The following is a 56,140-nucleotide window of genomic DNA, read 5'->3' as shown; positions in this document are numbered from 1 at the left end:
GGGTCCAGCTTGAGCACGGTGCGCACGTCCACGCCGCCCTTGGCGTTCGGGGCCTCGTCCTCGGCGTAGGCGTCCACGAGGAACGCCATCATGGCGCGGGTCAGGCCGAAGGACGGCTCGATCACGTACGGGGTGTAGTGCTCGTTGTTGGCCTGGTCGAAGTACTGCATCTTGGTGCCCGAGTGCTCGGTGTGCCGGCCGAGGTCGTAGTCGGTGCGGTTCGCGATGCCCATCAGCTCGCCCCAGCCGTCGCCGCCGGTGAACCCGAAGTCGTACTCGAGGTCGATCGTGGCGTCGGAGTAGTGCGCCCGCTCGTCCGCGGGGACGTCGAACTTCCGCAGGTGCGCGGGGTCGATGCCGAGGTCGATGAACCAGTCCCAGCAGTCCTCGACCCAGCGGTCGAAGTGCTGGCCCGCCTCGGCCGGCGGCACGAAGTACTCGATTTCCATCTGCTCGAACTCGCGGGTGCGGAAGATGAAGTTGCCCGGGGTGATCTCGTTGCGGAACGCCTTGCCGATCTGGCCGATGCCGAACGGCGGCTTCTTCCGGGCCGCGCCGAGCACGTTGAGGAAGTTCACGAAGATGCCCTGCGCCGTCTCCGGGCGCATGTAGTGCAGGCCCTCCTCGTTGTCCACGGGGCCGAGGTAGGTCTTGACCAGGCCCGAGAACAGCTGCGGCTCGGTCCAGGCGCCCTGGGTTCCGCAGTCCGGGCACACGATCTCGGCCATGCCCTCGGCCGGCCGGCCCTTCTTGGCCTCGAACGCCTCGAGCAGGTGGTCCTGGCGGTGGCGCCTGTGGCACTGGGTGCACTCCACGAGCGGGTCGGTGAAGGTCTCGACGTGGCCGGAGGCCTCCCACACCGCGCGCGGCAGGATGATGGAGGAGTCCAGGCCCACCATGTCCTCGCGGGAGCGCACGAAGGTCTTCCACCATTCCGCCTTGATGTTCTCCTTCAGCTCCACACCCAGGGGCCCGTAGTCCCACGCGGAGCGCGAACCGCCGTAGATCTCACCGGCCTGGAACACGAAGCCTCGGCGCTTGGCGAGGTTGATGACGTTGTCCAGCGGGGACTTGGCAGCCATGGGGGCATCACTTCCGTACTCATCGGCGGGGCGGGAGGGGATCACGACGACGACGGCGCCCGGCCGCCTTCGAGGCGGCGGGCCCGTTCCGGCGCGGCGCGCCGGTCGATCCCGTCCAGCCTACCGGCCATGATGGACACCATGACCGAGACGAACGCACCCGACGCCCAGCCCCTGCCCATCCGTGACGAGTCCATCCGCCTCGGCCAGGCGCTCAAGCTCGCCTCCCTCGTGGAGGACGGGGCCATGGCCCGCGACGTCGTCACCGACGGGCTCGTCACCGTCAACGGCGCGGTGGAGACGCGCCGCGGCGCCCAGCTGCACGACGGGGACGTCGTCGAGTTCGCCGGCGAGGCGTTCGTCGTCCAGGCCGGGCAGGCCTGAGCCGACGCCCCGTCGGGCGGCCGCGGCGCCGTCGTCGAGCGTGTCCGGTGCGTCAGCCGCGGGGCGGCACCATGTGGGCGAGGTACTCCTTCACGTGGCCCAGCTCCTGCTCGTTGATCGCGTGGCCGAGCCCGGCGTAGACGATCTTCATGAGGTCCACGTGGGCGTTCAGCCAGGCATGGGTCTCCTCGACCCGGGGCTCGGAGATGATCGGGTCCTCCTGGCCGCGGCCCCAGAAGACCTTCGGTCGGACGCGGGCGACGTCGTCGTCGCGGGTGAACAGCTCGCGCAGCCGCGGCTCGGTGAGCTCCGGGTCCACCACGAAGCCGGACAGCGCCACGGTGCACGCGTAGGCCTCCGGGTCCAGGCGCAGCAGCGACGTGGCCATCGCCATGCCCTGCGAGAAGCCGAGCAGGGAGACGGTGCGGAAGTCCCCGCGCACCGCCTGCACCCAGGCGTGCAGGGCCTCGACGGCCTCGCGGACCGGCTCGGCGGTGGAGCCCAGCTCGCCCGTGACGGGGTCCTGGGAGAGCGGGAACCAGGCGTGGGAGCCCGGCTGCAGGGGCAGGGGCGCGCGGACGGCGGCCACCGTGACGTGCTCGGGCAGGTGCGGGACGAGGCCGAACAGGTCGTCCTCGTTCGCGCCGTAGCCGTGCAGGACGATCAGCAGGTCCTCGGTGCGCTCGCCCTCGGGGCGGGACCAGCGGACGACGGGCTCGACGGCGGGGGTGGGGTTCGCGTTCACGTCCGCCAGCCTAGCGAGCGGCACGGTCGGCCCCTCCCGGAGGTTGACCCCTCCCGCGCGACGTGGGCAGAATCCTACCCGTGGGTAACCCATCCTCCTCCCAGCCTCCGCACGCCTCCGACGCGACCCCGGTCGACGACCCCGCCGCCCATCCGTGGCGCCGCTACGTCGCCATCGGGGACTCGTTCTCCGAGGGCATCGGCGACCCGGACCCGGACCGTCCCGGCTACCACCGCGGCTGGGCCGACCGCCTGGCCGAGGAGCTCTCCCGCCTGACGCCGCCCGGCGAGGACCTGGCCTACGCCAACCTGGCGGTCCGCGGGAAGCTGCTGGACCAGATCGCCGAGGACCAGGTGGAGCCGGCGCTCGCCCTGCGGCCGGACCTCATCAGCGTCTGCGCGGGCGGCAACGACATCCTGCGCGGCGCGGACCCGGACGAGATCGCGGTCCGGTTGGACGCCGTCGTCGAGCGTCTGGCCTCCGACGGCGCCACCGTGCTGCTGTTCAACGCGACCGACGTGAAGGGCACGCCCGTCATCGGCCGCATCCGCGGCACCGTGGCGATCTACAACGAGAACGTGCGCACCATCGCGCTGCGGCACGACGCGCTGGTGCCGGACATGTGGTCGCTCAAGGACCTCGCCCGGCGGGAGATGTGGGCCGAGGACCGCCTGCACTTCTCTGCGCTCGGCCACCACACGATCGCCGCGATGGTGCTGGACACCCTCGGCGTGGAGCACGGCCTCGAGCACCTGCGCCTCTCCCCGCCGGCGCCGCGCACGTGGCGCGCGGCCCGCGCGTCGGACGCGGCGTGGGTGCGCACGCACCTGGCGCCGTGGGTGGTCCGCCGCCTCCGCGGCGTCTCCTCCGGCGACGGCGTCACGGCCAAGCGCCCCGTCCCCGAGCCGCTCTTCGGCGCGCCGATGCCGCGGGGCTCGGACCACACCGAGCCGCTGGACGTCGTCGAGCCCTGAGCCCGGCCGGCGGGAACCGGTGGCCGTTTCCCGAACGACAGTGCCGCGACACGCCGCCGTTTCCCGAACGAAAGCTCAGAGGGCGAGGGTGCGCTTCAGCGTGTCGGCCACCTGGCCGTATTCGGTGAGGAACCCGTCGTGGCCGATGGGCGAGGCGATCGTGTGCACCGGCGGCCGCGCGGGCAGCGCCGCCGCGAGCGCCTCGGACTCGGCCGGCAGGTAGAGCCGGTCCGAGTCGACGGCGGCCACGAACGCCCGGCCCCGGTAGTCCGCGAGCGCCGCCGCCACGCCGCCGCGCCCGCGCCCGACGTCGTGGCCCATGAGGGCCTCGGTGACCACGAGGTAGGAGTTCGCGTCGAACCGGTCGGTGAGCTTGGCCGCCTGGTGGTCCAGGTAGGACTCCACGGCGTAGCGCCCGCGCCCGCCCGGCACCCCGACGACGGCGCCGAAGGGATCTTCGACGCCCTGCGGTTCGCGGCCGAACCGCTGGCCGAGCTCGCCCGCCGTGCGGTAGGTGGTGTGGGCGATGCGCCGGGCGATGCCCAGGCCGGCCACGGGGCCGGGGCCGGGGTAGTAGTCGCCGCCCTGGAAGTCCGGGTCGAGGCGGATGGCCGCGGTCTGCGCCTGGCCCCACGCGATCTGGTCGGCGGAGGAGGCCGCGGTGGCGGCCAGCACGCCCACCCCGGCGACGCGCGCGGGGTGGGTCGCGGCCCACTCGAGGGCGCGGGCCCCGCCCATCGATCCGCCGATCACGGCACGCCAGGCGCCGATCCCGAGGTGGTCGGCCAGGCGCCGCTCGGCCTCGACCGCGTCCCGCAGCGTGAGGAACGGGAACCGGGAGCCCCAGGGCCGCCCGTCGGGCGCGGGCGTCGAGGGCCCGGTGGAGCCGTGGCAGCCGCCGATCATGGCGGGGGCGACCACGAACCACCGGTCCGTGTCCACGGCGCGGCCCGGGCCGACGAGGGCGTCCCACCAGCCCGGCGTCGGGTCCTCCTCGTGCGCGGCCACGTGCGCGTCGCCGGTGAGGGCGTGCAGCACGAGCACGGCGTTGGAGCCGTCGGCGGCGAGGGTGCCCCAGGTCTCGTAGGTCAGCTCGACGTCGGGCAGCAGCCCGCCGGTCTCGGTGCGCAGCTCGCCGACCCGCAGACGGTGGCGGCCGCCGCGGGGCAGCGCGGTGCGCGACGGACGCGTGGCAACGGCGGTCATGCCCGCTCCCCCGCGTCGTCGTCGCCGCGGCGAGCGGCGGCCGCGAAGCCGCGCTCGAGGTCGGCGAGGATGTCCTCGATGTCCTCCACGCCGAGCGAGAGCCGCACCAGGCCGGGGGTGACGCCGGCGGCGCGCTGCTCGTCGTCGGTGAGCTGGGAGTGGGTGGTCGAGGCCGGGTGCACCACGAGCGAGCGGACGTCGCCGATGTTGGCCACGTGGTGGTGCAGGGTGAGCCCGTCCACGAACGCGGCCCCGGCCTCGCGGCCGCCCGCGATCTCGAAGGAGACGAACGCGCCCGCGCCCTTCGGCAGGTAGCGCTGGGCGCGCTCGTGCCACGGGCTGGACTCCAGGCCGGCGTAGACCACGTGCTCGACGTCGTCGCGGCCCTCGAGCCAGCGCGCGACGGCGGCCGCGTTGGCCACCTGCCGCTCCATGCGCAGGGACAGGGTCTCCAGGCCGAGGTTCACCAGGAACGCGTTGAACGGGGAGATGGCCGAGCCGTAGTCGCGCAGCAGTTGCACGCGCGCCTTGAGGATGAAGGCCAGGTTGGCGCCGAGCGGCGAGCCCACCCCGAGGTCCCGCGCGTAGACGAGGCCGTGGTACGACTCGTCCGGCTCGTTGAAGCCGGGGTACCGCTCGGCGTGCTGCGCGTAGTCGAACGTGCCGGCGTCGACGATCACGCCCGCGATGGCCGCGGCGTGCCCGCCGAGGTACTTCGTGGCGGAGTGGGTGACGACGTCGGCGCCGTGTTCGATCGGCCGCAGCAGGTACGGGGTGGCCAGCGTGTTGTCCACGATCAGCGGCACGCCGGCCTCGTGGGCGGCGTCGGCGACGGCGCGCACGTCCAGGACGTCGCCGCGCGGGTTGCCGAGGGTCTCGCCGAAGAACGCCTTGGTGTTCGGCCGGACGGCGGCGCGCCAGGACTCGAGGTCGTCCGGGTCGGTCACGAACGTCGTCTCGACGCCGACCTTGGCGAGGGTGTGCTTGAACAGGTTCTGCGTGCCGCCGTAGAGGCTGGCCGAGGCGACCACGTGGTCGCCGGCGCCGGCGAGGTTGAGGATCGCGAACGTCGTCGCCGCCTGACCGGAGGCCAGCAGCAGCGCGCCCACACCGCCCTCGAGCGCGGCGATCTTCTCCTCCACCGGGCCCTGCGTCGGGTTGCCGATGCGGGTGTAGAGCGGGTCGAGGTCCTTGAGCGCGAACCGGTCCGCGGCCACCTGGGCGGACGGGAAGTCGTACGAGGTGGTCTGGAAGATCGGCAGGGCGGTCGCACCGAAGGCGTGCTGGCCGACGGCGACGCCCGCGTGGACCTGCGCGGTGGAGAAGCCCCAAGCGTCGGGGGTCGGGGTGGGCTGGTCGGTCATGGCGGACCCTCCTGAAGGGTTCAGGGGCCGGACCCGGCCGCCCCGCCCGCCGGCCGACGTGCCGATCCGGGGACCGGCGTCGTCGAGGTGCCGGAGATGACCCGGCGCCGTCGAGAGGGGCCGTGGGATCGGCCCGCGCTTGCCGGCATCCGTTGTGGGGCCGGCCTGGTCGTCACCCGGGGCACCCCACCGCGGAAGGAGGGTTGCCGGTCAGCATGCCGGGGCCTGTTGCTGACTCTCGTGACCGTATCCCCGAGTGTAGCCCGCCGCCCCGCCACGATTTCGTCACGCGTGTCACACGCGGATACGCTCTCCGCACGGGGCACCCGACCCGTCAAGGGCTCGACGCCCCGCGACTCGCACCAGGTCAACCCCCGGGGCAGCCCGGGAACGGAGAGGAACAGCGCAGTGCACACCTGTCGCATGGACCACGTGTCCTACGCCGCCGGCCCCGAGGGCCTGGACGCCACGGTCGCCCGCATCGCTGAGACGCTGGGCATCGAGCGGATCAAGGGCGGTGTCCACCCCCGCTTCGGTACGCAGAACGCCCTGTTCCCCATGGCGGGCAGGCAGTATCTGGAGGTCGTCGAGGCCCTGGACCACCCGGCCTCCCTCAGCGCGCCGTTCGGCCAGCTCGTGCGCGCCCGCACCGAGCAGGGCGGCGGCTGGATGAGCTGGGCGGTGGCCACCACGGACATCGGCCGGTTCGAGCGCCGCCTCGGCCGTGAGGCCGTCCCCGGCAACCGTCGCTTCCCGGACGGCCGGGAGCTGTCCTGGCGGCAGATCGGCGTCAAGGGAACCCTCGCGGACCCGCAGCTGCCGTTCATCCTGCGCTGGGCCGACGGTCAGGAGGACATGCACCCCTCGCAGGCGGCCGAGCCGCAGGCCACCATCGAGCGCCTGAACATCGCCGGCTCCCCCGAGCGCCTCGCCGAGTGGCTCGGCGACGACGAGGACGGCCAGGTCCAGGACGTGAACATCGAGTACGTCGCGCCCTCCGGCACCCCGGGCATCGTCTCGGTCACCTTCCGCACCCCGAAGGGCGAGGTCACGCTCTGAGCGCGGGGGCGGGGCCGCTCAGCCGAGCAGCCCCGCCCGCGCCAGCAGCGGGTAGCCGACGAACCCGACGGCGTCCAGCAGCGTGTGCGCGATGACCAGCGGCATCACCCGGCGCACCCGCAGGAACACGAGCGCGAACACCACGCCCATCAGGGCGTTGCCCACGCCCGGCCCGATCCCCTGGTACAGGTGGTACGCCCCGCGCAGCAGCGCGAGGGCGAGCACGACGACGGCCGCGCGGGTCGGCAGGTACAGCCCCTCGGCGCTCACCCACGACGACGGCACGGCCGGCGCCGGATCGTGCGCCAGGCCCGCGGCGCGCAGCCGCTGCAGATACCCGAGCCGGTCGACGAGCCAGGCGCCCACGATGACCTCCTCCAGCAGTCCGTGCCGCAGCGCGGAGAGCAGCAGGACCGGCACCTGGTACCAGCTCTCCCCGAGCGCCGAGCCGACGATCGCCGTCGTGATCCCCAGGGCCCGGCCGGCGGCGTAGACGCCGAGCGTGCCCAGCCCGATGGCCGCGAACAGGCCCAGGCCCCAGGCCAAGTCGCGGCCGGGGCGGCGCAGGTCGAGGCCGAGCACCCGGAACGGGTTCCGGCCGCGCAGGTGCATCAGGTGCAGCACGAGGGCCACCGGCACGAGCGCGAACCCGATGCCGAGCAGCTGATAGGTCAGGTCGAAGGCCCAGCGGTCGGCCAGGGCCGGGTTGAGGACGGTGGTCTGCTCGCCGAGCGGGGCCTGGGTGGCCTTGTCGATGAGCTGGACGATCGCGTAGACCGCCGACTTCCCCAGGGAGAGGCCGAGGACGATCGCGATCTCCCACCGCACCGTGCGCGCCGAGGGGGCGGGCAGCGCGGGGGCGGGTCGGACGGCCGGGCCGGCCGGGGTGCGGGACGTGCGCGGGGTGGCGGGCATGCCCTCCAGTATCCGCCCGCCCCCTCTCCCCCGGCCGCTTTCGAACGTGTGGTAGGGCCTCTCTCCCGTTCGAAAGTCCCCATTCCCCCGATGTCACGTTCGAAAGTCCGGGAGGGCAGAGGGAGGGTTAGCGTGGTCGTGTGGTCTCCCCGCCTGCCCCCAGCGAGCTCGAGCTGGTCCACCGCGCCCTGAGGCACCTCCGCCCCGGCCTCGACCCCGCCCTCGCCCGGCGGCTCCGCACAGCCGACTGGGCCGCGGCGTCCGTGGAGGAGGGCGGGCAGTTCCACCGGGTGCTCGTGCTCGAGGACGTCGGCGTCCTCCGGATGACGCGGGCCCACGAGGTCGGCGCCGCCCCCGCCGCGCGGTGGGCGCCCGAGCGGGACCCCGCGGCGCACCTGCCCCGGCGCCTGGCCCTCCTCGACGGGCTCGCCGCGGCCCTGGCCGAGCGCCGCGTGCCGTGGACCGTGCCGGTCGCCCTCTCGGACCCCGTCCCCGCGGGCCCGGGCGCCGCGGTGCTGCAGCGCTTCCTCCCGGGCGGACCGCACCCGCCGCACGAGGGCGATCCGGCCGTGCTGCGCGGCGTCCTCGACGACCTCGCCGCCGTGGACGTCACCGACCCGCGGATCGCCCCCCACCTCGGCCGCCCGTTCGCCTTCCGCGGCCCGTGGACGCCGGAGCGCGCCCGGCACGTCGCGGCGCTGCCGGGGGCGGTCGCCGCGCGCCTGGGCGCGTGGGAGGGGCACGACGTCGACGCGCGGCTGGGCGCCGAGGCGTGGCCGGACGCGGTGGCCGCCCTCGCGGACGCGGTGACGGCGTGGACCGCCGCGCCGCCCGTGCCGCCGTCGCTCGTGCACGGCGACCTGGCCGGGCACAACATGCGCTGGCGCGCCGTGCCCGAGGACGAGGACCCGCGCGCCCCGCTGCGCTGGGCGCTGGCCGGGGTGCTGGACTGGGACCTCGCGTGCGCGTGGGACCCCGCCCTCAACGTCGCCTACCTGGCGCTGTGGCATGGCGAGGAGAAGGTCCCCGACCTGGCCCGGGACGCGGCCGAGGCGCGCCGGGCCCGCGTGTGGCTCGGGGCGATGGCCCTGGAGACGCTCGACGACGCGGCGGCCCGGGACGCGATCGTCGGCGGGCTGGCCGCGGGGTCCTGGCGGCGCCTGCTGCGCAAGACCCTGCCCCGCGTGGCGCGGGCCCTCACCGCCCTGGGCGGCTGAGGGCCCGCGCGGTCGTCAGGACACGCCCAGGCGCTCCAGCACGATCTCCCGCACCCGGCCGGCGTCGGCCTGCCCGCGGGTGGCCTTCATGACCGGGCCGATCAGGGCACCGACGGCGGCCATCTTGCCGCCCTTGATCTTCTCGGCCACGTCCGGGTTGGCGGCGATCGCGGCGTCGACGGCCTCGGTGAGCGCGCCGTCATCGGACACCACGGCCAGGCCCTTCGCCGAGACGACCTCCTTGGGGGCGCCCTCGCCGTCGGCCACCAGGCCGAGCACCTGCTTGGCGATCTTGTCGTTGATCGTCTTCGCGGCGATCAGCTCCTCGACCTCCACCACGTGCGCCGGGGTGATCCCCAGCTCGGCGACGGCGACCTCACGGGCGTTCGCCAGGCGGGCGATCTCGCCCATCCACCACTTGCGGGCGGCCGCCGCGGAGGCGCCGGCCTCCACGGTCGCGACGATCTCGTCCAGGACGCCGGCGTTGACGACGTCGCGGAACTCCTCGTCCGAGAAGCCCCACTCGGCCTTGAGCCGCTTGTTCCGCACGGCCGGCAGCTCGGGCATGGCCGCGCGCACGCGCTCGACCCACGCGGCGTCCACGTGCACGGGCACGAGGTCCGGCTCGGGGAAGTACCGGTAGTCGTCCGCGTCCGACTTCGGGCGGCCCGAGGTGGTGCTGCGGGTGTCCTCGTGCCAGTGGCGGGTCTCCTGCGTCACGGTGCCGCCCGCGGCCAGCACCGCGGCCTGGCGCTGGATCTCGTGGGTGACCGCGTGCTGCACGGCGCGCGTGGAGTTCACGTTCTTCGTCTCGGTGCGGGTGCCGAACTCGGTGGCGCCCTTGGGCATCAGCGAGACGTTCGCGTCGCAGCGGACGTTGCCGCGCTCCATCCGCGCGTCGGAGATGTCGATGGCCTGCACGATGTCCCGGATCGCGGTGACGTAGGCGCGGGCCAGCTCGGGGGCCCGCGCACCGGCGCCGACGATCGGCTTGGTGACGATCTCGATGAGCGGCACGCCCGCACGGTTGTAGTCGACGAGGGACGCGGAGGCGCCCTGGATCCGCCCGGAGCCGCCCACGTGGGTGAGCTTGCCGGCGTCGTCCTCGAGGTGCGCGCGCTCGATCTCCACGCGGAAGACCTCGCCGTCCTCCAACTCGACGTCCAGGTGGCCGTCGAAGACGATCGGCTCGTCGTACTGGGAGGTCTGGAAGTTCTTCGGCGTGTCCGGGTAGAAGTAGTTCTTCCGCGCGAACCGGCAGGTCTCGGCGACCTGCGCGTCCAGGGCCACGCCCAGGCGGATCGCGTACTCCACGACCTTGCGGTTGAGCACCGGCAGGGTGCCCGGCAGGCCGAGGTCGAGCGGGGTCACGTTCGTGTTCGGCTCGTCGCCGAACGCGTTGGGCGCCGAGGAGAAGATCTTCGTGGCGGTGTTCAGCTCCACGTGCACCTCGAAGCCCAGCACGGGGTCGAAGCGCTCCATCGCCTCCGCGAAGTCCATGGTCTGCTCTGCGTGGCTCATGCCCGGCCTCCTGCCGTGGTCGCGGTGGTGGCGCGCTGCGCGCCCTTCTCCAGCTCGGGGGCCTCGGCCCACACCGGCCCGCCCCGGCGCTGGGCCACGAGGCGTTCGAGCGCGGCGCCGGCCTCGTACAGGCGCGCGTCCTCGCGCGCCGGTGCCATCAGCTGCAGGCCGTAGGGCAGCCCGTCGACGACGCCACCCGGCACGGACATGCCCGGGATGCCGGCGAGGTTGGCCGGGATGGTTGCGAGGTCGTTGACGTACATGGTCATCGGGTCGTCCGTCTTCGCGCCCAGCTCGAACGCCGGGGTCGGCGCGGTGGGCGTGAGGATGACGTCCACCTGCTCGAAGGCGCGGGCGAAGTCCTCCTGCACGAGCGTGCGGACCTTCTGCGCGGAGCCGTAGTAGGCGTCGTAGTAGCCGGCGGACAGCGCATAGGTGCCCAGGATGATGCGCCGCTTGACCTCGGCGCCGAACCCGGCGGCGCGGGTGGCGCCCATGACCTGCTCGATCGTGCCGCCGCCGTCGGGCACCACGCGGTGGCCGTAGCGGACGCCGTCGAAGCGGGCCAGGTTGGAGGAGGCCTCCGAGGGCATGATCAGGTAGTACGCCCCGAGGGCGGCGTCGAAGCTGGGGCAGGAGACCTCCACGATCTCCGCGCCGGCCTCACGCAGGGCCGCGACGTGCTCGTCGAAGCCGGCCCGGATGCCCGGGTGGAACGCGTCCGCCGGCAGGTCCGTCACGACGCCGACGCGCAGCCCCGCCAGGTCGCGGCCGCGGGCCGCGCCGGTCAGGTCCGCCGGCTCGTCGGCCAGGGACGTGGAGTCCTGCGGGTCGTGGCCGGCGATGACCTGCTGCAGCGCCGCGGCGTCGGCCACGGTGCGGGCGGCGGGGCCGATCTGGTCCAGCGAGGAGGCCATGGCGATGAGGCCGTAGCGGGAGACCGCGCCGTAGGTGGGCTTCACGCCGACCGTGCCGGTGAACGCGGCGGGCTCACGGACGGATCCGCCCGTGTCCGAGCCGAGGGCGAAGGGGGCCAGGAAGGCGGCGACGGCGGCCGCCGACCCGCCGCCCGAGCCGCCGGGCACGCGGTCCCCGTCCCACGGGTTGCGGGTGATGCCGAACGCGGAGTGCTCGGTGGAGCCGCCCATCGCGAACTCGTCGAGGTTGGTCTTGCCGAGGATCGGCAGGCGGGCCTCGCGGAGGCGGGCCACCACCGTGGCGTCGTACGGGCTGAGCCAGCCCTCGAGCATGCGGGAGGCGGCCGTGGTCGGCTGGCCTCGCGTGACGATGTTGTCCTTCACGGCCACGGGCACGCCGGCCAGCGGGTGCAGGGCGTCGGCCTCGGGGCCGCCGGCGGCGCGGATCGCGTCCACCTCGGCGGCGACGGCGAGGGCCTCGTCCGTGTTCACGTGGAGGTAGGCGCGCACGCCGCGGTCGCCGTCGGCGTCGGCGCGCACGTCGCCGTCGTGGGCCGCGATGCGGTCCAGGTGGGCCTGGACGAGCTCCACGGAGGTGGTGGTGCCGGCGCGCAGGCGCTCGGCCATCTGCAGCGCGGTGAGCCGGACGAGCTCGTCGGCGCCGAGGGTCGCGTTCACGTCGAACGTCTCGGTCATGGGGGTGCTCACTCTCCGTCCAGGATGGCGGGGACCTTGAACTGGCCGTCCTCGGAGTCCGGCGCCTGGTCGAGGGCCTCCTCCTGCGTGAGCATGCCGGCCGGCACGTCCTCGCGGAACACGTTCTGCAACGCGATGGGGTGGGACGTCGGCGTCACGTCGTCGCCCGCGGCGGCCTGGACCGCGGAGACGTGCTCCAGGATCTTCTCCAGGTCGCCGGACATCGTGTCCAGCTCCTCGTCGGTCATCCGGATGTGGGCCAGGCGAGCCAGATGCTCCACCTGATCCCGGGTGATCTCAGGCATGGATCTCCTCGTGTGACGGGTCGGGGCGGGGTGGACGACGCCGGCGCGGCGGCGGCCACATCGGAATCGAGTCTAGTGCCGGGGCCTGCCCGGCCGCCGCCACCGCTTCGAGGCGGGAGATCCACCCCACCGCGGCGCTCCGGGCCCGCATGACAGGGATTTCCCGCCCCGAATGGGGTCCCGGTGCCGATGTCCCGCCCGGGGTCAGTCCAGCGCGAGCCGGTAGACGAGGAACGGGCCGGTCTCGTCGGCCGGGTCGAGGTCCGGCACCACGTCCGCGAGGAGCCAGTCCCGCTGCGGGACGCGCACGAAGCCGGCGCGCTCGTACATCCGGTGGGCGTCGGTCATGGAGGGCATGGTGGTCAGCACGACGGCGTCCACGCCCTCCTCGGCGCGGGCCCGCGCCACGATCTCGGCCAGCAGGGCGCCGCCCACCCCGCGGCGGTGGAACCGCGGGTGCACGGCGAGCATGCGGAACTCGTACTCCCCGTCGCCGGAGGTCTCGGCCAGGGGCGAGCCGGGCGGGGTGAGCACCACGGACCCGGCCACCTCGCCGTCGACCTCGGCCACGAGGATCTCCGCGCGGCCGGCCCGGTCGGCCACGTCCCTGAGGGTCTTCACGTAGGCGTCGTCGGGGGCGATGTGGCCGCCGTCGACATAGGACGCCAGGGTGAGCTCGGCGACCGCCTCGTGGTCCTCGGGGCGCAGCGGGCGGACGAGGGCGCTCATGCGTCACCTCCGGCGCGCTGGCGCAGCGTGTCCTTCAGGCGGGCGCGGGTCGCGTCCGTGGCCACGACGTAGTCGCGCCGACGCAGCCAGGCGGTGGGCACGGCCTGGTGGGGGTGGCCGTCGCGCGCCTCGTGCAGCCCCTCGAGGAACGTCGCGGCCGCCGGCTCCTGCCAAATGTTCACCCAGTAGGCGCGCTCCCGCTCCTGCGCCGTCAGCTCCTTGACCAGCCGCCTCGTGAACGAACAGCCCGGCCGCCAGAACACGACGACGCCGCCGCCCTCGACGTGCGCCTGCGCGCCGGCGAACGGCCGCGAGCGGACCCGCACCGCCCACCGGTACGTCACCGCGTAGCCGGCCAGGACGAGCCCGGCCACGATCATCCCGACCTGCTGCAGGCGCGTCCCCGCGATCATGAACGTCAGTCCGCCGGCCACGAACAGGACCGGGTAGAACCACGGGTCTCCGACGATCCGTCTCATGCCCTCTCCCCCGTCACGGCGGCCAGGGCGGCCGCGTCCACGTCGCCGGCCACCATCCAGTGGGGATGTGCCGTGCCGTCCGCCGAGGCGGGCCGCGTCACCGCGACGCCGGCCTCCTCCGCCACCAGCGCGCCGGCGGCCCAGTCGTACTCCTGCGTGCCGAACTCGGCATAGGCGTCCAGGGTGCCGTCGGCGACCATGCACAGGTCCAGCGCCGCCGAGCCGATCCGTCGCACGTCCCCGAACGCGGGCAGCAGGGCCGCGAGCGCCCGCACCTGCAGGGCCCGGCGAGCGGGGTCGTAGCCGAAGCCGGTGGCGAGCAGCCGCCCGGAGCGCCCCGCCACGGGACCGGTGAGCCGCACGGGGGCGGCGTCCCGGTCGGGCACGTCCACGCCCGCCGTCGTCGCGTCCGCGGTGCTGAAGGCGCCCCGGCCCGCGCTCGCGAACCAGGTGCGTCCCAGCGCGGGCGCCGCCACGACGCCGGCCAGCCAGCGTTCGGTGCCCTCGGCCACCCCCAGCAGGTCGGCGGTCTCGGCGTCCGCCGGGCCGGTGACGGCCACCGAGGTGCAGAACTGCGGCAGGCCGCGCACGAAGTTGGTGGTGCCGTCCAGCGGGTCGATGGACCAGCGGTACCCGGACGGCTCGGCTGGACGGGTGGCGCCGTACTCCTCGCCGGTGATCTCGTCCGAGGGGCGGTAGCCGGCGATGACCTCCCGGACGGCCTGCTCGGCGCGGCGGTCGTAGTCGGTGACCCAGTCGGAGCCGGAGGACTTCGTCTCCGCGCCGATCTCCTCGATGCCCAGCGGGACGGCCGGGTGGTGACCGGTCCAGCGCCGGGCCAGGACATCCGCGCCGGCGCGCGCGGCGGCCTTGGCGACCACGAGCAGGCCCGGGACCGTGGTGCGCGCGCTCATGCCGGGGCCTGCCCGTCCGCGGCGCCGTCGGTGGCGTCGTCCGTGTCCGCCGGGCGCACGGCGTCCGGGCCTCCGGCCAGCAGCGCCGTGAACCCGGCCTCGTCCAGCACGGGCACGCCGAGGGACTGCGCCTTGTCCAGTTTGGAGCCGGCGGCCTCGCCGGCCACGAGGAAGTCGGTCTTCTTGGACACGGACCCGGAGGCCTTGCCGCCGCGCACGAGGATCGCCTCCTTCGCGGAGTCGCGGGAGAAGCCCTCGAGCGAGCCGGTGACCACCACGGTCAGGCCCTCGAGCGTGCGCGGGGTGGACTCGTCCTGCTCGTCCTCCATGACCACGCCCGCCGCGGCCCACCGGTCCACGATCTCCCGGTGCCAGTCCTCGGCGAACCACTCGATGAGCGCGTCCGCGATGATCGGGCCGACGCCGTCGATCTCGGCCAGCCGGTCCCGGTCGCCGGCCTCGGCCGCCGCGCGCAGCGCCGCCATCGAGCCGAACGCCGTGGCCAGCGAGCGGGCCGCCGTCGGGCCCACGTGCCGGATGGACAGCGCCACGAGGGTGCGCCACAGCGGCTGGGACTTGGCCTTCTCGAGCTCGTCGAACAGGCGCAGCGTATTGGCCGTGGGCGCGGACGGCTTCTTGGCGGTGCCGGCGGTGAAGAAGTACGGCTTGAGCGTGAACACGCCCGAGGGCACCATGCGGCCGTCCACCTTCGTGCGGCCCTCGCGCCACACGCGCACCGCGCCGAGGGAGCGCTGCAGGTCGGTCAGCCCGTCCTCGCCGCGCGGGCCCGTGATCTCCTCCGGCGTGCCGGAGGCGAGGTCGAAGATCTCCGCCTCCGCCGTGATGGGGCCCGGGCCCTCGGGCCGCACGTGACCCTCGTGCTCGGCCGGGTCCTCGCCGGGGCCCTGGACGAGCCAGCGGGCGGCCTCCTCGCCGAGCGCCTCCACGTCGAACGCGCCGCGGCTGGCCAGGTGCTCGACGCGGCCGGCCAGCTGGGCCGGGCAGGAGCGGGCGTTGGGACAGCGCAGGTCCACGTCCCCCTCCTTGGCCGGGGCCAGCGGCGTGCCGCACGAGGGGCAGTGCGCGGGCATGACGAACTCGCGCAGCTCCCGGCCCGCCTCGATCGCCTTCTCGCGCAGCGGCAGCACGGGGCCCACGACCTCGGGGATCACGTCCCCGGCCTTGCGCACCACCACGGTGTCCCCGATCAGCACGCCCTTGGCCTTGACCACGTCCTGGTTGTGCAGGGTGGCCAGGGAGACGGTGGACCCAGCCACGGTGACCGGCTCCATCACCGCGAACGGGGTCACCCGCCCGGTGCGGCCCACCGAGACCGCGATGTCCCGCAGCAGCGTGTGCACCTCCTCCGGCGGGTACTTGTACGCCGCGGCCCAGCGGGGCACGCGGGAGGTGTGGCCGAGGTAGCGCTGGTCCGCGAACGCGTCCGCCTTCAGCACGATGCCGTCGATCTCGTGGATCAGCTCGTGCCGGCGCCGGCCGTACTCCTCGATCACCGCGACGACGGCGGCCAACGCCTCCTCGTCCGCGCCCTCCACCAGCCGGGTGTAGGGGCTCACGGGCAGGCCCCAGCCCGCGAGCGCGTCGTACACCTCGTGCTGGGACTCCAGCCCGAACGCCTCGACCGAGCCGATGCCGTGCACGAACATGGCCAGCGGGCGCTGCGCGGTGACGGCCGGGTCCTTCTGACGCAGGGCGCCGGCGGCGGCGTTGCGCGGGTTCGCGAACGGCGTCTGACCCTCCTCCGCGCGGCGCGCGTTGAGCTCGGCGAAGGCGGCGGAGGACATGAACACCTCGCCGCGCACCTCGAACTCGGCGGGCCAGCCCTCGCCGGAGAGCTCGTGCGGGATGTCCCCGATGGTGCGCACGTTGGCGGTGACGTCCTCGCCCGTGACGCCGTCGCCGCGGGTGGCGGCCTGCACGAGCCGCCCGTCCCGGTAGCGCAGGGCGACGGCGAGCCCGTCGATCTTCACCTCCACGAGCCAGCGGGGCGCCACGCCCGGTCGCACCTGCGTCAGGGCCTGCGCCGCGCGGCGGAACCAGACCTCGAGCTCCTCGATGGAGAACAGGTCCTCGAGCGAGTACATGCGGGCCCCGTGCCGGACGGGGGCGAACGCCTCCGAGACCTCGCCGCCGACCTCCTGGGTGGGCGAGTCGTTGGCCACGAGCTCGGGGTGCAGGGCCTCGAGGTCCTCGAGGCGGCGGTACAGCGCGTCGTACTCGGCGTCCGAGATCTCCGGGGCGTCCCGCTGGTAGTAGGCGGTCCGGGCGGCGCGGACCCGCTCCACGAGGTCCTCGTACTCCTCCCGCAGGTCCGCGGCGGGGATGTCCTGCGGATCGGGCTGGGCGGCGGATTCCTTGGGGGTGCTCACCCGGCCCAGCGTAGTCGGCGTCCCGGACGGCGCACCCGGGTCAGGGGATGCGCACGAGCACCGCCGTGATGTTGTCCCGGCCGCCGCGCCACAGGGCGGCGCCGATGAGCTTCTCGAGGGCGTCCTCGAGGGTGTCGGCGTCGTCGATCAGCGCGCGGATCTCCTCGTCCAGCAGCTCGCCGGTCAGGCCGTCGCTGCACAGCAGGACGAGGTCCCCGGAGGCGAGGGGGACCTCGGCCACGTCCACCGTGAGCGCCTCGCGCGAGCCGAGCGCGCGGGTGATGACGTTGCGGCGCGGGTGGACGCGGGCCTCGGCGGGGGTGAGCTCCCCCGCGTCGACGAGCATCTGCACCGCCGAGTGGTCCACCGTGAGCTGCTGGAGCACCGGCGAGCCGACGGGCCGCAGGTACACCCGGGAGTCGCCGACGTTCGCCACGGCCCAGCGGCCGCGCTCCGTGTCCAGGCAGGCCAGGACGGTCAGGGTGGTGCCGGAGCGCCCCAGCCCGGCCTCGACGACGGCGGCGTCCGCCTCGTGGATCAGGTGGCCGAGCTCCTGGGGCGTGTGGGCCGTGCCCGGGGCGAGCACCTCGGGGGCGCGGCGGCGCAGGGTCTCGATCGCGGCGGCCGAGGCCACCTCGCCGGCCTCGTGCCCGCCCATGCCGTCGGCCACGGCGGCGAGCACCAGCGGCTCCCCGACGAGGGTCCACGCGTCCTCGTTCAGGTCGCGGACGGCGCCCACGTGGGTGGCGCCCGCGGCCTGGGGCCGCGGCGCGGACGGGGTCTCGGGGCGGGGGTCCACGGGGTCCTCGATCAGTCGGCGAGCAGGGTCTGGGCCGACCCGTCCAAGAGCAGGGAGGGGCGGACCTCTCCGAACCCGCGGACGATCCTGGGCGGCTGCGGGACGAGCACGAAGCGCTCGTCCCGGGACAGGGCCGCAGCGGTCATGGCGTCCACGAGCACGGTACCCGGATCGGCCAGGGACGTCAGCCGCGCGGCGAGGTTCACGGTGGGCCCGTAGATGTCCCCCATGCGGGAGAGCACCCGTCCCCATGTCAGGGCGACGCGCGCCGAGGGCAGCTCCTCGTCCGCGGCGATGGTCTCGGCCAGGGAGAGCGCGATCGCGGCGCCGGCCTCGGGGGTCTCGGCGTTGAACATGACCTCGTCGCCGATGGTCTTCACGAGCCAGCCGCCGCCGGCCGAGATGGTCTCCGCGGCGAGGGACTCGAAGCGCAGCACCATGCGGGCCAGCGTCCGGTCGTCCATGGTCCGGGAGAGCGTGGTGTAGGAGACCATGTCCGCAAAGCCGACGGCGCGGGCCAGCGGCAGCGGCGCGTCCGACTCGGAGCCGTCGCGGCCCCGGGCGCTGGCCGCCAGCCCGGCCTCCACGCGCACGGTCAGGCGCTGCACGGCGCGGTTGAGCTGGCGCCGGTAGACGATCCGCATGGCCTTCTCGAGCGGTCCGACCATGTCCGGGAGCATGTCGACGACGGCCCGCCGCGCCTCCGGGTCCGTCAGGTCCTCGGAGGCGATCTTGTCCTCCACGAGCGCCTCGATCTGCCACACCACCATGCGGTCCGTCATCTGCCCGATCGAGCGCGCCAGCGAGATGGCCGTGTCCTCGTTCAGCGTCCCCGAGCGCACGAGCGTGAGCACGGACTCGAACGCCTCGATGTCCGCCTCGGTGAAGGCCTTGTGCCCCTCCGGCGACGTCGGATAGCCCAGCGCACGCCAGATCTTCCGGGCGGAGGCCATCGAGACGCCGAGGCGCTGCGCCACCTCCCGTGAGGTGTAGGCGCGCGGGCCCACCACCAGGCCGGCGTCGAGCGTGCGCATCGCGCTCGTCCAGCCGGCGGGCTGGGCGGAGCGCTCCTCGACGTCGCGGGCGGTCTCGTCCTCAGCCGGCGGGACGATCGGCAGCGGTGCGGTGTCCGGTGTCTCCGGACGGCTCATCGGAGGTCTCCTGTCGGGACGGGGGCGGGCCAGGTTGCGGTGCGGGCCTGGCGGGTGAGGTGGGCCAGGGCCTCCTCGAAGCGCGCGGCCTCGGGGACGTCGCGCAGCCGCCAGTGGACCTGGCGGGCGGGCTCCTGGAAGAGGATGTGCAGGTCTCCGGCACCCGAGCCGCGGCGGCGCCGCTGCACGTCGGCGATGGACACGAGCGGCATGGCGGCACCGGAGCCGCCGACGCCGGCGCCCTGGAGGATGCGGCGGTCGGTGAGCACGGTGCGCCGGAAGACCCAGCGCCACAGCGGGCGGATGGTGCCGGGGAGCAGGACGAGCGCCGCGACCACCCACGCGGCCGCCTCGAGCACGGCGCGGTTCGCGGCGACGATCCCGGGCAGGTCGGGGCGTGCGAGCACGCCGACGGCCAGGCCGAGCAGGAACGCGACGGCCACGAGGACCGCGGCCGGGCGCAGCAGCGCGCGCGGGTGGGTGCGGGTGCGCACCATCACCTGCTCACCGGGCTCGAGTCGCACGGCGGTCACCTCCTGACCGGGACGGGTGTGTCATGCGCCGCGATGGACGTCTCCGCGCAGGTGGGCCACGTCCCCCGCACTGACCTCGGTCTCGATTGTGCCACGGTCCGGTGTGACGTGCTTCACGCGCAGGGTGCCGCCGGGGCCGAGGCCCACGGCCGTGCCCTCCAGCACGCCGCCGCCGGGCAGCTCGGCGCGCACCGCGCGGCCCAGGGTGGAGAGGCGGTCCGCCACGGCCGCCACGGCGGGGTGGCGTCCGTCCACGGCCGCCGCCTGTCCCGCCACGCCCGCCGCGAAGCGGTCCACGGCCGCCACGACGGCGTCGCGCAGCTCGACCGCGAGGTCCCGGGGCGCGGGCACGGCGTCCGCGCCGATCCACTCCGCCAGGTCCGTGGCGGTGTCCACCGGGGCGGCCCCGCGGTGGTCCAGGTTCACGCCCATCCCGACGACGACGCCGGGCCCCTTGCCGTCCGAGGACAGCGCCACCGTGGCCAGCACGCCGCACAGCTTGCGCCCGTCCGTGGCGAGCACGTCGTTCGGCCACTTCACGTGCGTCGGGACGCCCCGGGCCGCGAGGCGCTCGGCGACCGTGGCGGAGGCGACGAGCGAGAGCCAGCTCAGGTGGGCCGGAGAGACCGGCACCCCGCCGGACTCGGGACGCAGGTACACGGACAGGGCGAGCGCCGCCCCCGGCGCGGCGCTCCACACCCGGGAGTGCCGACCCCGGCCGGCCCGCTGGTCCGCGGTGGCCACGGCCGCACCGTGCCGGTGCCCCTCGCGGTCCAGCCGCGCGAGGAGCTCATCCTGCGTGGAGCCGGCGGAGTCCAGCCAGGTCAGGTCCGGTGTGGGGGCGTCGTCGGGGTGCATGCCCCTAGATATACAGGGCGTTCCCGAGGGCGGGCTGGGCGGGCCGATCCGCCGCCGGGGCGCGCGGAGGGGCGGCCCGGGCCGACGTCCTCGTCGTTTGTGGGCTTCCTCCAACCGAGGGCGTCCGCGGCGGCCCGTAGACTGGCCGACTGAGCCTCCGCATCTGGCGGACCACCACAAGGAGGACGTGTGACCGATCCCGATCTGACCACCACGGCCGGCCGGCTGGCCGACCTGCATCGGCGGCTCGAGGCGACGGCCGCGCCCGGCGGCCCGGACGCCGTCGAGCGCCAGCACGCGCGCGGCAAGCACACCGCGCGCGAGCGGATCGACCTCCTCCTGGACGAGGGCTCCTTCGTGGAGCTGGACGCGCTGGCCGTGCACCGCACCACCGCGTTCGGCATGGACGCCAAGCACCCGGCAGGCGACGGCCTGGTGTCCGGCTTCGGCACCGTGGACGGGCGCCAGGTGGCCGTCTACTCCCAGGACTTCACCGTGTTCGGCGGCTCGCTGTCCGAGCGCAACGGGCAGAAGATCGTGAAGGTCCAGGAGTTCGCCGCGCGCAACGGCTGCCCCGTGATCGGCATCCTCGACGGCGGCGGCGCGCGCATCCAGGAGGGCGTGGCCTCCCTCGCCCAGTTCGCGGACATCTTCCGGAACAACGTCCTGGCCTCGGGCATGATCCCGCAGATCTCGCTGATCATGGGCCCCTCCGCCGGCGGCGCGGCCTATTCGCCGGCCCTGACGGACGTCGTGGTGATGGTGGACCAGACCTCGCACATGTTCATCACCGGCCCGGACGTGATCAAGACCGTCACGGGCGAGGACGTGGACATGGAGACCCTCGGCGGCGCCCGCTCGCACAACGCCACCTCCGGCACCGCCCACTACATGGCCTCCTCGGAGGAGGACGCGATCGCCTACGTGCAGGAGCTGCTCGAGCTGCTGCCCTCCAACAACCTCGCAGAGGCCCCGACCTTCGAGGCCGCGGACCCGGAGCCCACGGACGAGGACCTCGCCCTGGACGAGATCATCCCGGACTCCGCCAACCAGCCCTACGACATGCTCGAGGTCATCGCCTCGATCGTGGACGAGGGCCACCTGCTGCAGCTGCAGGAGCTGTACGCGCCCAACGTGATCACCGGACTGGCCCGCCTGGACGGCATGAGCGTGGGCGTCGTCGCGAACCAGCCGCTGCAGTTCGCCGGCACCCTGGACATCGCCGCCTCGGAGAAGGCCGCGCGGTTCGTGCGCTTCTGCGACGCGTTCAACATCCCGATCATCACCCTCGTGGACGTGCCCGGGTTCCTGCCCGGCACGGACCAGGAGTTCAACGGCATCATCCGCCGCGGCGCCAAGCTGATCTACGCCTACGCCGAGGCCACCGTGCCGAAGCTGACCGTGATCACGCGCAAGGCCTTCGGCGGCGCATACATCGTGATGGGCTCCAAGAAGCTCGGCGCGGACCTGAACCTGGCCTGGCCGAGCGCGCAGATCGGCGTGATGGGCGCCCAGGGCGCCGTGAACATCCTGTACCGGCGCGACCTGAAGGCGACGGCGGAGGCGGGCGGCGACGTCGATGCGCGCCGGGCCGAGATCGTGGCCGACTACGAGGCCGAGCTGCTCAACCCGTACCAGGCCGCCGAGCTGGGCTACGTGGACGCCGTGGTGCCCCCGCACGCCACCCGCGGCCAGCTCATCCGCGCCCTGCGCGCCACCCTGCACAAGCGCGAGGCCCGCCCCGCCAAGAAGCACGGGAACATGCCGCTGTGAGCGCCCTGCTGGGTCCGGGCGCCCCGGACGAGAACGACGAGTCGACGCAGGCCACGCCGGCGTCGGCCGACCCGCTGCAGCTCAGCGGCCCGGAGTTGGAGCCGGAGGAGATGGCGGCGCTGGCCGCCGTCCTCGAGGCGGCCGCCGCGGCCCGGGCCGAAGCCGCCCGGCTCGCCGCCGCGGCCGCCGACCCCCGTCCCCTGGACCGCACGCTCCGCCGTCGCGGCGACCTGGGCCTGTGGGCCCGGCCCGGCCGCGGTCAGTGGCGTCAGGGCGCGGGCCCGCAGTGAGCCGGGACGCGGGCGCCAGCGCCTAGAGTGCCGGTATGACCCAGCACACCTCCGAGGCCGCCGCCGACGGCGCCCGCACCCCGTCCGCCATCGACGCGCTCGCCGAGCGCTACGTGACCGACCTCCTCGCCCTGCATCCGGACACCGCCACCGAGCTCGGCTTCCCCGGCCGGGAGACCGAGTACACGGACTTCTCCCCCGCCGGCGCCCGCGCCGACGACGAGCTCAACGCCCGCCTGCTCGAGGACTTGGCCGCGCTCGAGCCGCAGGACGAGACGGACCGCGTCACGAAGGCGGCCATGCAGGAGCGCATCGGCCTCGAGCGCGAGATCCACGCGACCGGCCGCACCGAGCTGAACAACATCGCCTCCCCCGCCCAGGGCATCCGCGCGGTCTTCGATCTCATGCCCACGGACACCGCGGAGCAGTGGGGCCACATCGCCGGCCGCCTCGAGAACCTGCCGGCCGCCCTGCGCGGCTACACGGAGTCCCTGCTCGCCTCCCGCGACGCCGGCCACGTGGCCGCGGTGCGCCAGGTGGACATCGTGGTGGAGCAGGCCCGCGCCCACGGCGCCGCGGGCGGGTTCTTCCCGGGCCTGGTCGAGCGGGCCGAGGCAGCCGACGTCGTGGACGACGCCCTGGCCGCCCGCATCCGCTCCGGCGCGGACGCCGCCGCGCAGGCCTACCGCGACTTCGCGGACACGCTCGAGGCCGAGCTGCGCCCGCACGCCCCGGAGGCGGACGGCGTCGGGATCGACTACTACCGGCTGGCCTCCCGCGTCTTCCTCGGCGCCGAGATCGACCTCGAGGAGACCTACCGCTGGGGCCAGGAGGAGCTGGCCCGCATCATCGCCGCGCAGCAGGCGGACGCCGAGCGCATCCGGCCGGGCGCCACGATCGAGGAGGCGCGTGCGATCCTGGACGCGGACCCGGAGCGCACCCTGAAGGGCACCGAGGCCCTGCGCACGTGGATGCAGCGGCTCTCCGACGACGCGGTCGAGGCCATGAAGGAGCACTTCGAGATCCCGGCCCCGATGGACCGGCTCGAATGCATGATCGCCCCCACCCAGGAGGGCGGCATCTACTACACCGGCCCCTCGGACGACTTCTCCCGGCCCGGCCGCATGTGGTGGTCCGTGCCCCCGGGCGAGGACGAGTTCACCACGTGGGCGGAGACCACCACGGTCTACCACGAGGGCGTGCCGGGCCATCACCTGCAGATCGCCACCGCCATGATGAACCGGGAGAACCTCAACCTGTGGCGCCGCAGCTTCTGCTGGACGTCCGGCCACGGCGAGGGCTGGGCGCTGTACGCGGAGAAGCTCATGGAGGAGCTCGGCTTCCTCGACGACCCGGGCGACCACCTCGGCATGCTGGACATGCAGCGCATGCGCGCGGCCCGCGTGGTGTTCGACATCGGCTACCACTGCGGCTTCGACGCCCCCGAGTCCGAGGGCGGCGGCGCGTGGACCCCGGAGAAGGGCTACGCGTTCCTGACCAAGCACCTGAGGATCTCCGAGGGCCAGCGCCGCTTCGAGTTCACGCGGTACCTCGGCTGGCCGGGGCAGGCGCCGGCGTACAAGGTGGGCCAGCGCATCTGGGAGCAGATCCGCGCCGAGCACGAGCAGGCCGAGGGCGCCGACTTCGACCTCAAGGCCTTCCACACGCGGGCCCTGCGCCTGGGCGGCATGGGCCTGGACACCCTGCGGGAGGCGCTCGCGTGATCCCGCACGACGACGGCGCGGCCGGCCCCGGCACGGGCCTGCGGCTGGTGCTCGGCTCGGCCTCCCCCGGCCGGGCGGAGGTCCTGACCCGGGCGCGGGTGCCGTTCCGCGTCGTCGTCTCGGGGGTGGACGAGGCGGCCGTGGGCGCGGCGGCGGGCGACCCGTCGCCGGCGGAGCTGGCGGGCCTGCTGGCGGAGACCAAGGGCCGCGACGTGGCCGCCCGTGTGGCGGCCGCCGGCGTCGAGGCCCCCACGCTCGTGCTCGGCTGCGACTCCGTGTTCGAGTTCGAGGGCCGCGCCCACGGCAAGCCCTACGAGCCCGAGGTCGCCGTCGAGCGCTGGCGCGCCCAGGCCGGCCGGGAGGGCGTGCTGCATTCGGGCCACTGGCTGGGCCTGGTGCTGCCGGAGCCCGGGGCCGGGTCCGGGATGGCCGCGGAGGCGGGCGTGGTGTCCGCCGTCGTGCGCTTCGGCGCCGTCACCGAGGCCGAGATCCAGGCCTACGTGGCCACGGGCGAGCCGCTGCACTGCGCGGGCGCGTTCACGGTGGACGGCGCGGGCGCGGCCCTCGTGGACGGCGTGGACGGGGATCCCAACGCGGTGATCGGGCTGTCCGTGGCGTGGCTGCGGCGGGCCACGGCGGCCCTGGGCCAGGACTTCACCCGCTTGTGGGAACCCTCCAACGCGCAGCGCTGATCCGGCGCGACAGGGCCGCGTGCCTCGGAGGGTTCCGCCACAACGAGTAGGGTGCTGGTCAGAGTCGGCGCCGTCCCGCGCCTTTCGCCCCACCGGGTGAGGGGCACGACCCCGGACGTGGCGCCCGCACCCCCAGCCGTGATCGTCCGAGGAGTCCATCGCCCATGAGCATCGCCGACGCACCGCAGGCCTCGGTCGTCCCGCCCGTCGACCCCGCGGCGGAGCGCCGGTTCTCCCGGGTGCTGATCGCCAACCGCGGCGAGATCGCCGTGCGCATCATCCGGGCCTGCCAGGACGAGGGGCTGACCTCCGTGGCCGTCTACGCCGAGCCGGACCGGGACGCCCTGCACGTGAAGCTCGCGGACGAGGCCGTGGCCCTCGGCGGGGAGACCGCCGCCGACTCCTATCTGGTGATCGGCAAGATCCTCGACGCCGCCGAGCGCGCGGGCGCGGACGCCGTGCACCCCGGCTACGGCTTCCTCTCCGAGAACGCGGACTTCGCGCGCGCCGTGGCCGACGCCGGCCTCGTGTGGATCGGCCCGCCTGCCGAGGCGATCGACCGGCTGGGCGACAAGGTCTCGGCCCGCCAGCTGGCCACCAAGGTCGGCGCCCCGCTGGCGCCGGGCACCACCTCCCCCGTGACCGGCACGGAGGAGGTCGTCGCGTTCGCGGATGAGTTCGGCCTGCCGGTGGCCATCAAGGCGGCCTACGGCGGCGGCGGCCGCGGCATCAAGGTGGCCCGCACGCGCGAGGAGATCCCGGAGTTCTACGAGTCCGCGGTCCGTGAGGCCGTGGCCGCGTTCGGTCGGGGCGAGTGCTTCGTGGAGCGCTTCCTGGACAAGCCGCGCCACGTGGAGACGCAGTGCCTGGCGGACGTGCACGGCGACGTCGTCGTGATCTCCACCCGCGACTGCTCGCTGCAGCGCCGCAACCAGAAGCTCGTGGAGGAGGCCCCGGCGCCGTTCCTCACGGACGAGCAGAACGCCCGCCTCGTGGAGTCCTCCAAGGCGATCCTGCAGGAGGCCGGCTACGTCGGCGCGGGCACGTGCGAGTTCCTCGTGGGCCAGGACGGCACCATCTCCTTCCTCGAGGTGAACACGCGCCTGCAGGTGGAGCACCCGGTCTCCGAGGAGATCACCGGCATCGACCTCGTGCGCGAGCAGTTCCGCCTGGCCCGCGGTGAGGCCCTCGGCTACACGGACCCGCAGCCCCGCGGCCACTCGATCGAGTTCCGCCTCAACGGCGAGGACCCGGGCCGCAACTTCCTGCCCGCCCCCGGCCGGCTCACCACGTTCCGCATGCCCAGCGGCCCGGGCGTGCGCGTGGACTCCGGCGTGGTGGAGGGCGAGACCGTGTCCGGGGCCTTCGACTCCATGGTCGCCAAGCTGATCGTCACCGGTGCGGACCGCCGCCAGGCCCTGCAGCGCGCCGCCCGCGCCCTGCGCGAGGCCGAGATCGTCGGCATGCCCTCGGTGCTGCCCTTCCACCGCGCCGTGGTGCGCGACCCCGCCTTCGCCCCCGAGATCGCCGGCTCGGAGGAGCCGTTCTCGGTGCACACCCGGTGGATCGAGACGGAGTTCGCGAACCGCATCGAGCCGAGCGCCCTCACCCCGGCCGAGCCGGCCCCCCGCGAGGCGCGCCACACCGTGACCGTGGAGGTCAACGGCAAGCGCGTGGACGTCACCCTGCCCACGTGGGGCGAGGCCCTGCACACGATCTCCGGCGCCGCCCAGCGGGCCGGCGCGGGACGACGCCGGCCCCGCGGCAAGCGCGGCGCACCGGTGGCCGCGGCCGTCAGCACGGACGCGCTGACCGCCCCGATGCAGGGCACCGTGGTGAAGGTCGCCGCCGAGAACGGCCAGACCGTGGCCGAGGGCGACCTGATCGTGGTCGTGGAGGCCATGAAGATGGAGCAGCCGCTCGCGGCCCACCGCGCGGGCGTGGTCAGCGGTCTCGACGTCGAGCCGGGCCAGACGGTCACGGCCGGCACGGTGATCGCCACCATCGCCGACGCGGAGTGAGCCGCCGGCGACGACGGCGGGGAGCGCCGGCGTCGTCGACTCGTTCCACATGGTGGACGACGAGGACGTGAGTCTCGCGGATCCGTGCGATGAGGCTTAGCCTGACACGCATCTTCGTCTCACATCGTGGTCGCTCGCGACCCCCTGTGCCCGTCATACCAGGGAGACACCATGTCCCACTCCACCCCGCCCGCGAACCCGGGCGCCCCCACCGCCACCACCGATCTCACGTCGGACGCGGTCGCCGCTGCGGAGGAGGTGCCCCGCTCGCGGGTCATCATCGCCTCGCTCGTGGGCACCTCGATCGAGTTCTACGACTTCTACATCTACGCCACGGCCGCCGTCTCGGTGTTCCCGCTGATCTTCTTCGCGGGCGGCGACGACAACACGGCCCTGCTGGCCTCCATGGCCACCTTCGGCGCGGCGTTCGTCGCCCGGCCGCTGGGCGCCGTCGTCTTCGGCCACCTGGGCGATCGCGTGGGCCGCAAGACCACACTCATCGGTTCGCTGCTGACCATGGGCATCGCGACGTTCCTCATCGGCCTGCTGCCCACGTACTTCCAGATCGGCCTGTGGGCGCCGGCCATGCTGACGCTGCTGCGCTTCTTCCAGGGCCTGGGGCTCGGCGGCGAGTGGTCCGGCGCCGCCCTGCTGGCCACGGAGTACGCCAAGGACGGCAAGCGCGCGCAGGCGGCCATGTGGCCGCAGCTCGGCGCGCCGATCGGCTTCCTGCTGGCCAACGGCCTGTTCCTCGCGCTGGTGCTCGGCTTCGGTCACGACTCCACGAGTCCGGTGCTCGACGGTCCGTTCCTCACGTGGGTGTGGCGCGTGCCGTTCCTGCTCTCGATCGTGATGGTGGCCGTGGGCCTCTACGTCCGCGTCAAGCTCGAGGAGACCCCGGTCTTCCAGCGCGCCCTCGACCGCGACCAGCGCGTGAAGGCGCCGCTGGGCGAGGTGTTCCGGCGCAACTGGTGGGAGCTGATCCTGGGCACCTTCGTCATGTACGCCACCTACGTGCTCTTCTACCTGATGACCACGTGGATCCTCTCCTACGCGATCGGCAAGCCGGCCAACGGCTTCCTGGGCGTCCCCTACGCCGAGTTCCTCGTGCTGCAGCTGATCGGCATCCTGTTCTTCGCCGCGTTCGTGCCGGTCTCCGGCCTGCTGGCGGACCGCTTCGGCCGCCGCCCGACCCTGATCGTGATCTCGGTGCTCATGGTGCTGTTCGGCCTCTCGTTCGGCCTGTGGCTCTCGCCGGAGAACATGGGCGTGGGCGCGGAGCTGAACGTGCCGCTGATGCTGGCGTTCCTGGCCACGGGCATGACGCTCATGGGCCTGACCTTCGGGCCGATGTCCGCGGTGCTGCCCGAGCTGTTCCCCACGAACACGCGCTACACCGGCTCCGGCATCGCGTACAACGTGTCCTCGATCCTCGGCGCGGCGCTGACCCCCTTCATCGCGGCCTGGCTCGTGCAGAAGTTCGACGTCTCCTACGTCGGCTACTACCTGGCCGCGGCCTCGGTGGTCACGCTGATCGCCCTGGCGCTCTCCCCCGAGACCCGCCACACGGACCTCGACACCGTCACCTCGGCCCGGGAGCGCCGCGCCGCACGCTGACCCCGCCCGGGGCCCCGCCCGCACTGTCGAACGTGACATCGGGGGAATGGACGCTTTCGGTCGTGAGATAGGGCCTATCTCACGACCGAAAGTCGTCTCTGGGTCAGATGCGCACGTGCAGGCGGCGGGCCGCCTCCGCGATCGACCCGGACATGGACGGGTACACGGTGAAGGTGTCCGCGAGGTCGTCCACGTGCAGCTTGTGCGTGACCGCGAGCGCGAGCGCGTAGATCAGCTCGGAGGCGCGCGGCGAGACCACCACGCCGCCGATCACGGTGCCGGAGCCCTGACGGGCGAAGATCTTCACGAACCCCTCCTCCGCGCCGGACATCTTGGCGCGAGGGTTGGTGTGGAAGTCCAGGCGCAGCACGTCCGCCTGGTACTGGCCGGAGTCCACCTGCGCCTGCGTGACGCCTACGGTGGCGATCTCCGGCGAGGTGAAGATGTTCGAGGCCAGCAGGTGCGGGCGCAGCGGCTTGAGGGCGTCGCCGAGCAGGTGGGCGACGGCGATGCGCCCCTGCATGGCCGCCACCGAGGCGAGGGCGAGCTTGCCCGTGCAGTCGCCCGCCGCGTAGATGCTCGGCACGGACGTGCGGGAGACGCCGTCCACGATCACGTGGCCGGAGTCGGCCAGCTTCACGCCCACGTCGTCGAGACCGAGGCCCGCCGTGTTCGGCACGCCGCCGACGGCGACGAGGGCGTGGGAGCCCTCGATCGACGGGGTGTCCTCGGCGCCCTCGCCGGAGAGGTGCACGCGCACGCCGGTCTCGGTCCGCTCGACGGCCTCGGCGCGGGAGCGGGCGATCACCCTGAGGCCGTTGTCCTCGAAGACCTTCTCGAGCAGCTCGGCGGCGTCGGCGTCCTCCCCGGGGAGCACGCGGTCACGCGAGGAGACGAGGGTGACCTTGGCGCCGAGGCGGTTGTAGGCCGAGGCGAACTCGGCGCCGGTGACGCCGGAGCCCACGACGATCAGGTGCTCGGGAAGCTCCTTGAGGTTGTAGACCTGCTTCCAGTTGAAGATCCGCTCGCCGTCCGGGACGGCGGTGGGCAGCTCGCGGGGGCTCGCGCCGACGGCCACGAGGATCGCGTCCGAGGTGATGATCTCGGGCTCGGCGCCGGCGTCGGCGTCGTCGAGGGCGCGGACGGACACCTCGTGGGGGCCGACGACGCGGCCCACGCCGTCGATCACCCGGACGCCGACCCGCTCGAGGCCCGCGCGGATGTCCGAGGACTGCTCGTGGGCCAGGTTCAGGATGCGGTGGCCGACCCGGCCCATGTCCGCGTGGACCTCGCCCCCGCCGAGATCGACGCCCAGGTCCACGGAGGCGCCCACGCGGCGCATCGAGTCGGCGGCGGCGATCAGCGTCTTGGAGGGGACCACGTCCGTGAGGACGGCCGCGCCGCCCAACCCCTGGCGCTCGACCAGGGTCACGCGGGCGCCCAGCTTCGCGGCCACCATGGCGGCCTCGTAGCCGCCGGGGCCGCCGCCGATGATGGTCAGGGACGGGATGAAGGTGCTGTTTTCCTCGGTCACGGGCTCCATTGTGTCCGCCGCGGACGGGAAAGTCCTAGCCCGCGCCCACGGGACACCGCCTAGACTCCACGACGTGACCGACCAGACCAGCATCCCCTCCCCCGACTCCCCCCTGACCGGCGACCATCCGGGCTTCGCCGAGGCCCGCGCGGCCGCCGACACCATCGCCCGGGCGACGGGCGTGGCGGAGCACCGCGTCGCCGTCGTCCTCGGCTCCGGCTGGGGCGAGGCCGCCGGCCTGATCGGCGACGAGGTCGCCGCCGTGCCGCTGGCCGAGGTGCCCGGCTTCCACGCCCCGAAGGTGCCCGGCCACAACGCGGTGATCCGCTCGGTCCGACTGCCGGACGGCACGCACGCCCTCGTCTTCGGCTCGCGCACGCACTTCTACGAGTCCCGCGACGCCCAGGCCGTGGCGCACACCGTCCGCACCGCCGCCGCCGCCGGGGCGCGCACCGTGGTGCTGACCAACGGCTGCGGCGGCCTGGACCCGGAGATCGCCCCGGGCACCCCCGTCCTGATCGCGGACCACATCAACCTCACCGGCGCCACCCCGCTCGCCGGCGCCACGTTCGTGGACCTGACCGACCTCTACTCCCCGCGGCTGCGCGCGATCGCCCGTGAGGTGGACCCGTCCCTGCGTGAGGGCGTGTACGTCCAGTTCGCCGGCCCGCAGTACGAGACCCCCGCCGAGGTGCGGATGGCGCGCACCCTCGGCGGCGACCTCGTCGGCATGTCCACGGCACTGGACGCGATCGCGGCCCGCCACGCCGGGCTGGAGGTGTTCGGCATCTCGCTGGTGACCAACCTCGGCGCCGGCATCTCGGAGACGCCGCTGTCCCACGCCGAGGTCGTCGAGGCCGGCCAGGCCGCCGGCCCGCGCATCGCGCGCCTGCTCGCGGACATCGTGGGGCGGCTCTGATGCCCGCGCATCCCCCGCACGACGACGTCGCCGCGCTCCCGGAGGACGTCCTCGCCCGGGCCGAGCGGTGGGCGGCGGAGGACCCCGACCCCGCGCACCGGGACACCCTGCGCGCCGAGCTCGACGCGGCCGCCGGCGTCGGCCCGGAGGCCGCGGCCGCCCGGGCGGCCCTCGCCGCCCGCTTCGCCGGGCCGCTCGCCTTCGGCACCGCCGGCCTGCGCGCCGAGGAGGGCCCGGGCGAGTCCCGCATGAACCGGCTCGTGGTGCGCCGCACCGCGGCGGGTCTGGCCGCCCACCTGTGGGACGGCGTCGGACGGGACGCTGCCCCGCCGCTGGCCGTCGTCGGGTACGACGCGCGGCGCGGTTCGGCCTCCTTCGCCGCGGACACGGCCGCCGTCCTGACGGCCGCGGGCGTGCAGACCGTCCTGCTGCCGGAGCCGCTGCCGACGCCGGTGCTCGCCTTCGCGGTGCGCCATCTCAGCGCGGACGCGGGCGTGATGGTCACGGCCAGCCACAACCCGCCCGCGGACAACGGCTACAAGGTCTACCTCGGCGGGCGGCTCACGGACGAGGCGGGCCGGGGGGCGCAGATCGTCTCCCCCGCGGACGCGGAGATCGCCGCCCGCATCGACCACGCGGCGTGGGCCGCAGACATCCCGCTCGCCGACGACGGCTGGACCGTGGCCGGGCCGGACCTGCTGGAGGCCTACCGCGCGGCGGCCCTCGGCGTGCTCGACGACGGCCGGCACGGCCACCGCGACCTGCGCGTGGTCTACACGCCCCTGCACGGGGTGGGCGGCGCCGTGGTCCCGGGCCTGCTCGAGGACGCCGGCTTCGGCCCCGTCCACGTGGTGGCCGAGCAGGCCGCCCCGGACCCGGCCTTCCCCACGGTCGCGTTCCCCAACCCGGAGGAGCCGGGGGCGATGGACCTCGCCCTCGCCCTGGCCGCCGAGGTGGACGCGGACCTGGTGATCGCCAACGACCCCGACGCAGACCGCCTGGCCCTGGCCGCGCCCGTCACCGACGCGGACGGCGTCCGCACGTGGCGGATGCTCTCGGGCGACGCCGTCGGGACGCTGCTGGGCGCGCACGCGATGCCGGCCCTGCACGCGGCCGGCCGCAGCGCCGCGAACTCCGTGGTCTCCTCCCCGCAGCTGGCCGCCCTGGCGGAGGCGAACGGGGTGAGGCACCACGTCACGCTGACCGGCTTCAAGTGGATCTCCCGCGCCCCGGACCTCGGCTTCGGCTATGAGGAGGCCCTCGGCTACTGCGTGGACCCGGACATGGTGCGGGACAAGGACGGCATCACGGCCGCCCTCATGGCCGCGGAGCTGGCCGCCGCCCTCACGGCGCAGGGACGCGGCCTGATGGACGCCCTGGCCGACGTCGACGCGGTCACCGGCGCCATGCCCAGCGCCCAGGTCTCGGTCCGCGTGGCGGACCTGTCCCTGATCGCCCGCACCATGACCGCCCTGCGTCGGCAGGGGCCGGCCACGCTCGCGGGCGAGCCGGTCACCGTGCGCCGGGACCTGGCCGCCGGCGGGGACGGGCTGCCGCCCACGGACGCGCTGCTGTTCGCCACCGACTCCGGCACCCGCGTGCTCGTGCGTCCCTCCGGCACCGAGCCGAAGCTCAAGTGCTACCTCGGCACCCGGGACGCCGACCCGGCCGCGGCCGCCGAGCGGCTCGAGGCGCTGCGGGCCGAGGTGACGGCCCTCGTGGGCGGCTGAGCCTCGGTAGGCTGGTGGGCATGACCGTCTCCCTCACCACCGCCGAGCTGGCGAAGTACATCGACGCGACCGCCCTGAAGGCCGACACCTCGGAGGCGGACGTGCGCCGCCTCGTGGCCGAGTCCCGCGAGGCCGGGGTCAAGAGCGTCTGCATCAACCCCGTGTGGGTGCCGCTGGTGGCCGCCGAGCTCGCGGACTCGGACGTGCTGACCTGCACCGTGATCGGCTTCCCCCTCGGCGCCAACACCTCGGAGGTCAAGGCCTTCGAGGCCCGGCAGGCGATCGACGCCGGCGCGGACGAGGTGGACATGGTCCTCGACGTCGCCGCGGCCCGCGCCGGGGACCGCGCCCGGCTCGTCGCGGACGTCCGCGCCGTGGCCGAGGCCGCCCACGCGGACGGCCCCGCGGGCGATGGCGGGGCGTTGCTCAAGGTGATCGTGGAGACCGCCCTCCTGGACGACGACGCGATCGTCCTGGCCTGCGAGGCCGCGGTCGAGGCCGGGGCGGACTTCGTGAAGACCTCCACGGGCTTCTCCACCGCGGGCGCCACCGTCGAGCACGTCGCGCTGATGCGCCGCACCGTGGGCGAGGACATCGGAGTGAAGGCCTCCGGCGGGGTGCGCACCCGCGAGGACGCCCTGGCGATGATCGAGGCCGGCGCCACCCGGATCGGGGCCAGTTCCGCGCTTGCTATCCTGGGATCCGACTGACTCGCATCACTTCGGCCGGGCGTCTGCCCCGGCCGGACCGCACCGAAGGAGCATCACGTGATCCGCAACGGCAAGGCCATCGACCACTCCAACGTGGGCGGCGTCTGGGGTTCCCTGATCGCCTTCATCGTCGCCTACGGCGCGCTCCTCGGCTGCCTCTACGCCATGGGCTTCTGGTCGCTCGAGTCGGTCTGGATCCCCGGCCTGATCGCGCTGGCCCTGGCCACCGTGGCCTTCATGATCCCCCAGACGTTCCTGGGCCGCAGCGACACCGTGGACACCACCGCCATCCACACCCGTCCCGCCGTCGAGCACGCCGCCACCGGCGCCCACGCCGTCGAGACCGGCGCCGCGCACCGCTGAGCCGTCCCGGAGCCGAGGATCGCTGACACCGGTCGTCCGGCCGCCGCGCGCCGAAGGGCGTCCACCCGCAACACGGGGGTGGACGCCCTTCGGCTTGTCTCCATCGCGGCGGTGGTGCTGGGTCACGCGTACCTGACGGACCTCACCTTCAGCCGGTACCTGGAGATCTGGCGGATGCCGCTGTTCTTCTTCCTCACCGGCTACTTCTGGACGCGCGGCCGCCCCTGGGCCAAGGACGTGCGGGGCCGCTTCCGGAGCCTGATGGTGCCGTACCTGGTGTGGGCGGCGCTCATGTCCGTGGCCGCGTTCGCGTGGTTCGCCGACGACCCCGACCTCCTGCGGCGCCTGATGATCACCGGCTGGTACGGGGGCGCGGACCAGGAGCCCCCGTGGTGGGCGTTCTGGTTCATCTCCGTCCTGTTCTTCACCACGGTGCTGCGCCGATTCCTCGAGCGCTTCCCGTCCGCCGTCGCCTGGGCAGTGGGCCTGGCCGGGCTGGCGTGGGCCCACCTCGTGCCGGACTCCGCGATCGCCCGCACGCCGCTGGGCGTCGGGCTGGCCCTGCCCTGCCTGCTGTTCGTCCTCAGCGGCGAAACGTTCCGTCGCCGCGTCCAGCCGCACGTGCGGCGCCACCGGACGCTCATCGGCGTCGGCCTGGTGCTGCTCGGGATGGTCGCGGTCCGGCTGGGCCTGGAGGCGCCCAACATCAAGTTCGGCGGTTTCGGTACGCCGGTGCTCACCCCCGTCGTGGGCGTCCTGATGTCCGCGGGGATGGTGCTCGTGTTCGGTTCCACGGTGGAGAGACTGCTGCGCTCCTTCGCCCGACGCACCGGGACGGGTCAAGCCCTGCGCCGCGCCATCACCGCCCTGGTCCGGACGGGCACGGTGGTGGTGCTGCTGCACGGCTGGGTGCTGATGTGGGTCACGCGCCACGGCGTGGAGGACAACGCCGCCAAGTTCGCCCTCGCGCTCGCCCTCAGCTGGCTGGCAGGCCTCGCCCTGCTCGCCACCCCCCTGTCCAAGCCGTTCACGGGGGCGCGCCGCCGCTGGCACCCGGTGCACCGCCTGCGACACGTGGAGCCCCCGCACCCCGTCACGTCCGCGCTGCCGCGCGTCACGACCGCCTCGGAGAGGACACACCCATGAGCAGGGATCATCGCCCCCCGATCCGCAATCCGTTCCTGCCGCCGACGCCGGAGGAGCCCGAGGTGCGGGCCCGCGACGGCGGCCACCCGGCGGGTGACGGCGGCGACGCCGACGCCCCGGCGGCCTCCACGGCGCGGGAGGATCGCCTCGCCGAGTTCCGGCTCGGCCCGGCATTCCGCCCCCACCCGGCCGACCCCGCCGCGCCGCGGCAGCATGCGACGCCGGCCGACCGTGCCCCCGGGCCCCTGCCGAGCGCCCGCGTCCTCGTCGTGTGCACGGGCAACATCTGCCGCTCCGCCTACGTGGAGTACGCGCTGCAGGCGCAGCTCAACGCCCTGCTGGGCGACCGGGGCCGCGCGGAGGTCACGAGCGCGGGCACGGAGCCGAACCAGGCGCTGACCGTCCCCGGCCCGCTGCTCGACCTCGCGCCGAGCCGCCGAGTCCGCGCGGCGTTGACGCAGCATCGGCCGCAGCAGCTGACCGGGCGTTCGCTGGCGGGCCAGGACCTCGTCCTGACCGCGACGGACGACCACCTGGACGAGGTGCTGCGCGAGGACCCCGCGGCGGTGCGCCGGACCTTCACGATCCTCGGCATGGGCACCCTCCTGCGCGACCACGGCGAGGAGCTCGCCGCGGCGGTCCCTCCGGGCGCCGGCGTCACCGCGCTCGTGACGGCCCTGGCGGAGCTGCGCTCCCGCCTGATCGCCCACGGGGAGCGACCGGACGCGGATCTGCCGGACCCGTTCCGCGGCCCCGCCGAGGGCTACGCCGCGATGGCGCAGACCGCGCAGCCGATCGTCGAGCTGCTGGCGTGGGAGATCGCCCGGGCCCTCGACGGGGACCTCGTGGAGGAGGAGCCGACGGGCGCCTGACCGGCCGGCGTCAGAGATCGGGGACGGCGTGCCCGCCGGAGGACGGGGCGTGCTGCCCCTGGCGCGCCGCGGCCAGCACCCGACGACGGCGCCGCTCGAGCACCTCGCTCTCGAGCGGGGCGTCCCGCTCGTCGAGCCAGAGGGTCACGCCGGCGGCGACGACGAGCATGCTGGGGATCGTGATGAACACCTCGCCCAGCTGCGTCGCGGAGACGAACACGACGACGGCCGCCGCCTCCACCGCCACGCGCGAGGGGGTGCGCAGCCGGGCGCTGAACAGGCGCAGCCCGAAGAACGCGTACGCGCCGAGGACGGCGAGGAGGAGCACGACGCCGCCCTCGGTGTAGAGGCCCGCGTAGGAGTTGTGGTAGTGCCACGTGGCGCCGCCGAAGTCCACGTACGCCGTGGTGAGGCCCCGGCCGTACCACGGCGTCTCCGCGACGCGCACAGCCGTCTCGGCCTGGATGTTCGAGCGCAGCCAGTCCGTGCCGGTGCGGTCCGCGAAGAAGGCGATGCGGGCCAGGTTCTCCTCGGCGAACGCGACCGCCCAGGCGAGGACCGCCAGCAGGACCAGGCGCAGACCCGCCCCCATCCGCGGCGTCAGCCAGAGCCACAGGACGGCGCAGGCGAAGCCCGCCATGGAGGTGCGGGAGCCCGTGAGGACGACGCACACCGCGGCGGCGACGAGCAGGATCAGCTTCCACCGCCGCGCCCGCACGAGGGCGAGCGCCAGGACCGGCATGGCCGCGTAGTAGAGGCCCGCCACGTTCTTGTCCGCGAGGATGCCGGTCAGGAAACTGCCGTAGGGCGCGGGGACGAGGCCGGCGTAGAAGAGGGGCACGTTCAGGGCCATGGCGGCGCCGAGCCCGACGGCGAGCGAGCGCAGGCTGAGCCGGCCGCCGGCGATGCAGCCGACGAGCCCGACGAGGGCCGCCATCCGCACCCACCGGCGCAGCCATTCCAGGTCCGGAATGCCCTGGGACACGGAGACGATCGCGAGGAACAGCAGCACGGCGGCGGCGAGCACGGCGGTCAGCCCGAGGGCGGAGACATCGCGGCGGGACCGTCGGCACAGCGCCAGGGCCAGCAGCAGGAGCATGCCCGCCTCGTTCAGCGGGAGCGCCACGGGGCCGAGGGGGACGCTGAACGCCTCCATGGCCAGCAGGGCCCCGAGCAGCAGTTCGGGGATGCGCAGGGGCTCGCGCGGGACGGCGGCGTCCTGGTCGGCCGACCACACGGACGTGCCGCGGGCGGCGGCGCGGGCGTGCTTCTCCCGTTCCGTCTGCAGGGCCACGTAGCGGGGGTCGGAGTGCCGCGGTCCGTGCGCGTCGTGCCCCACCGTCATGACCGCTCCTCCGTCGCCCTGCCGGGGCGCGTCTCCGCCCCACGCCCAGCGTAGACGAGTGCGGCAGAACGGGCTGTCCCGCTTGTTAGAGTGAGCTGAGTCGCTGCCCTTCGATCCTGGGATCCCATGAACATCATTGATTTCCTTCGTGTGCTGCGTGCGAACCGCCTGGTGATCCTGGGGTGCGCCGCCCTGGGCCTGGCGGCGGGCCTCGTGTACTCGCTGCTGCAGCCCACGCTGTACACCGCCACCTCGACCGCGTTCGTCACGGTGGAGGGGGAGGCGAGCATCTCCGGCACCGAGACCGCCCAGACCCGCGCCCAGTCCTACATCCCGCTGATCAACAGCCGCACGGTCCGCGAGCGGATCGCGGCCGAGGGCTTGGACACCGCCGGCGCGACCATGAGCGCCGCCCTGGTGCCGAACTCGAACCTCATCACGGTGTCCGCCGTGGCCCCCGATGCGCAGCAGGCCGCCGCGCTGGCCAACGGGGCGCTCGTGGCGACCGCCGACGTGGCGAACGAGCTCGATCCGACGTCCAACGTCAAGGTCACGGCCATGGAGGACGCCCTCGTGCCGGCCACGCCCTCGAGCCCGGACCGCGTCCGCCACCTGCTGTACGGCCTGGGCGCAGGCCTCGTCCTCGGCCTGATCGTCGCGCTCCTGCGGCGGCTGCTGGACGTCAACGTGCGGACGACGACGGACGCCCAGGTGGCGGGCGGGGCGGGCCTGCTCGGCGCCATCCCCCTGGACCCCAGCATGAAGGCGGAACGCACGGCGCCGATGGCGCCCCTCTCCCCCCGCGCGTCGGAGGCGGTGCGTCAGCTGCGGACCAACCTGCGGTTCGCTGCGGTGGACGATCCGCCCCGCACCATCGCGTTCACCAGCTCCAACCCCGGCGAGGGCAAGTCGACGGTGATCGGCAACCTGGCCCTGACCGTGGCGGCCGCCGGCCAGCCGGTGATCCTCATCGACGCCGATCTGCGTCGCCCCCGCCAGGCCCTGCAGTTCGGCGTCGACGGCCGCGTGGGCCTGTCCGAGGTCCTCAACGGGGACGTCGCCCTCCAGGACGTGCTGATCCCCGTGGGCGAGGACGGGCTGCTCCTCCTGCCTGCCGGCCGCACTCCCCCGAACCCGTCCGAACAGCTCGGCTCCGAGCGGATGAAGGACCTGCTCACCGCCCTCGCCGAGACGCACATGGTGCTCGTGGACGCCCCGCCCGTGCTGCCCGTCACGGACTCGACCCTGCTCGCCGCGGCGGTGGACGGCACCGTCCTGGTGATCCGCCACGGCAAGACCCGCAAGGAGCACCTCGAGGTGGCCCGGGACATGCTCGCGGGCGTCAACGCCCGGGTGCTCGGCGTCGTGCTCAACGGCACCCCGGCCTCCGGTGTGGGCTCGGACTACTACGGCGGGGGCTACGGCGCGGACGGCGGCAGCTACGACGTCTACTACCAGGCGCCCCGGGACGCCGCCGAGGCCGCGGCCGGGACCGCGGGTGACGCGTCGCCACGCTGACGGCGCCCGGCCGCAGGGCCAGGTCGTCGCATCGACGGCACGGGCCCGGGGATGCAGAAGGGCCCCGCCTCTGAGGAGGCGGGGCCCTTCGTGGCGGTGCTCAGAAGATCAGCACTTCACCGAGGGCGGGGTGGTCTCGAAGCAGTTGCTGAACTCGACGACACCGTCGTTGCAGAGATCCGCGCCCTCAGGAGCGCTCGTCGGCAGGGCCAGCTGCAGCTTGCCCTTGACGCAGCCGGACTCGTTGGCCGAGTTGCCGGTCTTGTTCACCAGGTAGTAGTAGGTCTTGGACTCGCCCGGCTGCAGGAGCAGCTCGGGGTCCATGGCGGCCAGTCGCCTGCCTCCCTCGCACGGGCTGTCGGTGTAGAGACGCGCCTCACCGTTTCGGGTGGTATGACCGCCGAACACCACGGTCACCGTGCCCGGGTTGACGTACACGGGGGTGGGCGACGTGTTGGTGATGGTGATGGTGAAGCCGTAGGCCTGCTTGATGCCATCGGACTGGCCGCCGCCCTGGTGCTTCACGGCGGTGCCCGTGGTCACGTCGGCACAGCCGGTCGGGGAGGCCGCGGCGAACGGGGCGGCGGCGACGGCGGCGACGGCCGGAACCGTCCAGGCGATGCCGGCGGTCACCTTGCGACGGGAGAGGGTGGAGGTGTTCTTCTGCATGGCTTCACTCGTTTCGAGTCGAGGTGTGGCTTTCGCGCCCGAACGGGGTCACGGGTCACGCGAGTGGACAGAGCCCCGCGACACGATTCATGAGAATCGGCTGTGGAGGTCTCAAAGACAGTGTAGACGGGTCGCCCAGCTCGTCGCCAGCATCCCTGTGCGTCCGTGTGGATGAGGGGCCCTCCTTTCGGTCGGCTAAGCTCGCGGCCATGGGGGAACGTGCGACGGGACAGCGACCGGCCGCCCCGCCGTCCCTGGACCTCGAGATCCGCGTCCGCCTCGCCCACGCCCGCATCGCGCACCTGCTGGGCCGGGCCGACATCCGCGCCCTGCACCTCAAGGGCTACGCCACCGAGCCCGGCGTCTACCCCGACCACCGCCGCAGTTCGGACGTGGACCTGCTGGTCCCTCCGGCCGATGCCGACGCCGTCATCGCACTCCTGGGCTCCCACGGCTGGGAACCGGTCGCCACCTTCTCTCAGGGGTCGATCTTCCAGCACGCGGCCACGCTCTGGCATGACCAGCTGGGGTACGTGGACGTGCATCGGCTCTTCCCCGGCCTCGGCGCGTCCCCCGAGGCGGCCTTCGACGCCCTGTGGAGCGAGCACATCCACCTCGTGATCGCCGGCCGGTCTGTCCCGGTGCCGAGCCCGCGCCATCAGCGGCTCGTCGTGATCGTCCACGCGGCCCGCGACCCGTTCCGCGGTGGCCTCGACGTCCGGCACATCCGGGAGTCCCTCCCCGCCGAGAGCTGGGCCGCCCTGCGCGAGGAAGCCCACCGGCTGGACGCGGGTGCGGCCTGGCACGTCGCCACGGGCGAGGCCGCCGACGGCGTCGACACCCGGCAGCTGACCCTCTTCGCGGCGCTGCACGAGAGCCAGAGCGGTCTTGAGCTGTTCCGCACCCGGTGGCGGTCGGCCGCCACGGTGCGGGAGCGGGCCGCCCTCGTGGCCCGCACGATCCCGGTGAACCGCCCCCATCTGCAGATGCGCCTGGGCCGACCCGTCACCCGCGCAGACCTGTGGCGCGAGCAGCGCGCCCGGCTCGGCGCACTCGCCGGCTGGGCCTGGACGAAGGCGGTGCGCCGTGACCGGTGAGACCACCGAGGGCTGGGCGCTCGCCCCCGACATCGCGTGGGCCCGCACCGCCGGCGGCCAGACCGCCGTCATGACGCTCGAGGCCGGTCAGCCGCTGCTGCTGAGCGCCTCGGGCGACGTGATCTGGGACGTCCTCGTGGGAGGCCGCACCCCGGAGGACGACCTGGTCGCGGATCCGCCGGCGCCGCTGTCGACGACGGAGGTCACGGTCCAGGTGGCGGAGGCGTTCGGCCTCGCCCCCGCCGACGTCGCGGCCGACGTCCACGCCTTCCTCGAGATGCTCGAGGTGCACGGCGTCCTCGTCCGCGTGCAGACGGCCTGACCCGGCTCAGCCCTCCGGCGCGAAGATCGCGTCGACCACCTGCTGCGCCCACTCGAGCAGCGGGACGTCCACGAGGTCCTGACCCATGACCGGCTTGGTCTTGGGCCGCGGGATGAGGACGCCGTTCAGGGCCGGCTTGACCTGGGCGCCCTTGTACATGCGGGTCAGGCGCATCTGACGGGACTCCGGCAGGTCCGCGGCGGGGCCGAACTTCACGTTCTGGCCCAGCAGCATCACCTCGGTGACGCCCGCGGCCCGCGCCCGGTTGCGGAACCGGGCGACGGCGACGAGCGCCTCCACCGGCTCCGGCAGCGGGCCGTAGCGGTCCTTGAGCTCCTCCACCACGGCGTCCACGGCGGCGTCGTCCGCGGCCTGGGCGAGGTTGCGGTACATCTCCAGGCGCAGCCGCTCCCCCGGCACGTAGTCGTGCGGCAGGTGGGCGTTGACCGGCAGCTCCACCTTCACCTCGGCGGGCGCGGTGTCCTCCTCGCCCTTGAAGTCGGCCACGGCCTCGCCCACCATCCGCAGGTAGAGGTCGAAGCCCACGCCGGCGATGTGGCCGGACTGCTCCCCGCCGAGCAGGTTGCCGGCGCCGCGGATCTCGAGGTCCTTCATGGCCAGCTGCATGCCCGCGCCGAGCTCGTTGTGGGTGGCCACGGCCTTGAGGCGTTCGAGGGCCACCTCGCCGAGGGGCTTCTGCGGGTCGTACAGGAAGTACGCGTACGCCCGCTCGCGGCCACGGCCCACGCGGCCGCGCAGCTGGTGCAGCTGGGAGAGGCCGTAGCGGTGGGCGTCCTCCACGATCAGGGTGTTGGCGTTGGCGATGTCCAGGCCGGTCTCGATGATCGTGGTGGAGACGAGCACGTCGAACTTCCGCTCCCAGAAGTCCACCATGATCTGCTCGAGCCGGGCCTCGCTCATCTTGCCGTGGGCGACGGCGATCCGGGCCTCCGGCACCAGCTCGGCGATGCGCTTGGCCACCTTGTCGATGGTGGTGACGCGGTTGTGCACGTAGAACACCTGGCCCTCACGCATCAGCTCGCGGCGGATGGCCGCGGTGACCTGCTGGTCCGAGTACGGGCCCACCGAGGTGAGCACGGGGTGGCGCTCCTCCGGGGCGGTGGCCAGCGTGGAGGTCTCGCGGATGCCGGTGAGGGACATCTCGAGGGTGCGCGGGATGGGCGTGGCGGACATGGCGAGCACGTCCACGTTGGTGCGCATCTTCTTCAGCGCCTCCTTGTGCTCGACGCCGAAGCGCTGCTCCTCGTCCACGATCACCAGGCCCAGGTCCTTGAACTGCACCTGGTCGGAGAGCAGCCGGTGGGTGCCGATCACCACGTCCACCTCGCCGTGGGCGAGCCCCTCGACGACCTCCTTGGACTCCTTGGCGGTCTGGAACCGGGAGAGCGCGGCCACCTTGACGGGGAAGCCAGCGAACCGGTCGGAGAACGTCTGGTGGTGCTGGCGGGCGAGCAGCGTCGTCGGGACGAGGACGGCCACCTGCTTGCCGTCCTGCACCGCCTTGAACGCGGCGCGCACGGCCACCTCGGTCTTGCCGAAGCCGACGTCACCGGAGACGAGGCGGTCCATGGGGACGGCCGCCTCCATGTCCTTCTTGACGTCCTCGATGGTGGTCAGCTGGTCCGGCGTCTCGATGAACGGGAACGCCTCCTCCAGCTCGCCCTGCCACGGGGTGTCCGGGGCGAACGCGTGGCCGCGCGAGGCCATGCGGGCCGAGTACAGGCGGATGAGCTCGCCGGCGATCTCGCGGGTGGCGCGCTTGGCCTTGGACTTGGTCTGCGCCCAGTCCGAGCCGCCCATCTTGGACAGCGACGGCGTCTCCCCTCCCACGTAGGTGGAGATCAGGTCGAGCTGGTCGGTGGGCACGAACAGCCGGTCGCCGGGGGCACCGCGCTTCGAGGGCGCGTACTCGAGCACGAGGTACTCGCGGTAGGACTCCTCGGCGCCGGGGGCGGTGCGCGGACCGCCGGTGACCTTGCGGCGCTGCAGCTCCACGAAGCGGGCGATGCCGTGCTGGGAGTGCACCACGTGGTCGCCGGGCTGCAGGGTCAGCGGGTCGACGGCGTTGCGCCGCTTCCGGGCCAGCCGTGCCCCGGGGGCGCGCGTGCCAGCGGTGCGGTGCCGGCCGAAGAGGTCGTGCTCCGTGATCAGGGCGATCTGCGCGTCCGGGATCGTGAAGCCGGAGCCGACGGGCGCCGTCGCGATGGAGACCCGCCCCGGGGCGAGGTCCGCGGGCAGGGGCCCGTCCACCACGGAGGCCGTGAGGCCGGCCTCCGTGGTGAGCTCGGCGAGACGTCGGGCGGAGCCGGGGCCGTCGGTGAGGACCACGGCATGCCACCCTTCCGCGAGCCGGACGCGGGTGTGCGCGACCATGGCCTCGATGTCGCCCGAGAAGGTCTGCGGGACGCCGAGGGTGGCGCGCAGGGTGGCGGCGTCGGGCAGCAGCTCGGCGTCCGAGACCAGCGCGGTGACGGACCAGAACCCCTGGTCCTGCTCGAGCGCGGCCGCGCGGAGTTCGGCCACCGTGAGGAAGCCGCCCGCGGCGGACTGGTCCGCCCCGGCCACGTCCACCGGGGCGACCGCGCCCTGCGCGGCGCCGGCCCACGCGGCCTGGAGGAACTCCTCGTTGGTGGCCAGCAGGTCGTCGGCGCGGCCGCGCAGGCGCTCGGGCTCCACGAGGACGGTCAGCGAGCCGGTGGGCAGCATGCGGGGCAGCGACGTCATGGCCTCGGCCAGCAGCGGGGAGAGGGACTCCATGCCCTCCACGGCCACGCCCTCGGCAATCCGGTCCAGCATGTCCGCGGCGGCGGGCATGGCCGGGATCAGCTCCTTCGCGCGCCGGCGCACGTGGTCCGTGATCAGCAGCTCGCGGCACGGGGGTGCGTACAGCTCGGAGGGGTGGCCCGAGCCGTCCTCCGTGGTGTCCTCGAGGGAGCGCTGGTCCGCCACGGAGAACCAGCGCATCTGCTCCACCTCGTCCCCGAAGAACTCGATGCGCACGGGGTAGTCCTCGGTGGGCGGGAACACGTCGATCAGCCCGCCGCGCACGGCGAACTCGCCGCGCCGGCTGACCATGTCCACGCGGGAGTAGGCGGCGTCCGCGAGCGCGGCCACCACGCCGTCGAAGTCCCGCTCCTCCCCCGTCCGCAGGGTCACGGGGCTCAGCTCGCCGAGTCCGGCCACGAGGGGCTGCAGCACGGCGCGCACGGGGGCGACGACGACGCGCAGCGGGCCCTCCGCGTGCTCCTCCGGGTGGGCGAGGCGGCGCAGCACGGCCAGGCGCGCGCCCACGGTGTCCGAGCGCGGGGACAGGCGCTCGTGCGGCAGCGTCTCCCAGGACGGGAACAGCGCGGCCGTGCCGGCCGGGGCCCAGGCGGCCAGGTCGGTCACGAGGTCCTCGGCCTCGCGGGTGGTCGCGGTCACGACGAGGACGGCGGCGCGTTCGCCGTGGCCCTCGGCCAGCGCCTCGGCGAGGACGGTCAGCAGGGGCGCGCGGGCGCCGTCGGGCAGCCCGATCTCCAGCTCGACACCCCGGGCCTCGAGCGGGCGGGACGCGGAGGCGGCGGCCGCCTCGAACGCACGCTCGGCGCGGAGACGGGGCAGCAGCGGGGCAAGGACGGGGGCGGTCATGCGCGGGCCTCCGGGGTGGCGGTGGAGCCGTCCATGGCGGCGGGCAGTTCGGTGGTCATGATCTCCCGGATCTCCTCGAGGAAGGCGAGCACGTCGTCGGCGCCGCCCACCGGGCCGCCGGCGGTCAGCCGGTCCGTGCCGAGCAGCACGGCGGTGGGGAACGAATGCAGGCCGATGGCCTGCGAGGCGGCGCCGGCCGGGTCGGCCAGCACGAGCGACGCGTCGACGGCGCCACTGCGGATCGCCCCGTCGGCGCCGGGGGCGCGCTGGGGCATGAGGACCCGCAGCCGGACCGGCCCGAGTGCGTCCTTGAACTCGTCCAGCCGCTCGATCACCCGCGCGCAGGAGCCGCACCCTGTGGACAGGCGCAGAGCCACCACGGCTCCGTCCTGGACCAGCCGGTGCAGACCGGTGTACTCGCCGTCCGCGACCACGACGGCGTCCGGGAACGGGCGGCGTTCGGGCTCGGCACCGTCGGCCGGGTCGACGGCGGCCTCAGCCTCGGGCGTCGCCGGGGCGGCGTCGGGCGCGGCCGGGGCGGCGTCGGGCGCGGCCGGGACGGACTCGCGCCCGGCCAGGAACGCGGCGGTCGCGAGCAGCACGGACACGAACAGAGCCCACGCCCACGCCCCGGCGCCGAAGGCGGTGAGCGGCTGCCAGGCCAGGCCCGCGCCGTGCACCACCGGCGAGACGATCCCCTCGGCCAGGGCCAGGACGGCGAGGGCCAGGAAGACGACGTTGCGGACCACGGTGGTGCGGGAGATCGGGGCGGCCGAGGCCTCGCCGAAGCAGCCGCACGAGACGCCGTCGTCCTGGGCCCGGACCACGAGCGCGAGGAAGGCGGCGAAGAGGGCCACGGCCACCAGGCCGACGACGGGACGCAGCAGGGTGAAGGGCTGCAGGAGGGCGGCGGCGAGCAGCAGCTCGAGCCAGGGGAACGCGCGCGCCAGGGCGGGGGCCGCGAACGGGCGGGGCACCCTGAGCCGGGTGAACGTGGCCTGCACGTCCTCGCCGGAACGGAGCTTCGCCGTCCCGCTCAGGAGCATGATGAGGGCCACGGCCCAGAGTGCCGACATGGCGGACACACCTTCCAGGGGGTTCACGAGGGGTCGCGCGGCCGGTCCCGGCGCCGTGCACGGGACCCGGGTCGCGGAGGCCAGCATATAAGGTGAGGGATGGACGCCCATCGCCGTCGGCGAACCGGTGCCGGCCTCTCACGGCCCGCCGGGCGCGGCCCGACTTGACCCCGAGGAGACACCGTGGCCTTTTCCGCTCAGCAGTCCATCCCGCACCCGCCGGCGGCCGTGGCAGCCGCCCTGGCGTCCGAGGACTTCCACCGTTCCGTGGTCGAGTCCTTCGGCGGCTCCCTGGTCTCGTTCTCCGTGGAGGGCTCCCCGGAGGGCGCGATGACCGTCACCGCCGTGCGCTCCCTGCCCGCGGACCGTATCCCGGACCGGGTCCCGGACATGGCCCGCAAGCTCATCGGCTCCGCCCTCCAGGTGGAGCAGGTGGAGCGCTGGGACGCGCCCGCCGCGGACGGCTCCCGCGCCGGCACCACCACCATCACCGTTCCCTCCGCCAAGGCGACGGCGGACGGCTCCCTCCGCCTGACCGCCGCCGGTGAGGGCTCCCAGTTCTCCGTGGACGGCACCCTCGTCTGCCGGATCCCGCTGGTGGGCTCGAAGCTCGCGGCGAAGGCCGAGCCGATGGTCGGCAAGGTCGTCAATCGTCAGGCCCGGGCGCTGTCCTCGTGGCTCGAGCGTGACGGCGGAGCCGCGCGCGGTTGATCTCGTTCTCCCGTCGCCCGGCGCTGTCGAGCTCGGCTCCGCCTGCCCGGCGGGGGCGCCGGGCCCTTCCCTCGCCGGACGCCGTGCTCATCGTGTGCACCGGCAACGTGTGCCGCTCGGCCTATGCGAGCCGGGCCCTGCAGGGCCGGCTGACGGCTCTGGCCCCCGGCCGGGTGGAGGTCGGCAGCGCCGGCTCCCAGCCGAACCAGGCCCTGACGGTGCCGCCGCCGCTCGTGCGGCTCGGCGCCGAGGCCGGCGTCACCGGGCTGGAAGGCCACCGTCCCGCCGCGTTGCAGCCGTTCATGGTGGCGGAGGCGGATCTGGTGTTGGCCGCGGCTCAGGAGCACATGCGCTTCGCACTCCAAGAAGTGCCGCAGGCCGTCGCGCGGGTGTTCACCGTGCTGGAACTCGCGGCGCTGGTCCGCGCGATGGACCAGCGGGACGGGCGGGACTGGATCCCCGCGGGCCGAGGAGTGCGTGCGTTCGCGGCGGAGGCGGCCCGCCACCGGGCCCTCGCGCGGTCGACCGCCCAGCCCCTCGACGTCGTGGACCCGTTCCGCGGGCCGGTGGAGGGGTACGCGGAGATGATCCGGATCATGGATCCCGCCCTGGAGACCATCGCGGATGCCCTGGCCCGTGCCGTGACCCCGACCCCCTGAGCGTGGGGCTGCGTCCCCGTCGAGGATGTCGCGGGGCGGGAGGTCAGTGGAACGCCTGCTGGGCGGGCTCGAGCCCGTCCGTGACGAGCTTCTCGACGGCGTCCGCCGCGCGGTCCACGTGCAGCGGCAGGACGTCCTGCTCGGGCTTGGTGAAGGGGCGCAGCACGAAGTCGGCCACGTCCATGCGGCCCGGGGGTCGGCCGATGCCGACGCGCACGCGGGCGTAGTCCTTCGTGCCGAGCGAGGCGGTGATGGACTTCAGGCCGTTGTGGCCGCCCTCTCCCCCGCCGCGCTTGAGACGCAGGGTGTCGAACGGGATGTCCAGCTCGTCATGGACCACCACGAGGTCCTCGGGGCCGATCCCGTAGAAGGACGCCAGCGCGGAGACGGGGCGTCCAGAGACGTTCATGTAGCCGGTGGACTTCGCGAGCACGACGCGCGGTCCCCCGATGCCGAGGCGACCCGTGGCCACCACGGCGCCGGCCCGGTGGCGGGTGAACCCGACCCCCATGCGGGAGGCGAGCTCATCCGCCACCATCTGGCCGACGTTGTGACGGGTGCGCTCGTACTCGGGCCCGGGATTGCCGAGCCCGACGATGAGCGTGGTCCCCGTCGTCATGGCGTGATCAGTCCTCGGAGCCCTCGGACTCGCCCTCGGCGGACTCGGCGGCCTGCTCCTCCTGCACGGACTCGTCGCCGAGGTCCTGCTCGACGACCTCCGAGACGGTGGCGATGACGATGTCGTCCTCGAGCTGCAGGGTGGTGCCGGCGGGGACCTGCACGTCCGTGGCGTACACGTGGTCGCCGGCCTCGCGGCCCTCGATGGAGATGGTGACGGCCTCGGGCAGGTCGGTGGCCTCGGCCTCGACCGGCACGGTGACGTAGTCCAGCACGTACTCGTTGCCGGGGGCGACCTCGCCCTCGACATGCACGGTGACCTCGACGATGACCTTCTCGCCGCGGCGGACCTCGATGAGGTCCAGGTGCTCCACGGTGTCCTTGATGGCGTGGCGCTGGATGTCCTTGGGCAGGACCAGGTGCTCCTCGCCGGCCTCGTTCACGACGGTGAGCAGGGCGTTGGGGTTGCGGACGGCCAGGGTGGTCTCCTGGGCCGGCAGCAGCAGGTGCACGGGCTCCTGGCCGTGGCCGTAGACGACGGCGGGGATCAGGCCGGCGCGGCGGGCCTGGCGGGCGGCACCCTTGCCGAAGTCGGTGCGGCGGGTGACCTTGATCTTGAGCTGGTCAGACATGATGCGTCCTCCTGTGGGGGTCTCGGCCGCGCAGCCGGGGGCGGCGCGGGATGCGGCCAGGAGGGGGCTTCAGTGCCGCAGCGGGTCAGCACGCTGACGCGCGGCGGCGGCCTCGTCGATCACGGAGCGCGCGCTCCCTCGCCTGGGCAACCTGGACAGGATAGCACCGGTGATGCTCGTCGCGCTCAGCGGCCCGCTCGCCGGGACCGCTCGATGATGCGGTCCAGCTTGCGGCGGTGGGCCCGGTCCTTCGCGGGCGCGCCCTGGGATTCCTCATTCTCCTGGGCACTCAGCAGCAGACCGCAGCCGAGGACGACGGCACCGAAGATCGTGATGAACACCTCACCCAGCTGGAGGGAGGTCACCAGGATGATGAGGGCGGCGGCCTCGACGGCCACCCGCGACGGCGATCGGTGCGTCCGGGCGAAGGGCCGCAGGCACAGCCACAGGTAGGCGCCCACCACCACGATCAGGAACGGCCAGCCGCCCTCCACCAGCAGCCCCAGATAGGAGTTGTGGAAGAACATGGTCACGTTGTCCAGCTCCACGAAGGCCGTGGAGAGGCCCTGGCCGAAGAAGGACGTGTCCGCGACCTTCTCCGCGGACGCCTGCTGGATCTCGGCCCGGAACCAGTCCGTGCCCGTGCGGTCTCCGAAGATGCCGAGGTCGGCCAGGTTCTCCTCGGCCCAGCTGACGAACCAACCCATGACGACCCCCAGTGCGATACGCAGGACCCGCCCCAGGTAGGGGCTCACGAGGATCCACACGACGGCGCAGAGCAGACCGGCCATCGAGGTCCGCGAGCCGGTGAGGAACGTCAGGGCGGAGCCGGCGCCCAGCACGAGGAGCTTGGGGCCCATGCGCTGCATGGTGGCCACGAGCAGCACGGGCAGGAGCGCGTAGAAGAGGCCGGAGACGTTCTTGTCCCCCAGGAACCCGGTGAGGTAGCCGCCGTAGGTGTCCGGGGCCAGGCCCGCGTAGAAGAGGGGCACGTTGATCAGTGCGCCGGCCGTCATCCCGTAGAGGACGCCCTTGATGTCGATCCTCTCGCTGGCGATGGCGTAGATCAGCAGGATCAGGAGCGTGATCCTCGTGGCGCGACGCGTGGGGTCGAGGTCGTTGTGCACGGTCACCGCGACGAGATACGCCACCAGGGCCAGTGCGACGAGGGCCAGCACGCCGTAGTGGGACAGGTCCCGGCGGGGCTGCCGGAATGAGGCGAGGAGCAGCAGAAGGATGGCGGAGAACTCCGCGAACGGGATCGGCAGGCCGGGAGCGGTGAACGCGTCCATCACCAGGCCGATGGCCAGCACGGCCTCGAACAGCCGCGGTGAGGCCGGCGTGACCAAGGGGTTCCACGGGGAGCGGGTCCACGCGGCCTGACCGTCCGGGACGAGGCCGAGTGAGGCGTGACGCCTGGCAGGCCGGGCCTCGGGTGGCGCGACGGCCCCCATGGCGCGGGCAGCCGTCCGGTCACGGGGCGTGCTCGGGCGCATGGTGCGGAACCTTTCGTGGACGCCGGGCAATACTCGGCTCAGCGTAGCGCGGTGGCGGGCCTCGTCCTCGGGGCCTCAGAGCGCACGGTGGGTGTTGGTACCGTGGACCTGTGCGTTTCCTGGCCACAACGGCCCGTGCATCCCCGTCCATGACCCCCGAGGTGCCCCGTGACGATCGTCGACTTCTTCCGCCTCCTGCGCGCCAACCTCCTGCTGCTCCTGGCAGCAGCCCTCGTGGGGGGTCTGTTGGGTTGGGGCTACTCCGCACTGCAGCCCCGGATCTACGCATCCGAATCTCAGGGGTTCCTCGCCGCCCGGGCTGCAGATCAGAGCCTCATCACCAGCAACCTGCCCGCCGAGAGCCGGGCTCAGGCCTACGTCGCCCTGATCAACAGCGAGGCCGTGCGTGAACGCGTGGCACAGGACACGGGGCAGGACGGCGACGGCTCGCTCTCCGCGGTGCTCGTCCCCGAGTCCAGCATGATCAAGGTGACCGCCACCTCGACGGATCCCGAGACCGCCGCGCAGCTGGCGAACAGTGCACTGCAGGCGACGGCGGACGTGGCGGCGGACGTGGACAAGAACAGCCCGCTGGAGGTCGTGCCGCTGTCCGACGCCCGCGTGCCCTCTGCCCCCGTGAGCCCTGACACCCGGCGCAACGTCCTCTTGGGCGCGGTGGCCGGACTGGGCGCGGGACTCGCCATCGCCGTGCTCCGCCGCCTCCTGGACGTGAAGGTGCGCAGCCGCGCCGACGTGAAGGAGATCACCGGCGCCGGCGTGATCGGAGCCGTTCCGGAGAACGCGTCCCTGACCCGCACGGGCGAGGAGGCCGTGGACCTCGACCCCCGGGCCGGCGAGGCCATCCGGGCGCTGCGCACCAACCTCAAGTTCGTCTCCGTCGACGAGCCGCCGCGCGTCGTCTCGTTCACGAGCGCGGACCCCTCCGAGGGCAAGTCGACGGTCGCGTCGAACCTGGCCCGCGCCCTGGCCCTGGCCGGCGAACGGGTGCTCGTGGTGGACGCCGACCTGCGGCGGCCCCGGCAGCACGACCTCTTCCAGGTGGCGGGCGACGTGGGCCTGTCCGAGGTGCTGGCGGGTGAGGTGCAGCCGGACGACGCCCTCGCGGCCACCGGCATCCCGAACCTCACGCTGCTCCCCGCCGGCCGGACGCCCCCGAACCCGTCGGAGCTGCTGGGCTCGAAGCGCATGCGGGCCCTCTTGAAGCTGGCGTCGGAGGACTTCTTCGTCATCGTCGACTCCCCTCCCCTGCTGCCCGTCACGGACGGCTCCCTCCTGGCCGCCGCTGTGGACGGGACGGTGCTCGTGGTGCGTCAGGGACGGACCCGCAAGGACCACCTGGAGGCGGCTGTGGAGAATCTCGCCGCAGTGGACGCGCATCTGCTGGGCGTCGTCATGAACGGCGTCGCGCGCTCCCAGCGCGGCGGCGGCTACTCCTATGGCTACGGGTACGAGAGCACGTACCACAAGTCACATGACAAGTACCTGCAGGGAACCGGCACGGCCGGCAAGGGCGGAAAGAAGTCCCGTCGGGCCGCACGCGCGAAGAAGGGCTGACGCCAGTCCCCTCCACGCGCTGGGGCCCCGCACTTTCCGGTGCGGGGCCCCACTGCGTCTGTGCACGCCGGCCAGTGCTGGCGGCGGCCTCGTCGATCACTGAGCGCGCGCTCCCTCGCCTGGGCAACCCCGACAGGACACCACCCGCACGACGGGGGCGGGTGGCCCGGTTCAGCTGCTCAGCTGCTGCAGATCTGCCGTGGCTTCGGCGTCCGGCGTGACCGCCATGCGCCCCTGAGCGCCGGGAACGTAGGGGCCGCTCGGCCCGTTGCGGCGTTCGAAGCTGAGTGTCATCGGCTGCTGCGGCCCGGTGGGCCCGTCCGGGTCCACAGTGATCTCCCGGTACGTCCAGAAGTCCAGGGGCAGGCAACGGTTATTCTCCCACATGGAGAAGTCGACGGCCTTCACATGGAAGGTCTCGAAGTACAGCCGCCCGTCACTACGGACGTCCGCCGGGTCAATGGTGCCGGTGTACGTCCAGGTGTAGGGGGTGTACACGAACCCGTCGGCCTTCGTCTGCGGAGCACCCGTCACGGGGCCTGACCACAGCGAAGAATGCCCCGCGGCCGCCTGCCATCTGATCGGGTTCCGTGTCGCAGTATGAGTGCCGCGCACCCAGTAGACCAGCTTGGCGTCGCTGTAGCTGGCGTCCTTGGAGACGTCGTAGAGGTAGAGCCCCCAGGGCGCGCCATCGGGAGTGGGGCGCGGGTTGGACGGCGCCGAGTTGACTTCGAGATCATAGCGGCAATTGCCCCGATTATGCGGCGAGTTCAGCACCCAGCCGTTGATGCCGGGATCCTTGCGCAGCGAGACGGCGAAGGACGGTGCCGCCGAGACCATGGCGACGGCGGGGACAGACCAGGCCAGACCGGTGGCGACGGCGCGTCGACTTGGGCCTGACGCGGTGGTGGAAGCAGAGTGAGCGTTCATAACGGGGCCTCTCGGGGGGCGATGTATGCCAGATGTATTTTCTCTGAGCAGACGCGATTTCTGCAAGAGTATCAGCGTGTGCCACCCGTCATTTCTGACAGGTGGTCTCGCAGGCGTTCGCGCTGATCCGGGGCGGTGTAGCCGACGGCGGCCAGGGGCCCGAGGTCGAGGGCGCTGTTGGTCGGCCGCGGGGCCACGCCCTCCTTGCCGGCCAGGTACGCGGCGGTGGTCGTGGCGGAGACGCGCGCGGCGTCGTGGCCGGTGTCCTCGAAGACCCACCGGGCGACGTCGTGCCAGGTGACCACGTCACCGCTGTTGGTCATGTGGAACGTGCCCGTGGGCGCGTCCGTGGTGACCAGGTGCAGCAGGGCGTCGGCGAGGTCGTCGGCGAAGGTGAGGCGGCCGTGCTGGTCGGCGACGACGGCCGGGTCGATCCCGCGCTCGGCGAGAGAGGCCATCGTGGCCACGAAGTTCTTCCCCTCCCCGATCACCCAGGAGGTGCGCACGATCCAGTGCCGCGGCACGGTGCGCACCGCGGCCTCACCGGCGGCCTTCGACTGGCCGTAGACACCCAGCGGCGCGGGCGGGTGGTCCACCGGGTGCTCCTGCCCCACGGGGAGGGTGCCGTCGAACACGTAGTCCGTGGAGACGTGCGCCAGGGGGACGCCGGCCTCGGTGCAGCGGCGGGCGAGCTCGGCGACGGCGGTCGCGTTGACGGCCCAGGCCTGGGCCCGGCCCTCGGGCGTCTCGGCGGCGTCCACCTCGGTCATGGCGGACGCGTTGACCACGGCGCGCAGGCCGCGGAAGTGCTCCCGCGGCCACGAGGCCGGATCGGTCATGTCCCACGTGTCCCGGCCGTGGGCCTCGACCGGGATCCCCGCGGCCTCGGCGCGGGCCACGAGGGCGCGGCCGAGCTGGCCGCCGGCACCGAGCACCAGGATCGGGGCGGGCGGCATGGGGGTGACGTCCGCGAGCATCGGGTGGGCGCGGTCCTTGTCCGAGAGCTCGGCGTCCTCGAGCGGGATGGGCCAGGCGATGGCCGCCGTCGGGTCCGCGAGGTTGAGGAACGTGTACTGGCCCTGCGCGTCGGCGGACCAGTGGTCATTCACCAGGTAGGTGTAGGCGGTGTCCGGCTCGAGCGTCTGGTAGGAGTTGCCCACCCCGCGCGGCACGAAGACGGCCTTCTCCGGGCCGAGCTCCACGGTGGCGACGGCGCCGAAGGACGGCCCTTCCCGCAGGTCCACCCAGGCGCCGAAGATCCGGCCGTGGGCGACGGCCACGTACTTGTCCCAGGGTTCGGCGTGGATGCCGCGGGTGGTGCCGACGGCGTCGTTGAAGGAGATGTTGTTCTGCACCGGGGCGAGCGAGGCCAAGCGGGGGTGCTCGGCGGCGAGGGAGCGGATCTTCTCCCGCTGCCAGTTCTCCTTGAACCAGCCGCGGTTGTCCCCGTGGACGTCGAGGTCGAGGACGAGCAGGCCGGGGATGGCGGTCTCGGTGATGCGCATCAGCGGTGCCCCCTCACTGGCCCTGGGCGCGGTAGGTGGCCTCGACGGCGGCCTTGGCCGGACGCCACCAGGCCTCGTTCTCGCGGTACCAGCGGACCGTGTCCGCCAGACCGGCGCGGATGTCCGTGAACTGCGGCTCCCAGCCGAGCTCGGTGCGCAGGGCGGTGTTGTCGATCGCGTAGCGCAGGTCGTGGCCCGGGCGGTCGGCCACGAGGTCGTAGTCGTCCGCGGGGCGGTCGAAGAGCTCGAGGAGGATCTCCACGATCTCCCTGTTGTTCCTCTCCCCGTCCGAGCCGATCAGGTACGTGCGGCCGATCTCGCCGCGCTCGAGGATCCGCAGCACGGCCGAGGAGTGGTCCTCCGTGTGGATCCAATCCCGGACGTTGACGCCCTGGCCGTAGAGGCGGGGGCGGACGCCGTCGATCAGGTTGGTGATCTGGCGCGGGATGAACTTCTCGATGTGCTGGTACGGGCCGTAGTTGTTGGAGCAGTTGCTCAGCGTGGCCTGCACTCCGAAGGAGCGGACCCACGCGCGCACCAGGTGGTCCGAGCCGGCCTTCGAGGCCGAGTACGGGCTGGAGGGGTTGTACGGGGTGGTCTCGGTGAACTTCGCCGGGTCGTCGAGCTCGAGGTCGCCGTAGACCTCGTCCGTGGAGACGTGGTGGAAGCGCTTGCCGTGCTTGCGGGCCGCTTCGAGGAGGACGAAGGTTCCGACGATGTTCGTCTGGATGAACGGGGAGGGATCGTTCAGCGAATTGTCATTGTGGGACTCCGCCGCGTAGTGCACGACGGCGTCCGACTCGGCGACCAAGCGGTCCACCAGGGCCGCGTCGCAGATGTCCCCCACCTCGAGAGTGACGCGACCCTCGGGCAGGCCGGCGAGGTTCTCCCGGTTGCCGGCGTAGGTCAGCTTGTCCAGGACGACGACGTCGTGCCCGGTCTCGCGGACGACGTGGTGGACGAAGTTCGAGCCGATGAACCCGGCGCCGCCGGTGACGAGGAGGTGCATGACCCCGAGTGTAAGCGGGAGCCCGCGGAGCCCTCCCAGCTTGGAAAGCCCCTCCTCTACAGTCCTCGTATGACCTTGCGCATCCTGTTGGCCAACTCGGGCATGAGCTACAACGGCGGCACCCAGGCATGGATACGGCAGATGCAGCGCACCTTGTCCGCGAACCACGAGGTTCACCTTTATTCAGGGGATGGGGAGCATGGCGGTCTCACGCCTTTCGACCCTTCACTCTTCTACGACGTGGCCCTCATCAACCATTGGCCGAGCATGCAGGCATTGAGAAGCGCGGAGATCGGGAAGCGGGTCTTCACCAGCCATGGCGTCCTCCCTTACGAAGAAGTCCCGGTCCTCGGTGCGGATGCCTACGTCGGGGTGTCCGAAGCGGTCACGAGGCGCATTCCGTTCCCTGCAGCCTTGATCCGCAACCCCATCGACTTCGCGCACTTCCGGCCGATGCGGGAACTGAGCTCCACTCCGCAGCGGATCGCCTTCGTCTCGAACCGTCAGGGTCGGGCCCTGCCCGTTTTGAAAGAGGTCTGCACGGTCGAAGGTCTGGAGCTCCGCGTGGTCGGCCGGGAGACTGCCGTCTCCGATCCCCAAGAGGTCTACCAATGGGCGGACGTCGTCGTGGGCATCGCCAGGGTCGCCATGGAGGCGACCGCTGCGGGGAGGAACGTCCTCTGCTTCGACTACCGGGGGTACCACGGGATGGTGACAGAGGAGACGCTCCCGGCCCTGTGGGCGTCCAACTTCGGCGGCCACACTGAGGGCTCCTGGCCCGATGCTTCTCAGATCGCGGCAGATCTTCACGCCGCATACGACCCCCGCCGGAGTCTGCGAGCTGCGATGAAGGCCCAGCATGACCCGCACGGCGTGGCGGAGGCCTACCTCGACCTGGCACGGTCCACTCCCCGACGACGCACCGCAGCAGCGGTCCGACAAGGCCCCCGGCAACTGAGCAGTCCCAAAATCACACGAGCCCTGCAGAAAGCAATGTCCTTCTCGCCACGACCATCAGAACAGGCTGGCCGCCCCGTGCCCGCTCGCCTTGCTCGCTAGGTGTAGGAGGGCATGACGTTGTTGACTCGGGCCGGGGCCAGTGAGGCCGGAGGAGCGTCTCCGCAGGAGGTATGAGGCCGATGGTAGTTGTAGTGGTTCACCCACACCGCCAGGGCCTCACGCCGAGCTTGCTCTGAGGTGTACGGGCGGGCGTAGAGGACCTCGTCCACCATCAGCCGGTTGTACCTCTCCACCTTCCCGTTATGGCGCGGGGTGTAGGGGCGGATCCGGTGGTGCCGGCCCCCGAGCGAGACCACCTTCCGGGTGAAGTCCACGGCCCGGTAGTTGTTGCCGTTGTCCGTGATCACCCTGTCGATCCGGATCCCGTGGGCGGCGAAGAACGCCCGCGCCCGGCAGAAGAACCCGATCGTGGTCACCGCTTTCTCGTCCTCCAACGCCTCGGTGTAGGCCAGGCGGGTGAACCCGTCGATCGCCGAGTGCAGGTAGGTGTAGCCGACCCGTCGGCCAGGCCCGCGCTTGGCTGCTCGCGCGTTCTCGGAGTCCCGGCCGTGAGCACGCCAGCCGCCCCCCTCGGGGATGCGCCCGATCTTCTTCACGTCCAGGTGCACCATGTGCCCCGGCCCTCTCGCGGTGATCTTCTGGGGTCGTTGGCGCAGGTCTTCTCCGGCCGGGGTCAGG

At 73.4% G+C, this 56,140-nt stretch carries 51 protein-coding genes and 1 riboswitch (1 of these 52 cut by a window edge); of the genes, 23 read left to right on the top strand and 28 right to left on the bottom strand.

The window, feature by feature from the left end; all coding sequences use genetic code 11:
• Window positions 1–1,082, bottom strand: the 5' portion of a protein-coding gene (locus tag ACFI33_RS05350; RefSeq protein WP_462623807.1) for a glycine--tRNA ligase. It extends 301 nt beyond the left edge of the window; 1,082 of the gene's 1,383 nt are visible here — the first part of the coding sequence; its start codon is at window positions 1,080–1,082; its stop codon lies off the left edge, out of view.
• 141 nt (window positions 1,083–1,223) lie between these two features.
• Here ACFI33_RS05350 and ACFI33_RS05345 point away from each other — a divergent pair, with 141 nt between their 5' ends.
• Complete coding sequence (locus tag ACFI33_RS05345; protein WP_036317588.1) at window positions 1,224–1,466, top strand: RNA-binding S4 domain-containing protein; 243 nt, start codon at window positions 1,224–1,226, stop codon at window positions 1,464–1,466.
• Window positions 1,467–1,518: 52 nt separating this feature from the next.
• Here the strand turns inward: ACFI33_RS05345 and ACFI33_RS05340 are convergent, their stop codons facing one another.
• Window positions 1,519–2,211, bottom strand: a complete 693-nt coding sequence (locus ACFI33_RS05340; protein ID WP_036340883.1) for an alpha/beta hydrolase — start codon at window positions 2,209–2,211, stop codon at window positions 1,519–1,521.
• A gap of 80 nt (window positions 2,212–2,291) precedes the next feature.
• Here ACFI33_RS05340 and ACFI33_RS05335 point away from each other — a divergent pair, with 80 nt between their 5' ends.
• Window positions 2,292–3,185 carry an SGNH/GDSL hydrolase family protein gene (locus ACFI33_RS05335; RefSeq protein ID WP_462623806.1) on the top strand — a complete coding sequence of 298 codons (894 nt, stop codon included), beginning with the start codon at window positions 2,292–2,294 and terminating at the stop codon, window positions 3,183–3,185.
• Between the two features lie 75 nt (window positions 3,186–3,260).
• On the opposite strand, the gene metX is transcribed toward ACFI33_RS05335, so the two are convergent.
• Window positions 3,261–4,391, bottom strand: a complete 1,131-nt coding sequence (gene metX, locus ACFI33_RS05330; protein WP_010079225.1) for a homoserine O-acetyltransferase MetX — start codon at window positions 4,389–4,391, stop codon at window positions 3,261–3,263.
• Window positions 4,388–5,755 carry a bifunctional o-acetylhomoserine/o-acetylserine sulfhydrylase gene (locus ACFI33_RS05325; RefSeq protein ID WP_462623805.1) on the bottom strand — a complete coding sequence of 456 codons (1,368 nt, stop codon included), beginning with the start codon at window positions 5,753–5,755 and terminating at the stop codon, window positions 4,388–4,390. The genes metX and ACFI33_RS05325 overlap by 4 nt, the downstream gene beginning before the upstream one ends.
• Window positions 5,756–5,885: 130 nt before the next feature.
• A riboswitch (SAM riboswitch) is annotated at window positions 5,886–6,001 on the bottom strand.
• A 177-nt stretch (window positions 6,002–6,178) separates the two neighbouring features.
• On the opposite strand from ACFI33_RS05325, the gene ACFI33_RS05320 reads away from it, so the two are divergent.
• Window positions 6,179–6,814 (top strand): VOC family protein, encoded by a 636-nt coding sequence (locus ACFI33_RS05320; protein WP_078025700.1) that lies wholly within the window; start codon window positions 6,179–6,181, stop codon window positions 6,812–6,814.
• An 18-nt stretch (window positions 6,815–6,832) separates the two neighbouring features.
• Here the strand turns inward: ACFI33_RS05320 and ACFI33_RS05315 are convergent, their stop codons facing one another.
• Window positions 6,833–7,729, bottom strand: a complete 897-nt coding sequence (locus ACFI33_RS05315; RefSeq protein ID WP_371485204.1) for a CPBP family intramembrane glutamic endopeptidase — start codon at window positions 7,727–7,729, stop codon at window positions 6,833–6,835.
• A 140-nt stretch (window positions 7,730–7,869) separates the two neighbouring features.
• On the opposite strand from ACFI33_RS05315, the gene ACFI33_RS05310 reads away from it, so the two are divergent.
• Window positions 7,870–8,946 (top strand): phosphotransferase, encoded by a 1,077-nt coding sequence (locus ACFI33_RS05310; protein ID WP_462623804.1) that lies wholly within the window; start codon window positions 7,870–7,872, stop codon window positions 8,944–8,946.
• A gap of 15 nt (window positions 8,947–8,961) precedes the next feature.
• On the opposite strand, the gene gatB is transcribed toward ACFI33_RS05310, so the two are convergent.
• From gatB to ACFI33_RS05255, 11 genes are all read right to left on the bottom strand, one after another.
• On the bottom strand, window positions 8,962–10,467 hold the full coding sequence (gatB, locus tag ACFI33_RS05305) for an Asp-tRNA(Asn)/Glu-tRNA(Gln) amidotransferase subunit GatB (protein ID WP_462623803.1): 1,506 nt from the start codon (window positions 10,465–10,467) through the stop codon (window positions 8,962–8,964).
• Window positions 10,464–12,080 (bottom strand): Asp-tRNA(Asn)/Glu-tRNA(Gln) amidotransferase subunit GatA, encoded by a 1,617-nt coding sequence (gene gatA, locus ACFI33_RS05300; RefSeq protein ID WP_178329084.1) that lies wholly within the window; start codon window positions 12,078–12,080, stop codon window positions 10,464–10,466. The genes gatB and gatA overlap by 4 nt, the downstream gene beginning before the upstream one ends.
• Before the next feature lie 8 nt (window positions 12,081–12,088).
• A complete protein-coding gene (gene gatC, locus ACFI33_RS05295; RefSeq protein WP_049146890.1) occupies window positions 12,089–12,385 on the bottom strand; it encodes an Asp-tRNA(Asn)/Glu-tRNA(Gln) amidotransferase subunit GatC in 297 nt (98 codons plus the stop codon).
• A 204-nt stretch (window positions 12,386–12,589) separates the two neighbouring features.
• Window positions 12,590–13,114, bottom strand: coding sequence for a GNAT family N-acetyltransferase (locus ACFI33_RS05290; protein ID WP_462623802.1), 525 nt, complete (start codon window positions 13,112–13,114; stop codon window positions 12,590–12,592).
• Entirely contained in the window at window positions 13,111–13,593 is a 483-nt protein-coding gene (locus ACFI33_RS05285) for a hypothetical protein (protein WP_462623801.1), read from the bottom strand. The genes ACFI33_RS05290 and ACFI33_RS05285 overlap by 4 nt, the downstream gene beginning before the upstream one ends.
• Window positions 13,590–14,507 carry an inositol monophosphatase family protein gene (locus ACFI33_RS05280; protein WP_350747481.1) on the bottom strand — a complete coding sequence of 306 codons (918 nt, stop codon included), beginning with the start codon at window positions 14,505–14,507 and terminating at the stop codon, window positions 13,590–13,592. Before ACFI33_RS05280 ends, ACFI33_RS05285 begins: the two co-directional genes overlap by 4 nt.
• Entirely contained in the window at window positions 14,504–16,897 is a 2,394-nt protein-coding gene (ligA, locus tag ACFI33_RS05275) for an NAD-dependent DNA ligase LigA (protein WP_462623800.1), read from the bottom strand. The genes ACFI33_RS05280 and ligA overlap by 4 nt, the downstream gene beginning before the upstream one ends.
• Before the next feature lie 40 nt (window positions 16,898–16,937).
• Window positions 16,938–17,696, bottom strand: coding sequence for a PP2C family protein-serine/threonine phosphatase (locus ACFI33_RS05270; protein ID WP_020625514.1), 759 nt, complete (start codon window positions 17,694–17,696; stop codon window positions 16,938–16,940).
• An 11-nt stretch (window positions 17,697–17,707) separates the two neighbouring features.
• The gene (locus ACFI33_RS05265; protein WP_070709465.1) at window positions 17,708–18,847 is read right to left on the bottom strand and encodes an adenylate/guanylate cyclase domain-containing protein; all 1,140 of its coding nucleotides are present in this window, start codon (window positions 18,845–18,847) and stop codon (window positions 17,708–17,710) included.
• The gene (locus ACFI33_RS05260; RefSeq protein WP_041103555.1) at window positions 18,844–19,371 is read right to left on the bottom strand and encodes a PH domain-containing protein; all 528 of its coding nucleotides are present in this window, start codon (window positions 19,369–19,371) and stop codon (window positions 18,844–18,846) included. The genes ACFI33_RS05265 and ACFI33_RS05260 overlap by 4 nt, the downstream gene beginning before the upstream one ends.
• A 30-nt stretch (window positions 19,372–19,401) precedes the next feature.
• Window positions 19,402–20,238: a biotin--[acetyl-CoA-carboxylase] ligase gene (locus ACFI33_RS05255; RefSeq protein ID WP_102708164.1), complete on the bottom strand. Its 837-nt coding sequence runs from the start codon at window positions 20,236–20,238 to the stop codon at window positions 19,402–19,404.
• Window positions 20,239–20,427: 189 nt separating this feature from the next.
• On the opposite strand from ACFI33_RS05255, the gene ACFI33_RS05250 reads away from it, so the two are divergent.
• The 6 genes from ACFI33_RS05250 (at window position 20,428) to ACFI33_RS05225 (ending at window position 28,355) form a co-directional block, all read left to right on the top strand.
• A complete protein-coding gene (locus tag ACFI33_RS05250) occupies window positions 20,428–22,011 on the top strand; it encodes an acyl-CoA carboxylase subunit beta (RefSeq protein WP_070709357.1) in 1,584 nt (527 codons plus the stop codon).
• A complete protein-coding gene (locus ACFI33_RS05245; RefSeq protein WP_101965796.1) occupies window positions 22,008–22,301 on the top strand; it encodes a hypothetical protein in 294 nt (97 codons plus the stop codon). The genes ACFI33_RS05250 and ACFI33_RS05245 overlap by 4 nt, the downstream gene beginning before the upstream one ends.
• Window positions 22,302–22,336: 35 nt before the next feature.
• On the top strand, window positions 22,337–24,025 hold the full coding sequence (locus ACFI33_RS05240; protein WP_070709593.1) for a DUF885 domain-containing protein: 1,689 nt from the start codon (window positions 22,337–22,339) through the stop codon (window positions 24,023–24,025).
• On the top strand, window positions 24,022–24,717 hold the full coding sequence (locus ACFI33_RS05235; RefSeq protein ID WP_145015832.1) for a Maf family protein: 696 nt from the start codon (window positions 24,022–24,024) through the stop codon (window positions 24,715–24,717). The genes ACFI33_RS05240 and ACFI33_RS05235 overlap by 4 nt, the downstream gene beginning before the upstream one ends.
• 164 nt (window positions 24,718–24,881) lie before the next feature.
• Complete coding sequence (locus tag ACFI33_RS05230; RefSeq protein WP_070708533.1) at window positions 24,882–26,738, top strand: acetyl/propionyl/methylcrotonyl-CoA carboxylase subunit alpha; 1,857 nt, start codon at window positions 24,882–24,884, stop codon at window positions 26,736–26,738.
• Between the two features lie 171 nt (window positions 26,739–26,909).
• Window positions 26,910–28,355, top strand: a complete 1,446-nt coding sequence (locus ACFI33_RS05225) for an MFS transporter (RefSeq protein WP_462623799.1) — start codon at window positions 26,910–26,912, stop codon at window positions 28,353–28,355.
• Window positions 28,356–28,458: 103 nt separating this feature from the next.
• Here ACFI33_RS05225 and ACFI33_RS05220 read toward each other — a convergent pair whose 3' ends face one another.
• Window positions 28,459–29,889: an NAD(P)H-quinone dehydrogenase gene (locus ACFI33_RS05220; RefSeq protein ID WP_462623798.1), complete on the bottom strand. Its 1,431-nt coding sequence runs from the start codon at window positions 29,887–29,889 to the stop codon at window positions 28,459–28,461.
• A gap of 73 nt (window positions 29,890–29,962) precedes the next feature.
• Here ACFI33_RS05220 and ACFI33_RS05215 point away from each other — a divergent pair, with 73 nt between their 5' ends.
• The 6 genes from ACFI33_RS05215 (at window position 29,963) to ACFI33_RS05190 (ending at window position 35,629) form a co-directional block, all read left to right on the top strand.
• The gene (locus ACFI33_RS05215) at window positions 29,963–30,808 is read left to right on the top strand and encodes a purine-nucleoside phosphorylase (RefSeq protein WP_002854392.1); all 846 of its coding nucleotides are present in this window, start codon (window positions 29,963–29,965) and stop codon (window positions 30,806–30,808) included.
• Complete coding sequence (locus tag ACFI33_RS05210) at window positions 30,808–32,538, top strand: phospho-sugar mutase (protein ID WP_462623797.1); 1,731 nt, start codon at window positions 30,808–30,810, stop codon at window positions 32,536–32,538. The genes ACFI33_RS05215 and ACFI33_RS05210 overlap by 1 nt, the downstream gene beginning before the upstream one ends.
• A gap of 20 nt (window positions 32,539–32,558) precedes the next feature.
• The gene (gene deoC, locus ACFI33_RS05205; protein ID WP_127445932.1) at window positions 32,559–33,248 is read left to right on the top strand and encodes a deoxyribose-phosphate aldolase; all 690 of its coding nucleotides are present in this window, start codon (window positions 32,559–32,561) and stop codon (window positions 33,246–33,248) included.
• A gap of 57 nt (window positions 33,249–33,305) precedes the next feature.
• On the top strand, window positions 33,306–33,611 hold the full coding sequence (locus tag ACFI33_RS05200; RefSeq protein WP_069941670.1) for a hypothetical protein: 306 nt from the start codon (window positions 33,306–33,308) through the stop codon (window positions 33,609–33,611).
• Between the two features lie 78 nt (window positions 33,612–33,689).
• Complete coding sequence (locus tag ACFI33_RS05195; protein ID WP_127435584.1) at window positions 33,690–34,757, top strand: acyltransferase family protein; 1,068 nt, start codon at window positions 33,690–33,692, stop codon at window positions 34,755–34,757.
• The gene (locus ACFI33_RS05190; protein WP_336630236.1) at window positions 34,754–35,629 is read left to right on the top strand and encodes an arsenate-mycothiol transferase ArsC; all 876 of its coding nucleotides are present in this window, start codon (window positions 34,754–34,756) and stop codon (window positions 35,627–35,629) included. The genes ACFI33_RS05195 and ACFI33_RS05190 overlap by 4 nt, the downstream gene beginning before the upstream one ends.
• 10 nt (window positions 35,630–35,639) lie before the next feature.
• On the opposite strand, the gene ACFI33_RS05185 is transcribed toward ACFI33_RS05190, so the two are convergent.
• The gene (locus ACFI33_RS05185) at window positions 35,640–36,974 is read right to left on the bottom strand and encodes an O-antigen ligase family protein (protein WP_127435221.1); all 1,335 of its coding nucleotides are present in this window, start codon (window positions 36,972–36,974) and stop codon (window positions 35,640–35,642) included.
• Between the two features lie 126 nt (window positions 36,975–37,100).
• Here ACFI33_RS05185 and ACFI33_RS05180 point away from each other — a divergent pair, with 126 nt between their 5' ends.
• Window positions 37,101–38,492, top strand: coding sequence for a tyrosine-protein kinase domain-containing protein (locus ACFI33_RS05180; RefSeq protein WP_127435220.1), 1,392 nt, complete (start codon window positions 37,101–37,103; stop codon window positions 38,490–38,492).
• A gap of 108 nt (window positions 38,493–38,600) precedes the next feature.
• On the opposite strand, the gene ACFI33_RS05175 is transcribed toward ACFI33_RS05180, so the two are convergent.
• Window positions 38,601–39,161: a hypothetical protein gene (locus ACFI33_RS05175; protein ID WP_127435219.1), complete on the bottom strand. Its 561-nt coding sequence runs from the start codon at window positions 39,159–39,161 to the stop codon at window positions 38,601–38,603.
• 209 nt (window positions 39,162–39,370) lie between these two features.
• Here ACFI33_RS05175 and ACFI33_RS05170 point away from each other — a divergent pair, with 209 nt between their 5' ends.
• Both ACFI33_RS05170 and ACFI33_RS05165 read left to right on the top strand, forming a co-directional pair.
• Entirely contained in the window at window positions 39,371–40,258 is an 888-nt protein-coding gene (locus ACFI33_RS05170) for a nucleotidyltransferase family protein (protein WP_462623796.1), read from the top strand.
• Window positions 40,248–40,580 carry a PqqD family protein gene (locus ACFI33_RS05165; protein WP_462623795.1) on the top strand — a complete coding sequence of 111 codons (333 nt, stop codon included), beginning with the start codon at window positions 40,248–40,250 and terminating at the stop codon, window positions 40,578–40,580. The genes ACFI33_RS05170 and ACFI33_RS05165 overlap by 11 nt, the downstream gene beginning before the upstream one ends.
• A gap of 6 nt (window positions 40,581–40,586) precedes the next feature.
• On the opposite strand, the gene mfd is transcribed toward ACFI33_RS05165, so the two are convergent.
• The gene (mfd, locus tag ACFI33_RS05160) at window positions 40,587–44,231 is read right to left on the bottom strand and encodes a transcription-repair coupling factor (RefSeq protein WP_462623794.1); all 3,645 of its coding nucleotides are present in this window, start codon (window positions 44,229–44,231) and stop codon (window positions 40,587–40,589) included.
• Window positions 44,228–45,307, bottom strand: a complete 1,080-nt coding sequence (locus ACFI33_RS05155) for a MauE/DoxX family redox-associated membrane protein (RefSeq protein WP_462623793.1) — start codon at window positions 45,305–45,307, stop codon at window positions 44,228–44,230. The genes mfd and ACFI33_RS05155 overlap by 4 nt, the downstream gene beginning before the upstream one ends.
• Window positions 45,308–45,490: 183 nt before the next feature.
• On the opposite strand from ACFI33_RS05155, the gene ACFI33_RS05150 reads away from it, so the two are divergent.
• Together ACFI33_RS05150 and ACFI33_RS05145 are read left to right on the top strand one after the other, a co-directional pair.
• Window positions 45,491–46,018: a DUF2505 domain-containing protein gene (locus ACFI33_RS05150; protein ID WP_044659725.1), complete on the top strand. Its 528-nt coding sequence runs from the start codon at window positions 45,491–45,493 to the stop codon at window positions 46,016–46,018.
• 83 nt (window positions 46,019–46,101) lie between these two features.
• Window positions 46,102–46,677, top strand: coding sequence for an arsenate-mycothiol transferase ArsC (locus ACFI33_RS05145; protein ID WP_462623792.1), 576 nt, complete (start codon window positions 46,102–46,104; stop codon window positions 46,675–46,677).
• Window positions 46,678–46,720: 43 nt separating this feature from the next.
• Here the strand turns inward: ACFI33_RS05145 and pth are convergent, their stop codons facing one another.
• From pth to ACFI33_RS05130, 3 genes are all read right to left on the bottom strand, one after another.
• A complete protein-coding gene (pth, locus tag ACFI33_RS05140; RefSeq protein ID WP_010079281.1) occupies window positions 46,721–47,296 on the bottom strand; it encodes an aminoacyl-tRNA hydrolase in 576 nt (191 codons plus the stop codon).
• Window positions 47,297–47,303: 7 nt separating this feature from the next.
• Entirely contained in the window at window positions 47,304–47,927 is a 624-nt protein-coding gene (locus ACFI33_RS05135; protein ID WP_440315563.1) for a 50S ribosomal protein L25/general stress protein Ctc, read from the bottom strand.
• 185 nt (window positions 47,928–48,112) lie between these two features.
• Window positions 48,113–49,423 carry an O-antigen ligase family protein gene (locus ACFI33_RS05130; RefSeq protein ID WP_440315562.1) on the bottom strand — a complete coding sequence of 437 codons (1,311 nt, stop codon included), beginning with the start codon at window positions 49,421–49,423 and terminating at the stop codon, window positions 48,113–48,115.
• A 168-nt stretch (window positions 49,424–49,591) separates the two neighbouring features.
• Here ACFI33_RS05130 and ACFI33_RS05125 point away from each other — a divergent pair, with 168 nt between their 5' ends.
• On the top strand, window positions 49,592–50,998 hold the full coding sequence (locus ACFI33_RS05125) for a tyrosine-protein kinase domain-containing protein (protein WP_440315561.1): 1,407 nt from the start codon (window positions 49,592–49,594) through the stop codon (window positions 50,996–50,998).
• A gap of 171 nt (window positions 50,999–51,169) precedes the next feature.
• Here the strand turns inward: ACFI33_RS05125 and ACFI33_RS05120 are convergent, their stop codons facing one another.
• The 3 genes from ACFI33_RS05120 to rfbB all read right to left on the bottom strand — a co-directional run bounded on the left by ACFI33_RS05120 (window position 51,170) and on the right by rfbB (window position 54,442).
• On the bottom strand, window positions 51,170–51,928 hold the full coding sequence (locus ACFI33_RS05120) for a hypothetical protein (protein ID WP_440315560.1): 759 nt from the start codon (window positions 51,926–51,928) through the stop codon (window positions 51,170–51,172).
• Between the two features lie 71 nt (window positions 51,929–51,999).
• Window positions 52,000–53,433 (bottom strand): sugar nucleotide-binding protein, encoded by a 1,434-nt coding sequence (locus ACFI33_RS05115; protein WP_440315559.1) that lies wholly within the window; start codon window positions 53,431–53,433, stop codon window positions 52,000–52,002.
• A gap of 13 nt (window positions 53,434–53,446) precedes the next feature.
• Window positions 53,447–54,442: a dTDP-glucose 4,6-dehydratase gene (rfbB, locus tag ACFI33_RS05110; protein WP_440315558.1), complete on the bottom strand. Its 996-nt coding sequence runs from the start codon at window positions 54,440–54,442 to the stop codon at window positions 53,447–53,449.
• 69 nt (window positions 54,443–54,511) lie between these two features.
• On the opposite strand from rfbB, the gene ACFI33_RS05105 reads away from it, so the two are divergent.
• On the top strand, window positions 54,512–55,501 hold the full coding sequence (locus ACFI33_RS05105; RefSeq protein ID WP_462623791.1) for a glycosyltransferase family protein: 990 nt from the start codon (window positions 54,512–54,514) through the stop codon (window positions 55,499–55,501).
• Here ACFI33_RS05105 and ACFI33_RS05100 read toward each other — a convergent pair.
• The coding region (locus tag ACFI33_RS05100; RefSeq protein WP_462623790.1) for an integrase core domain-containing protein at window positions 55,498–56,140 on the bottom strand (643 nt) is incomplete at its 5' end. The two genes, ACFI33_RS05105 and ACFI33_RS05100, sit on opposite strands and share 4 nt — an antisense overlap.

Source organism: Micrococcus sp. PSi08 (assembly GCF_054960655.1).
Note: the sequence above shows the minus strand (reverse complement) of the source record. Positions and strands in the feature narration are given on the sequence as shown.

What these genes read in the sequence shown, in the direction of transcription:
- rfbB (WP_440315558.1), bottom strand. Translation starts at nt 54,442, where the DNA reads ATGCACCTCCTCGTCACCGGCGGCGCCGGGTTCATCGGCTCGAACTTC.
- gatC (WP_049146890.1), bottom strand. Translation starts at nt 12,385, where the DNA reads ATGCCTGAGATCACCCGGGATCAGGTGGAGCATCTGGCTCGCCTGGCC.
- ACFI33_RS05345 (WP_036317588.1), top strand. Translation starts at nt 1,224, where the DNA reads ATGACCGAGACGAACGCACCCGACGCCCAGCCCCTGCCCATCCGTGAC.
- ACFI33_RS05320 (WP_078025700.1), top strand. Translation starts at nt 6,179, where the DNA reads ATGGACCACGTGTCCTACGCCGCCGGCCCCGAGGGCCTGGACGCCACG.
- ACFI33_RS05105 (WP_462623791.1), top strand. Translation starts at nt 54,512, where the DNA reads ATGACCTTGCGCATCCTGTTGGCCAACTCGGGCATGAGCTACAACGGC.
- ACFI33_RS05325 (WP_462623805.1), bottom strand. Translation starts at nt 5,755, where the DNA reads ATGACCGACCAGCCCACCCCGACCCCCGACGCTTGGGGCTTCTCCACC.
- pth (WP_010079281.1), bottom strand. Translation starts at nt 47,296, where the DNA reads ATGACGACGGGGACCACGCTCATCGTCGGGCTCGGCAATCCCGGGCCC.
- ACFI33_RS05130 (WP_440315562.1), bottom strand. Translation starts at nt 49,423, where the DNA reads ATGCGCCCGAGCACGCCCCGTGACCGGACGGCTGCCCGCGCCATGGGG.
- ACFI33_RS05225 (WP_462623799.1), top strand. Translation starts at nt 26,910, where the DNA reads ATGTCCCACTCCACCCCGCCCGCGAACCCGGGCGCCCCCACCGCCACC.
- gatA (WP_178329084.1), bottom strand. Translation starts at nt 12,080, where the DNA reads ATGACCGAGACGTTCGACGTGAACGCGACCCTCGGCGCCGACGAGCTC.
- ACFI33_RS05265 (WP_070709465.1), bottom strand. Translation starts at nt 18,847, where the DNA reads ATGAGCCGTCCGGAGACACCGGACACCGCACCGCTGCCGATCGTCCCG.
- ACFI33_RS05135 (WP_440315563.1), bottom strand. Translation starts at nt 47,927, where the DNA reads ATGTCTGACCAGCTCAAGATCAAGGTCACCCGCCGCACCGACTTCGGC.
- metX (WP_010079225.1), bottom strand. Translation starts at nt 4,391, where the DNA reads ATGACCGCCGTTGCCACGCGTCCGTCGCGCACCGCGCTGCCCCGCGGC.
- gatB (WP_462623803.1), bottom strand. Translation starts at nt 10,467, where the DNA reads ATGAGCCACGCAGAGCAGACCATGGACTTCGCGGAGGCGATGGAGCGC.
- ACFI33_RS05185 (WP_127435221.1), bottom strand. Translation starts at nt 36,974, where the DNA reads ATGACGGTGGGGCACGACGCGCACGGACCGCGGCACTCCGACCCCCGC.
- ACFI33_RS05240 (WP_070709593.1), top strand. Translation starts at nt 22,337, where the DNA reads ATGACCCAGCACACCTCCGAGGCCGCCGCCGACGGCGCCCGCACCCCG.
- mfd (WP_462623794.1), bottom strand. Translation starts at nt 44,231, where the DNA reads ATGACCGCCCCCGTCCTTGCCCCGCTGCTGCCCCGTCTCCGCGCCGAG.
- ACFI33_RS05170 (WP_462623796.1), top strand. Translation starts at nt 39,371, where the DNA reads ATGGGGGAACGTGCGACGGGACAGCGACCGGCCGCCCCGCCGTCCCTG.
- ACFI33_RS05290 (WP_462623802.1), bottom strand. Translation starts at nt 13,114, where the DNA reads ATGAGCGCCCTCGTCCGCCCGCTGCGCCCCGAGGACCACGAGGCGGTC.
- ACFI33_RS05180 (WP_127435220.1), top strand. Translation starts at nt 37,101, where the DNA reads ATGAACATCATTGATTTCCTTCGTGTGCTGCGTGCGAACCGCCTGGTG.
- ACFI33_RS05280 (WP_350747481.1), bottom strand. Translation starts at nt 14,507, where the DNA reads ATGAGCGCGCGCACCACGGTCCCGGGCCTGCTCGTGGTCGCCAAGGCC.
- ACFI33_RS05230 (WP_070708533.1), top strand. Translation starts at nt 24,882, where the DNA reads ATGAGCATCGCCGACGCACCGCAGGCCTCGGTCGTCCCGCCCGTCGAC.
- ACFI33_RS05155 (WP_462623793.1), bottom strand. Translation starts at nt 45,307, where the DNA reads ATGTCGGCACTCTGGGCCGTGGCCCTCATCATGCTCCTGAGCGGGACG.
- ACFI33_RS05120 (WP_440315560.1), bottom strand. Translation starts at nt 51,928, where the DNA reads ATGAACGCTCACTCTGCTTCCACCACCGCGTCAGGCCCAAGTCGACGC.
- ACFI33_RS05255 (WP_102708164.1), bottom strand. Translation starts at nt 20,238, where the DNA reads ATGCACCCCGACGACGCCCCCACACCGGACCTGACCTGGCTGGACTCC.
- ACFI33_RS05285 (WP_462623801.1), bottom strand. Translation starts at nt 13,593, where the DNA reads ATGAGACGGATCGTCGGAGACCCGTGGTTCTACCCGGTCCTGTTCGTG.
- deoC (WP_127445932.1), top strand. Translation starts at nt 32,559, where the DNA reads ATGACCGTCTCCCTCACCACCGCCGAGCTGGCGAAGTACATCGACGCG.
- ACFI33_RS05175 (WP_127435219.1), bottom strand. Translation starts at nt 39,161, where the DNA reads ATGCAGAAGAACACCTCCACCCTCTCCCGTCGCAAGGTGACCGCCGGC.
- ACFI33_RS05190 (WP_336630236.1), top strand. Translation starts at nt 34,754, where the DNA reads ATGAGCAGGGATCATCGCCCCCCGATCCGCAATCCGTTCCTGCCGCCG.
- ACFI33_RS05115 (WP_440315559.1), bottom strand. Translation starts at nt 53,433, where the DNA reads ATGCGCATCACCGAGACCGCCATCCCCGGCCTGCTCGTCCTCGACCTC.
- ACFI33_RS05210 (WP_462623797.1), top strand. Translation starts at nt 30,808, where the DNA reads ATGCCCGCGCATCCCCCGCACGACGACGTCGCCGCGCTCCCGGAGGAC.
- ACFI33_RS05315 (WP_371485204.1), bottom strand. Translation starts at nt 7,729, where the DNA reads ATGCCCGCCACCCCGCGCACGTCCCGCACCCCGGCCGGCCCGGCCGTC.